This window comes from Bernardetia sp., from assembly GCF_020630935.1.
Lineage (GTDB): Bacteria > Bacteroidota > Bacteroidia > Cytophagales > Bernardetiaceae > Bernardetia.
The window spans coordinates 1-57,671 of record NZ_JAHDIG010000026.1; the positions used below are offsets into that span (position 1 = coordinate 1).

General features: G+C 34.2%; 39 protein-coding genes and 1 riboswitch (1 of these 40 running past the window's edge). Of the genes, 18 read left to right on the forward strand and 21 right to left on the reverse strand.

The genetic code is table 11. The annotated features are described in order from the left end of the window. Window positions 1-95: 95 nt before the first annotated feature. The 4 genes from QZ659_RS09000 to QZ659_RS09015 form a co-directional block, all read right to left on the reverse strand. Window positions 96-1,958 (reverse strand): M23 family metallopeptidase, encoded by a 1,863-nt coding sequence (locus tag QZ659_RS09000; RefSeq protein WP_291725167.1) that lies wholly within the window; start codon window positions 1,956-1,958, stop codon window positions 96-98. A 211-nt stretch (window positions 1,959-2,169) separates the two neighbouring features. Beyond that, the gene (locus tag QZ659_RS09005; protein WP_291725170.1) at window positions 2,170-4,449 is read right to left on the reverse strand and encodes a 7TM diverse intracellular signaling domain-containing protein; all 2,280 of its coding nucleotides are present in this window, start codon (window positions 4,447-4,449) and stop codon (window positions 2,170-2,172) included. A 24-nt stretch (window positions 4,450-4,473) separates the two neighbouring features. Next, the gene (locus QZ659_RS09010; protein ID WP_291725173.1) at window positions 4,474-6,012 is read right to left on the reverse strand and encodes an FAD-binding oxidoreductase; all 1,539 of its coding nucleotides are present in this window, start codon (window positions 6,010-6,012) and stop codon (window positions 4,474-4,476) included. A gap of 82 nt (window positions 6,013-6,094) precedes the next feature. Beyond that, window positions 6,095-6,829 (reverse strand): hypothetical protein, encoded by a 735-nt coding sequence (locus QZ659_RS09015; RefSeq protein ID WP_291725176.1) that lies wholly within the window; start codon window positions 6,827-6,829, stop codon window positions 6,095-6,097. 853 nt (window positions 6,830-7,682) lie between these two features. Between QZ659_RS09015 and QZ659_RS09020 the strand changes: the two genes are divergently transcribed. The 3 genes from QZ659_RS09020 (at window position 7,683) to QZ659_RS09030 (ending at window position 11,847) form a co-directional block, all read left to right on the forward strand. Further along, entirely contained in the window at window positions 7,683-9,128 is a 1,446-nt protein-coding gene (locus QZ659_RS09020) for an adenosine deaminase (protein ID WP_291725179.1), read from the forward strand. A 79-nt stretch (window positions 9,129-9,207) separates the two neighbouring features. Further along, complete coding sequence (locus tag QZ659_RS09025; protein WP_291725182.1) at window positions 9,208-9,939, forward strand: ATP-grasp domain-containing protein; 732 nt, start codon at window positions 9,208-9,210, stop codon at window positions 9,937-9,939. A 66-nt stretch (window positions 9,940-10,005) separates the two neighbouring features. After that, window positions 10,006-11,847 (forward strand): PLP-dependent transferase, encoded by a 1,842-nt coding sequence (locus QZ659_RS09030; RefSeq protein ID WP_291725185.1) that lies wholly within the window; start codon window positions 10,006-10,008, stop codon window positions 11,845-11,847. A gap of 352 nt (window positions 11,848-12,199) precedes the next feature. On the opposite strand, the gene QZ659_RS09035 is transcribed toward QZ659_RS09030, so the two are convergent. Beyond that, window positions 12,200-14,371 (reverse strand): TonB-dependent receptor plug domain-containing protein, encoded by a 2,172-nt coding sequence (locus tag QZ659_RS09035; RefSeq protein ID WP_291725188.1) that lies wholly within the window; start codon window positions 14,369-14,371, stop codon window positions 12,200-12,202. A 161-nt stretch (window positions 14,372-14,532) separates the two neighbouring features. Between QZ659_RS09035 and QZ659_RS09040 the strand changes: the two genes are divergently transcribed. The 5 genes from QZ659_RS09040 to QZ659_RS09060 all read left to right on the forward strand — a co-directional run bounded on the left by QZ659_RS09040 (window position 14,533) and on the right by QZ659_RS09060 (window position 21,774). Next, window positions 14,533-15,054, forward strand: a complete 522-nt coding sequence (locus QZ659_RS09040; RefSeq protein ID WP_291725191.1) for a GNAT family N-acetyltransferase — start codon at window positions 14,533-14,535, stop codon at window positions 15,052-15,054. A gap of 253 nt (window positions 15,055-15,307) precedes the next feature. Next, the gene (locus tag QZ659_RS09045) at window positions 15,308-16,972 is read left to right on the forward strand and encodes a PKD domain-containing protein (protein WP_291725194.1); all 1,665 of its coding nucleotides are present in this window, start codon (window positions 15,308-15,310) and stop codon (window positions 16,970-16,972) included. A gap of 154 nt (window positions 16,973-17,126) precedes the next feature. Further along, window positions 17,127-19,943, forward strand: a complete 2,817-nt coding sequence (locus QZ659_RS09050) for a TonB-dependent receptor (protein WP_291725197.1) — start codon at window positions 17,127-17,129, stop codon at window positions 19,941-19,943. A gap of 162 nt (window positions 19,944-20,105) precedes the next feature. Beyond that, window positions 20,106-20,420, forward strand: coding sequence for a hypothetical protein (locus tag QZ659_RS09055; RefSeq protein ID WP_291725200.1), 315 nt, complete (start codon window positions 20,106-20,108; stop codon window positions 20,418-20,420). 91 nt (window positions 20,421-20,511) lie between these two features. Continuing rightward, on the forward strand, window positions 20,512-21,774 hold the full coding sequence (locus tag QZ659_RS09060; protein ID WP_291725203.1) for an ABC transporter permease: 1,263 nt from the start codon (window positions 20,512-20,514) through the stop codon (window positions 21,772-21,774). 210 nt (window positions 21,775-21,984) lie between these two features. On the opposite strand, the gene QZ659_RS09065 is transcribed toward QZ659_RS09060, so the two are convergent. Then, entirely contained in the window at window positions 21,985-24,159 is a 2,175-nt protein-coding gene (locus QZ659_RS09065; protein WP_291725206.1) for a prolyl oligopeptidase family serine peptidase, read from the reverse strand. 201 nt (window positions 24,160-24,360) lie between these two features. Between QZ659_RS09065 and QZ659_RS09070 the strand changes: the two genes are divergently transcribed. The 4 genes from QZ659_RS09070 (at window position 24,361) to QZ659_RS09085 (ending at window position 30,403) form a co-directional block, all read left to right on the forward strand. Further along, complete coding sequence (locus QZ659_RS09070) at window positions 24,361-25,881, forward strand: lipopolysaccharide biosynthesis protein (protein WP_291725210.1); 1,521 nt, start codon at window positions 24,361-24,363, stop codon at window positions 25,879-25,881. 74 nt (window positions 25,882-25,955) lie between these two features. Continuing rightward, entirely contained in the window at window positions 25,956-26,735 is a 780-nt protein-coding gene (locus QZ659_RS09075) for a DUF6794 domain-containing protein (protein WP_291725213.1), read from the forward strand. 296 nt (window positions 26,736-27,031) lie between these two features. Beyond that, on the forward strand, window positions 27,032-28,726 hold the full coding sequence (locus tag QZ659_RS09080) for a vWA domain-containing protein (RefSeq protein WP_291725216.1): 1,695 nt from the start codon (window positions 27,032-27,034) through the stop codon (window positions 28,724-28,726). A 159-nt stretch (window positions 28,727-28,885) separates the two neighbouring features. After that, window positions 28,886-29,001: riboswitch (SAM-I-IV-variant riboswitch) on the forward strand. A gap of 85 nt (window positions 29,002-29,086) precedes the next feature. After that, a complete protein-coding gene (locus QZ659_RS09085) occupies window positions 29,087-30,403 on the forward strand; it encodes a Na+/H+ antiporter NhaC family protein (RefSeq protein ID WP_291725219.1) in 1,317 nt (438 codons plus the stop codon). An 88-nt stretch (window positions 30,404-30,491) separates the two neighbouring features. Here QZ659_RS09085 and menD read toward each other — a convergent pair whose 3' ends face one another. From menD to QZ659_RS09130, 9 genes are all read right to left on the reverse strand, one after another. Further along, window positions 30,492-32,255, reverse strand: a complete 1,764-nt coding sequence (gene menD, locus QZ659_RS09090) for a 2-succinyl-5-enolpyruvyl-6-hydroxy-3-cyclohexene-1-carboxylic-acid synthase (protein WP_291725223.1) — start codon at window positions 32,253-32,255, stop codon at window positions 30,492-30,494. A gap of 368 nt (window positions 32,256-32,623) precedes the next feature. Next, window positions 32,624-33,343, reverse strand: coding sequence for a tRNA pseudouridine(55) synthase TruB (truB, locus tag QZ659_RS09095; RefSeq protein ID WP_291725226.1), 720 nt, complete (start codon window positions 33,341-33,343; stop codon window positions 32,624-32,626). Between the two features lie 27 nt (window positions 33,344-33,370). Beyond that, window positions 33,371-33,862, reverse strand: coding sequence for a hypothetical protein (locus tag QZ659_RS09100; protein WP_291725229.1), 492 nt, complete (start codon window positions 33,860-33,862; stop codon window positions 33,371-33,373). 13 nt (window positions 33,863-33,875) lie between these two features. Continuing rightward, window positions 33,876-34,505, reverse strand: a complete 630-nt coding sequence (locus QZ659_RS09105) for a TMEM175 family protein (protein ID WP_291725232.1) — start codon at window positions 34,503-34,505, stop codon at window positions 33,876-33,878. Between the two features lie 88 nt (window positions 34,506-34,593). Continuing rightward, window positions 34,594-35,040, reverse strand: coding sequence for a rhodanese-like domain-containing protein (locus tag QZ659_RS09110; protein ID WP_291725234.1), 447 nt, complete (start codon window positions 35,038-35,040; stop codon window positions 34,594-34,596). 70 nt (window positions 35,041-35,110) lie between these two features. Next, window positions 35,111-36,010: a lipoyl synthase gene (gene lipA, locus QZ659_RS09115; protein ID WP_291725238.1), complete on the reverse strand. Its 900-nt coding sequence runs from the start codon at window positions 36,008-36,010 to the stop codon at window positions 35,111-35,113. A 67-nt stretch (window positions 36,011-36,077) separates the two neighbouring features. Continuing rightward, on the reverse strand, window positions 36,078-37,109 hold the full coding sequence (locus QZ659_RS09120; protein ID WP_291725240.1) for a hypothetical protein: 1,032 nt from the start codon (window positions 37,107-37,109) through the stop codon (window positions 36,078-36,080). A gap of 200 nt (window positions 37,110-37,309) precedes the next feature. After that, window positions 37,310-38,344, reverse strand: coding sequence for an acyl-CoA reductase (locus QZ659_RS09125; protein ID WP_291725243.1), 1,035 nt, complete (start codon window positions 38,342-38,344; stop codon window positions 37,310-37,312). Between the two features lie 164 nt (window positions 38,345-38,508). Then, on the reverse strand, window positions 38,509-39,240 hold the full coding sequence (locus tag QZ659_RS09130) for a porin family protein (protein WP_291725247.1): 732 nt from the start codon (window positions 39,238-39,240) through the stop codon (window positions 38,509-38,511). Window positions 39,241-40,022: 782 nt separating this feature from the next. Here QZ659_RS09130 and QZ659_RS09135 point away from each other — a divergent pair. The 4 genes from QZ659_RS09135 (at window position 40,023) to QZ659_RS09150 (ending at window position 46,598) form a co-directional block, all read left to right on the forward strand. Next, the gene (locus tag QZ659_RS09135) at window positions 40,023-40,910 is read left to right on the forward strand and encodes an ABC transporter permease (protein ID WP_291725250.1); all 888 of its coding nucleotides are present in this window, start codon (window positions 40,023-40,025) and stop codon (window positions 40,908-40,910) included. 61 nt (window positions 40,911-40,971) lie between these two features. Further along, window positions 40,972-42,240, forward strand: coding sequence for an ABC transporter ATP-binding protein (locus tag QZ659_RS09140; protein WP_291725253.1), 1,269 nt, complete (start codon window positions 40,972-40,974; stop codon window positions 42,238-42,240). A 20-nt stretch (window positions 42,241-42,260) separates the two neighbouring features. Next, window positions 42,261-43,163: a sulfate adenylyltransferase subunit CysD gene (gene cysD, locus QZ659_RS09145; protein WP_291725257.1), complete on the forward strand. Its 903-nt coding sequence runs from the start codon at window positions 42,261-42,263 to the stop codon at window positions 43,161-43,163. A 756-nt stretch (window positions 43,164-43,919) separates the two neighbouring features. Continuing rightward, window positions 43,920-46,598 carry a 7TM diverse intracellular signaling domain-containing protein gene (locus tag QZ659_RS09150; protein ID WP_291725260.1) on the forward strand — a complete coding sequence of 893 codons (2,679 nt, stop codon included), beginning with the start codon at window positions 43,920-43,922 and terminating at the stop codon, window positions 46,596-46,598. Between the two features lie 157 nt (window positions 46,599-46,755). Here the strand turns inward: QZ659_RS09150 and QZ659_RS09155 are convergent, their stop codons facing one another. The 6 genes from QZ659_RS09155 to QZ659_RS09180 all read right to left on the reverse strand — a co-directional run bounded on the left by QZ659_RS09155 (window position 46,756) and on the right by QZ659_RS09180 (window position 54,917). After that, window positions 46,756-48,033: an amidohydrolase gene (locus QZ659_RS09155; protein WP_291725263.1), complete on the reverse strand. Its 1,278-nt coding sequence runs from the start codon at window positions 48,031-48,033 to the stop codon at window positions 46,756-46,758. Between the two features lie 332 nt (window positions 48,034-48,365). After that, entirely contained in the window at window positions 48,366-49,970 is a 1,605-nt protein-coding gene (gene gldM / locus QZ659_RS09160) for a gliding motility protein GldM (protein WP_291725266.1), read from the reverse strand. An 80-nt stretch (window positions 49,971-50,050) separates the two neighbouring features. After that, window positions 50,051-50,860: a gliding motility protein GldL gene (gene gldL, locus QZ659_RS09165; RefSeq protein ID WP_291725269.1), complete on the reverse strand. Its 810-nt coding sequence runs from the start codon at window positions 50,858-50,860 to the stop codon at window positions 50,051-50,053. Between the two features lie 868 nt (window positions 50,861-51,728). Then, window positions 51,729-52,790 carry an SUMF1/EgtB/PvdO family nonheme iron enzyme gene (locus QZ659_RS09170; protein ID WP_291725272.1) on the reverse strand — a complete coding sequence of 354 codons (1,062 nt, stop codon included), beginning with the start codon at window positions 52,788-52,790 and terminating at the stop codon, window positions 51,729-51,731. A gap of 552 nt (window positions 52,791-53,342) precedes the next feature. Continuing rightward, window positions 53,343-54,332, reverse strand: coding sequence for a type IX secretion system membrane protein PorP/SprF (locus QZ659_RS09175; protein ID WP_291725275.1), 990 nt, complete (start codon window positions 54,330-54,332; stop codon window positions 53,343-53,345). A gap of 402 nt (window positions 54,333-54,734) precedes the next feature. Beyond that, window positions 54,735-54,917 carry a PspC domain-containing protein gene (locus QZ659_RS09180; protein ID WP_291725277.1) on the reverse strand — a complete coding sequence of 61 codons (183 nt, stop codon included), beginning with the start codon at window positions 54,915-54,917 and terminating at the stop codon, window positions 54,735-54,737. A gap of 290 nt (window positions 54,918-55,207) precedes the next feature. On the opposite strand from QZ659_RS09180, the gene accC reads away from it, so the two are divergent. Both accC and QZ659_RS09190 read left to right on the forward strand, forming a co-directional pair. After that, window positions 55,208-56,728, forward strand: a complete 1,521-nt coding sequence (accC, locus tag QZ659_RS09185; protein ID WP_291725284.1) for an acetyl-CoA carboxylase biotin carboxylase subunit — start codon at window positions 55,208-55,210, stop codon at window positions 56,726-56,728. 249 nt (window positions 56,729-56,977) lie between these two features. Then, window positions 56,978-57,671, forward strand: partial view of a vWA domain-containing protein gene (locus QZ659_RS09190; protein WP_291725281.1) — the 5' portion only. 80 nt of this gene lie beyond the right edge of the window; the window shows 694 of its 774 coding nt (coding positions 1-694); it begins with the start codon at window positions 56,978-56,980; its stop codon lies beyond the right edge, outside the window.

The window sequence follows — 57,671 nt, forward strand, 5'->3', positions numbered from 1 at the left end:
TCGATACGATTTTTTGTTTGGAGAACGGCTTTTGTGAAGCATTGGAAGTGAGAAAATAGGTCAAATGGCTTGCCTTTGACCTACTCATGCCATATTTAATAAACCGTAGTTTTATACGTTTCTTGATTCCCAACATTATCTGTTACGGTCAAGACAAATTCGCCTTTTAGGTTTTCCATTGTATCTGACATTTCAGAAGTTAGAGAAGCTCGTTTTTTATCATAGTTCATTAAGAGCCATTTTCCATTGATAGTGGCTCGGAAAGAATCTATACCAGAACGACTGTCAGAAATTTTACAAATAATTTGTTGATTGTTTTTCTTGGTTACTCTAATATTTGGTTTTTCTGTGTCTTCTACTAAACGAAATGTTCCCAAATTACGAGTCTTGAACTCAAAAATATCGCCTTTCCATGTTCCACCTACAAAGCTCAAACTATTTCCATAAACAGCATAAGCACGCACTTTAGATTTATTTTGAATAGAAGAAACATTTTCTGGCTTTAGCTTAATAGTAACATATTTTTGTAGAGCTAAATCGGAATGACCAATTAGAAAATCTTCTGTTTTGAGATAATTATCTTTTGTTTTGAAGGCTAGGTACGTAGTGTCGTACAATGCACCATTGGGAAAATAAATATCAAAATCAGAATGATAGAATGAAAAACCAGTTTTTGATGGAATTTGCGCCTCTATATTCGGATAAATAGTTGTTCCGTTAGGTAAGATGAGCGAATCAGGTAAGCCTGTTCTTAAATCCCAAAAAAATGTTCCTGTACTTCCCACCTCAAACTGTGGTTGTAGTTTATACGACAAATAATCTACACAAACTTCTGCTTCTTGGTTTTTCTCTGATGTAATAGCATTAAAAATCATGTAGTTATTTTGAATCTCATATTCATTGAGTTTTACAGGGTAATTTTTAGTTACTTTTTGATTTTTATCTCCTACAATTTCAAATTCTGTATTGGATTCATTTCCATACGCATCTGTCATTCGAATTCTGACTTTATATGTCTTTCCATCTTCTATAAATATTTTTCCTTTATTTTTTGATGCTGCATAAAAATGGAGGTTATTTGCACCATCTGGAACATAACATCTTCTATATCGTTTTCTTGTTTTGGCATAATATTCATAATTGATATAATTGTTCATGTGGCGTTGATTGGCAAATGAAATTCTGTCAAAATGTGCTTTAAAAGTCTGCTTTTCATTGACAAAGACTTCTATCTCATCCATTCCATAGCTAAAATATACACCATCAGCTTTGTCTTTTGCATCTATCTCTAATCCTATCAGACCATACGCCTTAATTTTAGGAATACGAAGAGCGTATTTGTCCTTTCCTCTTGAAGTTGCACCAACAATTTCTCTATTGTGTTCTCCTTGTATCAATGTGTTTTTTTCTAAAGGAATAAAAGCAACTCTATCCATAATGGGAGCAATATTATCTTTTATTTCATCAAAGCCATAATCTAAAGGGTTCAAAGCTCGCTCACTGGCATCACGAATTTCAAAATGTACATGAGGTCCACCAGAAGAACCACTATTTCCAGATAGAGCTACTATCTCGCCTTTCTTTACAGGAAACTGCTTTGGAGAGAGGTACAAATCTACAGCAAAACTTTCTCTTTGATATTGAATTTTTCGTACATAAGCAGCTATCTTATCATTAAACTTACTCAAATGTCCATAAAGGGTAGTTGTGCCATTTTTGTGTTTGATATAAATTGCATTTCCATAGCCAGTAGCTTTTACTTTCACACGAGCTACATACCCATCGGCAGCAGCATGAACAGGCAGACCAATTTGGTTATTGGTTCGTACATCAATTCCCATGTGGAAATGATTGGAACGAAGCTCTGCCATTCCTCCAGAAAGAGAATTGGTTTGATTGGGATTGATGGGATACATATATTCTCCTCGTTTTTGAGCAAAGCTAGACAGAGAGGTCAAAAAGTAGAAGCTAAAAACAAATAGTAAATAAATAGATTTCAAATTGAAATGATTATTTTAAGGTAAAAAAATGAGGAACTAAAGCGTAAAATAAGTAAATATAAATTTTTATATCAACTGACGAATAGGCTTTATGTTGCGTTTCGAAAAAAAATAGCCAATCTAATTAAAGATTGGCTATTTTTTTATTAAAGCCAAAAAGGTATAGCTTTTAAGAAATACGAACACCGATTACAGCAATATCATCTCTTTGAGCTTCTTCTCCTTTGTGTGCATCAAATTTTTGCTTGATAATACTTCCTTGTTCTTTCATAGGCAGAGGAGCAATATCGTGCATTAGTTTCTTTAAGTGATGAGAACCAAATTTTATATCCTTTGCATTATTTTGGTCTGCATATCCATCACTACATAAGTAGAAACAATCGCCTTTTTCCATAATAATTTCATTAACTTCAAAAGGCTTACGTTCCTTTTTAGAATATCCTCCAATACTTTGGCGTGTACCTCTAATTTCTTCTATTTCTTGAGTTGTCTTTTTATAATGGTAAAGTGGACGTTTTGCACCAGAGAAAAGTACTTTACAGTTTCCATCAGGCAAATATTCCAAAACACATAAGCCTACATCCATACCGTCATCGTTGGTACTATTAGCTTGTTTCAGAGCTTTTTGAATGGTAAGATGAAGCTCTGCCAAAATTTCATCTGGAGCTTCTAATTCATTTCTATCAACAAGTGCATCTAAGGCAGCCGAGCCAATCATAGACATAAATGCTCCTGGTACGCCGTGTCCTGTACAATCTGCTACAGCAAGATAAATCTTTCCTTTAAGGTCTGTGAGCCAGTAAAAATCACCACTTACAATATCTTTTGGACGATAAAAAGTGAAATATTCTTTCAAGTGAACATCCATTCTCTCCTCAAAAGGCAAAATAGCATCTTGAATAGTTTGGGCATAACGCAAACTGTCTGTAATACTTCTATTGGCATCCTCAATGATTTTGTTTTGTTTCTTAACGGTTTCTACCGTAGAATATAATTCTTCATTAGTAGAGTTGAGTTCCTCATTGGTAGCTTTTATCTCCTCATTGATAGACTCAATTTCTGCCGAACGCTGCTCAATCGTACTTTTTTGCTCTTGCACTGTCTCTAGCATCGCATTGAGTTCTTCATTAGTAGAGTTGAGTTCTTCGTTAGAAACTCGTAGCTCTTCTGTTGCTTCTTTTACTTTTGCTTCTAAGACAATGTTTTGTTCTTTTACAAGTTTTTCGTTTTCTTTTGTTTTTTCTAGTGCTTCTTTTTGAGCTACTTCTCTTTCTCGTTTATAAACGTTGATTCTATCTGCTAGAGCGAATGAGAGTAAGACCACCTCTAATGCAGAGCCAAATAGTGTTGCATTTTTTGTGAAAGGAGTAGTTGGAATTGCACCCATAACCTGTAACATAAATACTATTATGCCAATGAGAAATACAAACCAAGCCAGTGTAAAGAAACGAGCTATTTTAATGCCTTTGAAATAGCTATAAAAACCTATAAATAAAACATAAAAAGATAGTAATAAGGATAGAAGTTGAGCTAGAGGGGCTGCAATGGAGTATAAGCCTACCAAATTTATAACTATAATAATTCCAAATATGCTCATAAGTACAACAGAAGCAATATAATTCTTTTTGAAGTTCTTTTTTGTACTTAAAAAACTATTAGCGAACAGTAGTATAAAAATACTTGTAATACAGACTAATGTAGGTACGTAATAATTTATAATAGGAGTTTTTGCCCAAAGAAACTCAAACGAATAGCCAGTAAAGTTCCCATATACTATTACTATAAAGAAGATGTATGAAATATAGAATAAATAGGTTTTGTCTTTTGTTGATATAAATACAAAGAAATTGTAAAGGAACATTACAATAAGAAAACCAAAATATATTCCATAAGCAACATCTGAAACGTGGTTTTTTTCTGCAAGTTTTTTATATGTAACTACCTTCATAGGCAGTTCAACAGGATATTCACTATTGATTTTGAAATATACAGTTTTTACTTGATTACCATTCTCAAAGTCAAGGGGAATAACAAAGTTATTGAGACTAATGGGACGAACAGAAAATATGTATTTAGCACCAAGCTCCAATTTCCCATAGTTTCCATTCGAAGTAGGATAAAAGAAAGTTAAGCTATCTAATAACGGATTGGCAAGTTCGAATAATAACTTATCTTTATTACTTTTATTCTCAATAGTGAATTTCCCCCAAATAGTAGAAGTCGTATTGGCAAAGTTAGGAATATCTTGCTCTACTTTCTTGAATAGTGTATCTGGTTGTGCCAAAATACTTTCTAATGTGTAAGAATGGTTTACATCTTCAAAGAAAGTTACTTTATTTCCATCTAATTCTAACAATTCATCATCATTAGAAAAAGTAACTATATCTTGTGAATAAGAAAGATTAGAAATAAAATAAATGAATAATATTAAGCAGTATTTGAATTTCATGGGTTTTTTTATAAATGTCTATAATTACAATATATATCTATTTTTGGATAAAATATTATTTGGATCTATAGTATTTTTTAGTTGTCGAAGAAAAGTAAGATTTTCTAGTTTCATATAGTTTATTAATTCCATAGATTGTATACCTAGCCTATAAGGAACATAGCCATGTGCAATAAATGCTTCCATGATTTTGTCATGGCATTCTCTAGCCATAGCTTCTTCACTTTCTTGTTCTCTATCATAACAAATAGCTCCTGTTATGTCTATAGCTCTTTCAGAAACAAACAAAAAACCTACATTTGGTTCTAGTTTGTAGTCAGAACTAATGGTTTCTACAATATCTATAGCTTTCTGTACATCTTCTTTTCTATTAGGAATAATAGGACAGTACCACAAAACTCCACACTTATCTTTATGAACATTTGTTTTTTTATCTATTTGAGGTTTTCGCCAATAACACATACTAAGTGGTTGGTCAGAAACATATCCTCTAAGAACAGACTTGTCATAGAAAAAACTAATCTTTTCTTTTTCCTCTTCTGTTTGAGCTAATTCAATACTTTGTTCGTCGTAAAATACTAAATTTTTGGTCAGACTTCCAATATATTTTTTAATTATTTTTTTATCGGCTTTAGCATGTAACTTACTTGGTGAATAAATTCCCCCAAATCCTATCCATTTATTTTCAACACCTAGCGATTCTCTAAGTTCTTTTCTTTTTTCCTCTGACCATTCTGTATTTTTTTCTTTTTGTTGGTTAAAGGCTATCAGCCTAGTATCACTAAAGATTCTCAAAGAGGCTTGTAGTCCTTTTAATTGTAAATCTTTCCAAAGTTCTGAAACTCTACCACACTCTTCATCAGTTTCTACCTCAAAATAAAATGTTTGAAAAAAGTCAGTTTTGGGTCTGAGCCAAAAAGTTAATTTAGTAATAATACCCAAGTTTGATTGCGTAAACAAACCGTCAAGACTAGCTCCTACTCCTCCTTTTGCTAGTGGAGATATTTTATTATCTTCTCCATAAGCATTGTACCCTGTTTTTATAATTTCTCCAGTAGGTAGCATGACTTCAAAACCACAGACATTACTAAATCTGTCTGCGTACATTCCCATTCCATGTCCCCTTTCTGCTGTATTTCCTACTATACTTGCCTTAGATGAAGAGCCTATACTATCCATCATAAGGCTGCTTTTTTCCTTTTCCAAAAAATCAAACACTTGTTCAAAACTTACTCCTGCTTCTACAGATATATATGCCATTCGTTCACTAAAATCAATAATTTTATTCATTTTAGATAAATCTATCAAAGCACTATTCTCTTTTGGAGGTAGCGAAGAACCCAAACCAATATTATACCCTCTACTTACAACGTGAATTGGGACTTTATAGAAATTAGCATATTTTAAGCACTTAGCTAATTCTGATGTAGAAGTAGGAAATAACATCACCTCTACTTTTGTATCAAAATCAAAAGTGGCTGTACGAAGTGGCTTTTGACCTGTTTCTCTAACATTCTCATTTCCCAGTATTTTTTTACACTGGTCTATAAATTCCTGCATCATAAATAGATTTACTGATTTAAAAAAAAACCTTATGTAATTTTGTATTACATAAGGCTAATATAAAAAACATAAAAGTAAAATACTACATAAGTCTCAAGTCATAGCTAAGTTTTGTTACTCTTCCTTTTATTTCTTCATTAATACTTTGTGTGGGATGGTTTCTAAGCCAAAAAGTTAAATCTCTTTCCTTCTCAGACATAGATGGTAAATTTACAGTATCTAATAATTCTACAAGAGTTGACTTATAACATTCATTATCAGTATTAGGTTTAGGAGGGTAGTTGTATGTACCATGGTCTCCTAACCCATCTTGATCTACAATTGTATATCCTAGTGCTTGAGTCATTGGAAGAGTACATTCATGAGGTAAACTCACAAGATGATATATTCTAAGCTTGCTAGATATAGCAATAGCTGCTCTCATTAAATTTTTAGGTAGTTTTCTTTCACTAAATTTTTTATCTACCCACAAACCACAACTTTCTGCCAAAACATTATCATATTTATGAATAATTGTTCTGAAATTGGGGCTAAATCTTTCAATAGCTTCTTCCATAGGAATATCATGAGTTGGGTCAATTACATCTAATCTCATCCCAGCACCCATTTCACCTGTTTCGATATCTTCTGCAATAAACATGTATGAGCCAGCATACTCCCACCACTTATTGCTGACTGAACCTACTCCTTTTACACCAAACTCTTCTAATACTGCCGTATGTTTTCTTTGAAATTCTTTTGCAATTTCAGGGTAGTCTATGGCGTGAAGTACACGAATGCGTATGTTCATCTTCTGAGGAATGATAGAAGTGTGCATAGGTGTTTTTATTATGTCAGTAGTTTTCTTAGGTTTTGTAGTGATTACCATTTTCGTATAAAAGTCTAAAGGGGGAAAAAATGAGTTGTGTTAGTCCTTTTGTCTTATTGAACATTGATACTGCAAAGGTAAAAAAACTTAACCTATTGTAAAACAAGGGGTTATGTAAAAAGGCGTTTTCTTAGAAGGTTAATATTTTAGTGTGCTAACTTTTAGTAAGGTTTTTGTGTTTTACTTTGTTAAAAAGCCTATTTTTTTTAGGAAAAATACAATTTTGAAGTTTGCTTCATTGAGTTTATGCCTCAAATACCTTATTTTCATAAGGTTACATTATATTTGGTTAATATTAGAAATAGCAGAAGATAGTTTTTATTTGAGGTTTTTAGCTTCTTAAAATACTATTATTTCTATTGTTTTGAGTAGCTTGGAGAATGTAGAATTTTGTATTTTGTTTTTTGTAAAATACAATAGATAATACTAAAAAAATATTCTAAATTCTTAGATGTAAAAAAAACTTCTTTGGAAGGATAGCTTTACTATTATCCTATTAATCTCTCTAATTTTGTAAATAGAGCTCTGTAAGTATTCTTTACGTAAAGTAACGATTTTAGGTTTCATTAATAAATCAAGGTCAGAGTGACAGTTTATTACAATGATGTATAAAAATACATTGGTTTTGCTCAATTGTAGGTCTTAAAGAACTTTGAAGGTTTAAATCTCTTCTTAGAAAGTGCTGTTTGCTACAATCTATCTTATCTATTTGTTTTTGAGCTGCCAAGGCAGTTTTACTAAAAGGAATATTGCGAATGTTGTATATTGCTGTCTATTATTCAATGAGCAATTAAGATACACAATGAAATACCTACTCACAGCAATTTTATTTTTAATAATTCTTCCAACTACTTTTTCTCAAAATCCTGATAAAGCAACTACCAACAGAATCAATTCTTATTTAGACAGCATTAGAAAGGACGAAGCAAGATTGAGACAATTTCTTTCTAAAATGCCCAAGGGAGCAGATCTACACCATCATTATAGTGGTTCTGTATATGCCGAAACGTATTTAGAATATGTAGAGAAGAATAATTTATGGATAAATAAAAATTCCTTTGCTATTTCTGATAAGCAAGTGCCTAGAGGAGAAAGAAGTGAATGGTCTAGGGTAAGTTCTCTTAAAACAGACGGATATTGGTCAGATATAAAAGTCAAGATAATAGGGTCTTGGTCGAAGCTCTATTTTGATTATGTTTCATGTCCTAACGATGAACATTTTTTTTCGACCTTCGATAAATTCAGCATTCCAGAAACTGCTACCTTCAATGAAGGACTACAAGAAATAAAACAAAGAGCTATTTCTGAAAATGTGAGCTACATTGAAACAATGCTTACCAGTACAGGATTTTTTGAGGCTTTTCAGAAAGATGAAATATTTAACAACCAGCTTTTAAAACTACAAGAAACAAAAGATAAATCTATTCAAACAAAATTTGCCGAACTGTATAAATACTACACTAAAGAAAACAACGGTATTTTCAAATCAAAAGTAGAAGAACACAACAATCTCATTCAAAGGCTTCACATCAACAATAAAATAGACGATGAAAATTTTACCATGCGTTATCAAAACTATTTTATTCGTGTGCTTGACCCAGCAACTACATTCAAATCATTCTTAATTTCGTTTCACTCTGCCAGTACGTCGGACTTAATAGTGGGTGTAAATATTGTCGCACCAGAAAACAATACCATTTCGATGAGAGATTATTGGTTACACATGCAGATGTTTAGGTTTTTCAAATCGGTTTATCCAAACGTCAGAACAGCAATGCACGCAGGAGAACTTACTCTTGGCTTGGTAAAACCAGAAGATTTGACTTTCCACATCAACGAAGCTGTATTTATTGCAGATGCAGAGCGTATCGGACACGGTGTAGATATTGCTTATGAAAAAGATTCGGATAAACTTTTGAAGCACATGGCAGAAAATAAGATTCCGATAGAAATTAGTTTTTCTAGCAATGATTTTATTTTGGGAATACGTGGAAACAGACATCCTATTTTGCTTTACAAATCTTATGGTGTTCCGATAGTAATTTCGACAGACGATGCAGGAGTTTTGAGAACTGATTTGACAGAGCAGTTTTTGATTCTGATAAGAGACTATCCTTCTATAAGCTACCAAGACATAAAAACAATGATTTTTAATAGCATTGAATATTCGTTTTTGGAAAAATCAGAAAAAGAAAAATTAACTAAAGATTTAGAAAAGCGATTTTTGGAGTTTGAGGACGAGTTTTGAGTGGATTCTTTACGTTTCAAGAACTAATACAGCTTGAAATAGGTTGAAAAAAATTGTACATCAATCACTAAAAAAAATTATGAAATTATACACAGAAAAATTAGTAAGAGGAGAGTTTAGTAATGTTAGCTTTTATGCAGGTATTGAGGCTTTTTACAGTATGGGCTTTGAGATAATAGAAGTAGAAAACATCGAAAGCCTAGTTATAGATGAAGATAATGTATTCTTTGGAAGTATAGATTTTGTTCAGAGTGGACTAAAGAAAATGAATATCCAAGTACCTGAACATATCGATTATCCAGAGAGTTTGAATAAATATTATGGAAGAAAAATTAGTGAATCAACGATAAACACCATTGCTAACAATCCAGATTCTTGGAATGTTTTTGTAAAACCTAAAGGGCATCTCAAAAAGTTTACAGGCAGACATATAAAAACTACCTTTGACCTTATTGGTTGTGGAGACAGAGAAAATGATGTTCCTGTTTGGGTCTCAGAACCTGTTGAGTTTGTCAGTGAATGGAGGGTTTTTGTAAGATACAATCAAGTTCTTGGGGTAAGACCCTATAAAGGCGATTGGAGAGGACAATACAATTACAAAATCATAGAAGAAGCTATTAGTTCGTATCAAAATGCACCAGCAGGATATGCCATAGATTTTGGGCTTACAAAAGAAGGTAAATTCCTAGTAGTGGAAGTTAATGAAGGATATTCCATTGGTAACTATGGCTTGTTTTATACTGATTATGCAAAGCTACTATCTGCTCGTTGGGCAGAAATGACAAATCAAGTGGATTTATGTAATTTCTAATAAAAAATCAAAGTCGTACCTTTGAACTACTCACAAAACAAATATTTTAATACCATGACAGAAGTTATGAACAACACTAGAACCATCGATTATATCAAAAATGTGTTAGAGAATATGCCAAGCGATTGGATAAGACTAACTACACACCGATTAGATATTTATAATGAATCACTCGCCAAAACTCAATTTTTAGAGCAGTTTGAAACACTTTTTGAAAATAACAACTTTGAAAAATCGGCTTTGAATATTTTACCAACAGCTTACGACTATATTCGCTTAGGGCATCCACTTTCATCAGTTTTGGAATGGACACTTGCCAAGCTGAACAATTTAGAATCTAAAAGTGTCATCAGTTTTTCTTCTAAGGTTACGCCTATTTTGGCTGTGTTGAGGAAAAATTTATTTGAAAATAAAAAGACACGAATTATCTATACAGATAAGTTACCAGCTTCTTTTGACGAGAAAGCAATAAGAGAAGTTTATGGTTATAATTTTGAAGTACAGAAAGCTACAAGCATAACAGAAATACAAAATGTTGATGGAAGTACAGTATTAGTTTCAGACCAAAGTAATATCAAAGCCATCACTCTAACCTCAAATATTGACTTCTATATTTCACTTCATGGAGATTTGGGAAGTATTATTTTCATAAATGAAGGCAACGAAAATTATATTTCAGAAATACAACACGTCAGAAGAAGAGAAACTATTGCCATGACACCAGCAGATTGTTACACAGTTTTACAATCTTTAGTAGGTAATGATTCTTTTGAGCCAAAGAAAATAGACAGACAAAAAAGCAAAATAGCCGTTTTAGAAAACATTAAAGAAATTACGAAAGCAGATGCAAAGGCAATTATCGGCTCTAGTGGACTTTCTGTGCAGTATGCCATTATGATGGGGCTTGTAGATGAAGCTCTACAAAATCATAAAGGAAAAGATATTAAATTTATTGTCCCTCCAAACTGTTACGGAGGTACAAACGACCAAGCAAGGCGTGTGGCTACATGCTTGGAAAATGTAGAAGTGATGGATTTGCCTGTCGATAGGGAGAATGACATGGTCAGCAGTACGAATTTCGTTTTGGATAAAGTAGCAGAATTAGATGCTGTTCCCTACATCATTGTAGAAATTCCGACCAATCCAAGAGTCGAAGTTCCAAACCTTGAAAAACTCAAAGAAGCCTTAACCAAAGAGCGTAAAACACCTCATGGAGAGTTAGCTATTGAGCCTGTTTTTATTTTAGACCAAACGTTTTGTCCTAATTTCAACTTTTTAGGAGAAAATCAAATTCTTTCAGATGTAAAAGTTATCTCTTATGTAAGTGGTTCGAAGTTTCCAAGTGGAGGAAAAGTTACGGCAGGTTATGCAACGGCAAACAAAAAAGCTGCTTACTTGATGGAAAACCTTGAAAAACATATTATTCTTTGTGATAATGAAGCCACAGATTTACAATTAGATATTTTGTCAGAACAGCTTCCTTCTATGAATCAGCGCATTACAGAAGCCTACAAAAATACTCGTGAGTTTGTAAATTTCATTGAAGAAAAATTACCTACTGCAAAAATTAATTTTGTTTCAGAAGAGTTGGCAGAACAAGGTTTTACGCCTTCGGTTTTTTCATTAGACTTGCCAACAAAAGGCGACACAGCCGAAGAAAGAGAAGCCTATAAAAGAAAGCTCAATGACAAACTCATCACAATGATGATTAAAGATATTCCACAAGAGAGTAAATACTGTGTGAGTTATGGACAGCTCAAAGGCGTTTATTGGACAATCCCTGCTACTTCTACACAAGGCACAACCAAAGAATCAGATAAAGACTACATTGCTCGTGTATCACTTTCAGCCAATATGGATTTAGAAAAGCATAAGGAAGTGTTTTCAGATTTTGTAGAGCAGATTTAGATAAAGAAGTTGTTTAAGAATAGAAAAAAAGAGTCTTAATTTAAGTGCAGAGTGGGTTCTACTCATTGTTTCTCGTTCAAGCATTCTGCTTGGACACATTTTTTCGTCAGCATATGCTGACAAAACGATAAACAAAAGATGGAATCTTGCACTAGAAAAACATTCTTAAATAACTTTAAATACAAACCACATAGGCACATAGAAAAAATTATGTGCCTATGTGGTTTTTTGTTGTAAGATTAATATCCAAACAAAGTTTGTAGTCTTATATCTTTTCCCTGTTCTGTGACTCACAGAACAACAAATATTTATTGATGTACAGTATTCTATAACAAAATAAACTTTTACAGTCTTATATCTTCACAACAATTTTTAGCGTTCCATTTCTACCTAATTGTCGGTGCATTGTTCCATAATATCCTCCTGTTGCTCCTCTGATGCCAGCATCAAAATAAGTTGTGTTGAAAATATTATTTACTGACAAAACAAAACTTACTCTGTCATCAATAAAACTTTTGGTAGAGAGAGCAGTATTAAAAATTGTATAACTAGGCACAGATTCTAAAGGGTTGGAATCGTTAGTTGTGCGCTCGCCTACCCAGTTAGCCACACCATACAAACTAATCAGATTGCCAAAAGTAGCTTGAAAACCCAAATTCCCTTTTGCTTTGGCAATATTCGGAACAGTTGGGGTTTCATCTCCATTTTTTTGCTGTGGATTTTGTAGGGTTAAGTTGCCGAATAATAATGTATTAGAGGAAATAGTATATTGTATCTTAGTCTCTAAGCCTACCACTTGTGCAGTTCCTTGATTTCGATTCTGAAAATTAGGATTTCCATCTCCATCAATGTCTCCAATATTTACATTGGAAACAATAATATCTGAATAAGCATTATAAAAACCATTTGTTTCTATGGAAAGTCCTTCAAGAGGAGTAAGAATAAAATTAGCTTCAAAAGAACGGACTTTTTCAGGTAGTAAGTCTGGATTTTGGATTCTTGAAGCTGCTTGAGAGAAAAGTTCAAAGTTGTTTGGAGGACGGTAAGCACTTCCTGCCATTAGCTTGATAGTGAGAAAATCATTTGGATTGGAAACAACTGCTAATCTTGGGTTTACAGTAGTTCCATATACGTTATTTTGGTCATAACGAACACCCAGAACAAAATCAGTAGCATTGAGAAGGCTAGTATTGATAACATACTGTCCATAAGCTGCAAAATTTTGATAGATAACGCTTTCTCTCAAACTTTTATCTTTTAAAATAGTACGATAAAAGCTATTGTATGAATTATAAAAACGAGGAACACTTTCATAACCACGATAACCTTTTTCTACATCACTATATTCATAAACAAGTCCGAAAATAAGACTTTGATTTGCATTGATATTGTAATCTAGTTGAGCTTCTGTACCAATAAGATAAGAATTGTGTGAGTAAGGCGTACGCTCATAAGCCGAATCAGCAGCAGAATAATAATAGTCATAACTTGTCTCTGCAATGCCTGTTTGGCGATAGTATGCTTTTCCTAAAACAAATATTTTTTCAGAAAAATCTTTTCTATACGTAGTGGATAATGTATTGGTAACCGAACGCCAAACACCTGCTCTTTCACCAGCTACATTGATAGGTGCAGAACCACTTCCTGCTACTGTTCCTTCACTGTCTTGATAGCCATACAAAGGCAGTTGATAGTATTCTACTGGCGAATTGGAAAATTGTCCTTGCCCCATAGGTCTATCAAATCTACTAAAACCTATGTTTAAGTTTTTCCAATTTATTCTACCAACTATTGAATATGCGTTATCTACAAAACTAGCATTGTAGGCTGGGTGGCGTTCTTCAAAAACGGGACCTTCTGAGTTGAATAATGAACCCGAAATTATCACATCCAAACTATCTTTTTGAAACCCTGCTAATACTTTATTAAATTGAGTTTGAAATGCTCCATACCCTCCTTGATATTCTAGCCCTTCTACATCTCTTCCTTTTTTAGTAATAAGGTTAATGATTCCATTGAAAGCATTTGCTCCATAGAGAGCCGAACCACTGCCCCAAATAATTTCTATACGTTCGATAGCGTGCAAACTATACTGAGAACCTCCCAACACATTTCCTTCCAAAATATTATTTTCTACAATTCCGTCTATCATCAAAAGAGTACGCTTATTTTCGTCTCCATAAAGTCCTCGTTGCGCCCAAATATTAGGAAAAACACCGTGTACACGAGTGAGGTCAAATCCAGGAATATCTCTAAAAATATCATCTAAAGACTCATATCCTCTTTCTCTTATTTGTTCGGCTGTAATAACCATAATGGTGGCAGGAGCTTTACGAATGCTTTGGCTACGCTTTGTGGCTGTAATTACTTTTATTTCAGTGGTTTTCTCGCTTTCTAGTTCATCAAGAGCAAATTTATAACGTCCTTCATCATCTATTTGAGCAAATAAAGCATTACACTCAAATAATGAAATACCTAAAAATAGAGAAGAAGATAAAAGTGTCAGTAGTATATTTCTTTTCATATTCAATGAGGGAAGAGTAAGTAGTATTTTGTTGTTAGTTGTCTGACTATTAACAAAATACTAAATTATACTTTAATTAAAAAGTAAATAGCTGAATTTTGATAGAGAAATTATTGATTATTTTATGTTCTTTTTAGTAAATTTTCCTTCAATTTTTTAGAATGAAAAAACATAAATCAGTAACTATGAAAATTTTGGAAACTCAAAGATTACTTATTGAAGAAGTAACTCTACACGATGCTTCTTTCTTTTTTAATTTAATGAATAGCCCAAATTGGTTAGAGCATATTGGAGATAGAAATATTAACTCTTTGGCAGATGCTGAAAAACACATACAAGACAACATTTTGACAAGCTATGTAAAAAATGGATTTGGATTCTATAAAATGTCGATAAAATCCAATGAAGAACCTATTGGAGCTATTGGTTTTTTTAAAAGAGAGCATTTAGCTTTTCCAGATATTGGCTATGCCATTTTGCCACAGTATGAAAGTAAAGGTTATATAAGTGAAGCTGCTAAAGCTATGATGGATTATGGAAAACAAAAACTGGAGCTAAAAACTATCTTTGCTTTTACCACAAAAAAAAATTTGGTTTCTCAAAAGGTATTATCAAAAATAGGTTTACATCTTACAGAAACTAAAATGGAAGATGGAGAAGAAATTTTGTATTACTCTACCTAAAAAATGTAGCTCAAAAGTGGGCAAAAATAGCTTTTTTAGTCTCTAATAAAGCCTCATTGTAAATTCAGTGTGAATTGTGTGTTACGTAACTCAATGTTAATATTGAAGCAATTTCATAGTAAAGATAAGGTTGTTGCTTTGCAGCAAGTTTAATCAAGAGCAAATAAAAAACCTTCCGAACAAAATCAAAACTCTATTTATATTTTGTTCTAAAATGCTCAAAATCAATTCACTAAGATTAATTATAATCAAAATGAAATTACAAAATTTCTTTCAATTAGCATTTTTTGCTTTAGCCATCTTATTTTTTACTGGCTGTAACGATGATGAAGAAACACCAGACACACCAGCTCCAGTAGCAGGTTTTACTTTTAGTCCTGCAAGTCCAGAGGCTGGTCAGACTATCACTTTTACAAATACAAGTACAAATGCATCAACATTTGCTTGGTCTTCTAATCAAGGAGGTTTTAGTTCATCTGAGCAGAACCCTACATTTGCATTTGCAGAAGCTGGTAGCTACACTGTTACACTTACAGCAACTGGCGAAGGTGGCTCAGACACAGATACACAAACTATCACAGTAGTAGATGGTGGTGGAACAGTTACTCCTACTTACCCTGCTAACTATACAGAAAGTACAGATGCAGCAACAGGAAGAGCTTCTCTTAGAATTGCTTCAGATGCAAGTGGTATTGGACAAGACAATATTACTTGGACAAAAGATAAAGTTTGGGTACTTGAAGGATTTGTTTTTGTAAATGAAGGTCAAACACTTACTATTGAAGCAGGTACAGTAATCAAAGGACAAGAAGGACAAGGCGAAAATGCTTCTGCTCTTATTGTTGCTCGTGGTGGTAAAGTTATAGCAGAAGGAACTCCAAATGAGCCTATTATTTTTACAGCAGAAGAAGATAACCTAAACGGAAACTTGGGTGCTGACGAGAGTGGAAAATGGGGTGGTCTTATCATTTTAGGTAAGGCAGGACTTAACTCTACTCCAGGAGAATCTGCTATTGAAGGTATTCCAACTACTGAATCTCGTGGCTTATACGGAGGTTCTGACGATGCTGACAACTCAGGTGTGTTCCGTTATATTTCAGTTCGTCATGGTGGTTCTGATATTGGTGCAGGAAATGAAATCAACGGTGTTACTTTTGGTGGTGTAGGTACTGGTACTACAGTAGAATACATTGAGGTTTATGCAAACAAAGACGATGCTTTTGAATGGTTTGGTGGAACAGTAAATTCAAAATATTTGATAGCTACTGCTGCTGGTGATGATAATTTTGATTATGACGAAGGTTTCCGTGGAAACGTACAATTTGGTCTTATCTATCAGCGTCCAGATCTCGGCGACCGTGGTGGTGAGCATGACGGTGGTACAGACCCAGAAACAGGAACTCCTTATGCTACTCCAAAATTCTTCAATATCACTTCTGTTGGTGCATCTGATGATGGTAACCGTGCGCTTACTTTCCGTGATAATGCAGGTGGAGAGTACCACAATAGTGTTTTTGTAAGCTATGAAAGTGCTGTAGATATTGAATTTTTAGCAAGTGGTGAGAGCAGCTACCGTCGTTTCCAAGCTGGGGATTTGAAGTTAATGAATAATACATTCTCAGAAATTGCAGCAAATGCAGATTCTTTATTTACTATTGCAGTAGTATCTGGAAAAGAACCTGCTCAAGCAGATTTAGATGCAGCTATAGCAGATGTAGTAGCTTATTTCCCTGCAAATGGAAATACAGTAGGTTCTATTGGAGTTACTCGTAGTAATCTTGTTCCAAATGCGAATGGTGGTAGTGTATCTGCACCAGCTAATTCATTCTTTACAGCAACTGATTATAGAGGTGCTTTTGCAGTAGGCTCTACACCTTGGTATGTAGGCTGGACTGCAACAGAATCATTCATTCAATAAGAAAATAATAGCGTTTTTCTAATCGCTTAAAAATATAAAAGCAGCTACAACATTGAGTAGCTGCTTTTCTCTTACCTCATTTTGTATTTTATCTAATCAATCATAATAATATCTTCTTTTGAGCAAAATAGCTTGAGTGAACAACAAATAAGTAATGAAAACAAATTTATTAACCCTACTTGCAAGTTTATTTCTTGTATTTTCTACATTTTCCTACTCTTCTGCACAATCTACTAAAGGAACAGTTAGGGGAACAATAAAAGACCTTACCAATGGAGAAGAACTCATTGGAGCAACAGCAGTAATTGTCGGCACAACTACAGGTGCAGCAGCCGATTTAGACGGAAAATATTCTCTTTCCCTAGAAGCTGGAACTTACGATATTCAATTTTCTTTCGTTTCCTATCAATCAAAAACAATTACTGGTGTAGAAGTAAAAGCTGGAGAAGTAACAGTTCTTGATGTAGCCTTAGGAGAAGATAACGAAATTTTAGATGCTGTAGTAGTTGAAGCAAAAGCAGAAACAGCATCAACAACAGCTGTTTTGGCAGCACAGAAAAATTCTGGTGTAGTACAAGACGGATTAGCTTCAGAGCAAATTTCACGTTCTGGAGACAGAGATGCAGCAGCAGCCATTACAAGAGTAACAGGCGTTTCAGTAGAAGGTGGAAAATATGTATATGTACGTGGATTAGGAGACCGTTATAGCAAAACAACCCTCAACGGAGCAAACCTTCCAAGCCTTGACCCAAATAGAAATTCTGTTCAGATGGACTTATTTCCTAGCAATCTGATTGATAATATTATTGTTTCAAAAACATTTGCGCCTAACCTTTCAGGTGAATTTGCAGGAGGTAATGTAAACCTTGTTACTAAAGATTTTCCAGACCGTTTTACTTTCCAATGGAACTCTTCTTTTGGTTTTAATGACCAAGCTAGTTTTAATGGAGATTTTTTGAGTTATGAAGGAGGAAAAACAGACTTTTTAGGCTTTGATGACGGAACTCGTGAAATTCCTGCTATTGTTGCTGATGGTCTTTCAACAGATAGAGAAGAATTAGCAGAAGAAGCTCGTTCGTTCGGAGAAGGTTTTGGCTTTGAAAATAAGTCGCCTATGATGAATCAGTTTCACTCAGTGGCATTAGGCAATCAGATTGATGTTTTGGGTCGCCCTTTTGGTTTTGTTACTTCACTTTCGTATCAAAGAAATTTCAATTACTTTAATGACGGAGTTACAGGACGTTATAATCTTCCAAGTGCTGAAAGTGCTGAATTGAACCCAGCCTTTGATTTGCGTACAGAAAAAGGAACAGAAACAGTTTTGGCAGGAGCAAACCTCAATATGGCTTATAAAATTGCTCCAACAAGCAAAATTGCTTTAAACTTAATGTATAACAGAAGTTCTGATAAAGTTGCAGACTTTAGAGAAGGACGTTGGAGTGAAGAAGTTTTTGGAGAAAATAATATCTACCAAACAAATGTACTTCAATATTTAGAGCGTTCTATTGGTTCGGCACAGCTCAAAGGAAAGCATACTTTAGGAAAAAGAAATATCGAAATTGAGTGGCTTTCTTCTATCGCTCAATCTACTCAAGATGAACCAGATTTGCGTTACTTCTCAAGAGATTATATCCAAAATGGAGATGAGCGTGTTTATAATATCAACATCGCTGCTTATCCTGCTCCTGCTCGTTACTACCGTGATATGTTAGAAACTAACTGGGACAACAAAATAGATGTTACGATTCCATTTACTACAAAAGCTGGAGATAGCAAAATTCAGCTTGGTGCTGGATATTTGAATAAAGAAAGAGATTTCAATGAAGCTCGTTATGATTATGGACGTTTGACAGGATTTAATGTGCTAGATGATTTTGAAAGAACAGGAGACCCAGATGATTTCTTAAAAGATGTTGGTTTCTTAGAAAATGGACAGCGTGGAATGACAATTTTAGATGCTACACAACTTACAAATAGCTATACAGGTTCACAGCAAGTAATTTCTGCTTATGCCATGACAGATTGGAAAATTGCAGGAAAACTTCGTTCGGTTATGGGACTTCGCTATGAAGGAACAAACATTGAAACAGTGAGTGATAATCCAGATATTGAAGTTGGAAAGGTTAATACAAATGATATTTTGCCAGCCTTAAATCTTATTTATGAAGCAACAGAAAAAATTAATGTTCGTGCTTCGTATGGCAGAACGCTTGCTCGCCCTACCTTTAGAGAGCTTGCTCCTTTTCCTAGCTTTGACTTTATCGGAGACTTCATCTTGATTGGTAATCCAAACTTAGAGCGTACACTTATTGATAATATTGACCTTCGTTTTGAGTCTTACCCTGGTTTGGGAGAGATTATCTCAGTAAGTGCTTTCTATAAGCGTTTCCAAAATCCGATTGAAAGAGCATTCAATCCACAAGCTGCTAACGGAGAAGTTCAGTTCCGTAATGTAGGTGCTGCAACTGTAATGGGAGTAGAACTTGAAGTTCGTAAGCGTCTGAATTTTACAAAAGCCTTAGAACGTTTCAGTGTAGGTTCAAATCTTAGTATTATGTCTTCAAAGGTAGATATTGACCCAAGAGAATTAGAACTTATTCGTGCAACTGACCCAGACCGTAAATCTACTCGTTCAATGTTTATGCAATCGCCGTATGTAGCCAATGCGTTTGTGTATTATGATATTGAAGAAAAAGGAATTAATGTAAGTACAACATTCAATGTGTTTGGAAAGCGTTTGGCGTATGTTACACAAGGAGGACAACCAGATGTATTTGAAGTAGCTCGTCCATCTTTAGACTTTGCTTTCAAGAAAACAACAGAAAAAGGCTGGGGCTTTACCTTCCGTGCAAGAAACCTTCTGAATCCAGAATACAAAATGGTTCAAGAATTTAAAGGACAAGAGTACACGTATGGCTCATATAAAATTGGTCGTACCTTCTCTTTAGGAATTACTTATTTGATTGACTAATTGAAAAACAGCTTCTGATTTTCATTTTTTAAAACCTAAAAACAGTTCTAGCGTTTTGTTAGAACTGTTTTTTTATTGTCTAATTCTAAGTACTTATATTTATTTGGTCTGATTTTATTGGATTTATACGAATAAAAATAATACACTAAAACTTATATAATTATGAACTTTACAAGTCATTCATCTACTGAAAAATTTAATGACTACCTTTCCGATTCACTTTCAGAAAAAGAAAAAGTTAGTTTTGAAACAAAACTAGAGCAGGATAAAGAGTTGGCACAAGCCTTTGAAAAACACAAACAGATTTTGGAAGGTATGAAAGGTGCAAGACGTGCCTACTTTCAGCTTTACAGAGATATTGAAGGCGAGCAGCCTTATTCAACTACAAATCAAAAAATTGCTCTGTGGTATGTTTGGGTAGTTGTTTTTATTGTACTAGGGTTAGCTGCTTGGGGAATTTTTGAATTATTCTCATAAACTAAATTCCGTTAAAAATAATAGAATATTCCTATTTGAAACAATACTTTTTTATCTTGTAAAAGAAACTTACTAAGATGGATTACCAACTATGAGAATAATAGATATAGACAAATGGAGTGAGATTGTAGATACTCTTTTTAGACACAAACTCCGAACCTCTCTTACAGCTTTGGGTGTAGGTTGGGGTATTTTTATGTTGGTGTTGCTCTTAGGTGCAGGCAAAGGACTTCAAAATGGAGTAGAATATAATTTCAGAGATGATGCTGTTAATAGCCTTTGGGTGTACGGTGGACAAACCTCAATAGCCTACAAGGGAATGCCTGTAGGTAGGCAAATTCAATTTCAAAATCAAGATTATGATGCTTTAGAAAATATTGATGGTGTAGAGTATAAATCAGGTAGATATTATTTGAGAGGGGAATCGATTACTAGATACAAAAACAAAAGTTCGTCCTACAATACCCGTTGTGTACACCCAGACCATAAATATCTTGAAGGTACGATAATGGACAACGGACGTTTTATCAATCAAACAGATTTAGATAAAAAAAGAAAGGTTGTTGTAATAGGAAAACTGGTAGCAAAAGAGCTTTTTGAAGAGTTTGAAACTGAACCAGCTTTTCCTGTTGGAAAGTGGATTACCATTGGAGACATTCCTTTTCAAGTAGTAGGAGTATTTTCAGATGCTGGAAACGAGCGTGAAATGCAGTATATGTACCTTCCCATCACAACAGCCCAACTAGCATTTAATGCAAATAATAAAATAAACCAGTTGATGATGACAGTAGGGAATGCTTCTGTTGAAGAGTCTAATCAGATTGCAAAAAATATTCAACAAGACTTTGCTAAACGTCATAAATTCTCTCCAGAAGATGATAGAGCTGTAAGAGTACGTAACAATGTTGAAGAGTTTGAGAAGTTTCAGATGCTTTTTCTCTTTATTCGTGGCTTTGTTTGGGTGGTAAGCCTAATGACTATTTTGGCAGGAATAATTGGTGTGAGCAATATTATGTTAATTATTGTAAAAGAAAGAACTAAAGAAATTGGAATTCGAAAGGCTTTGGGAGCAACGCCTTATTCTATTGTCAGTCTGATTGTGAGTGAAGCGATTGTGATTACTTCGGTAGCTGGTTTTTTTGGACTTACTTTAGGAGTAGGGGCGATTATGGGAATGAAAATACTTGTAGGAGACGGAGGTGGTGGCGACTCATTTTTTAGAAATCCAGAAGTAGATTTATATGTCGTTTTGGTAGCGATTGGTTTGTTAGTTATTTCAGGTGCATTAGCAGGTTTTTTTCCAGCTTATCGTGCTGCCAAGATTGCTCCCATTGTAGCTTTGAGAGCAGATTAAATTTGAATATACAAAACACTTTTAGGTAGTAGTTAAACTTTAGAAAATCAAAAAACCTTCTTTTCCCTGTTCTATGACTCACAGAACAGTAAATATCTATGAATATCCATTACTCTAAGTAGTTAAAATTTAGAGCATTAAAAAGCCCTTCTATATTCAGTATTTTATGCTAAAATATAGAAGGGTTAAAATTTTTTGAGACTTAGAGAATTACTTCGCTTTCTGATTTACCTCATTTTTAGGAAGTTTCTCAAAACCCATATTATAGAGTGTAAAGGCAAAAACATCAGCATTTTCTTCTATGATTTTGCTTGTTGGTTTGCCTGCTCCGTGTCCTGCATCGGTTTCAATACGAATCATGACAGGATTATTTCCTTTGTGTTTGTCTTGCAACTCTGCTGCAAACTTAAAGGAGTGTGCAGGAACAACACGGTCGTCGTGGTCGCCAGTAACAACAAGTGTAGCAGGATAAGAAACACCTTCTTTTACATTATGGACAGGAGAGTAACCTTTCAAATACTCAAACATTTCTTTGCTTTGCTCTGATGTTCCGTAGTCATACGCCCAACCAGCACCAGCTGTAAAAGTATGATAACGAAGCATATCCAAAACTCCCACAGCAGGAATAGCTACTTTCATAAGGTCTGGACGTTGCGTCATGGTTGCGCCTACCAAAAGACCTCCATTAGAACCTCCTTTGATTGCTAAATAATCGCTAGAAGTATATTTTTCACTAATTAAATATTCAGCAGCAGCAATAAAATCATCAAAAACATTTTGTTTCTTCATCTGTGTACCTGCATCGTGCCACTCTTTTCCATATTCTCCTCCACCTCTAAGGTTTGCCACAGCATAAACGCCTCCTTGCTCCAGCCAAACCGAATTAATCACACTAAAACTTGGTGTAAGGCTGATATTAAATCCACCATAACCATATAAAATAGTTGGGTTTTTACCATTCAACTCTGTCCCTTTTTTATAAGTTATAATCATCGGAACTTTAGTGCCGTCTTTAGAAGTATAAAAAACTTGCTTCGACTCATAGTTGTCAGAGTTAAAATCAATAGCAGGTTTCCAATACGATTCGTACTCTCCTGTGTCAGCATTAAATTTATAAATACTACTTGGTGTGTTGTAGTTAGTGAATGAGAAATACATTTCTTTATCATCTTTCTTTCCTCCAAAACCTCCAGCACTACCCACACCTGGAAGTTCTATATCTCTAATTTTGTTTCCATCCATATCGTACTGAATAACCTTTGAAATAGCATCTACCATATATTCAGCAAACAAATATCCACCTCCAGAAGAAGCACTCAACACATTTTCCGTATGAGGAATGACATCTTTCCAGTTTTCAGAAGTAGGTTTTGAGAAATCTGTCGTTACAACTTTCTGATTTGGTGCATCTAAGTTGGTTACCAAATAGAGTTTTGAACCTTCATTTTCCATTACATACGTATCACTGTCTTCATTATCAATAATGGTAATTAATGGATTGCTTTCCTTAGATAAATCTTTGATAAAAAGTTTATTTCCAGAAGTGGCATTACTACCAGAAATAACTAAATACTTTTCGTCTTCTGTCAAATATCCACTTACATATCTATGTTTTTGTTCGGCTGTTGCTCCAAAAATAACTTTATCTTGGCTTTGAGGTGTGCCTATTTTGTGATAGTATAGTTTATGTTGGTCAGTTTTGGCAGAAAGCTCACTTCCTTCTGGTTTGTCGTAGCTAGAATAATAAAAACCATCGTTTCCTTTCCAACTTACACCACTAAATTTTACATTTTTGAGTGTGTCTTCAATGGCTTCTTTACTTTCTGTGTCGATTGTGATTATTTTTCTCCAGTCACTGCCTCCTTCTGAAATAAGGTAAGCTGCACGACTTCCATCTTTAGAGAAATTTAGTCCTGCCATCGAAACAGTTCCATCTTTGGAAAATGTATTGGGGTCTATAAAAACTTGGTCGGTATCTTCTCCTTCTTTTTTGCGATAAACAACATACTGATTTTGAAGTCCATCATTTTTATAAAAATACGTGTAATCTCCTTCTTTGAATGGTCTTGAGAGTTTTTCGTAGTTCCAAACCTTTTCTAACTGATTTTTAAGCTCCTCACGGTAAGGAATAGATTTTAAATAGTCAAAAGTAACATTGTTCTGCGCTTTTACCCAGCTTTCTGTTTCTGTGCTTCGGTCGTCTTCTAACCAACGGTATGGGTCAGTTACAGCCGTACCAAAATACGTATCTTGAACTGTATCTTTTTTAGTTTCTGGATATTCGAATACAACAGGTTTTTGTTCTTCTTCCATGGTCTTTTTTTCTGTTCCACACGCCGAAAGTAAGGCAGCAGCAACAGATAATTGTAAAATAATTTTTTTCATTGTCTGTATTTGATGAGATATTAACGATTTTTTACGATTTGTATGGCAAGGTAGAGAATAATTACATTCTAAGTTTTCTAAAATTAGTTAATTTGTATATCAGTCTTCTAGACTGGTTGGATAATAAAAAAATGTGTTACTTTGCATTCAGGCTAGAAGTCTGAAATACATATTCTAATAGTATTCTTCAAAAAATAAAAATTGTATAAAAAATTCCTCTCCCAAACAGCTATTTACGGACTTACAGGCATAGTTGGTAGGCTTCTCAACTACCTACTCACACCTTTCTATACAGGTATTTTTCTACCCGATGAGTATGGTGGAATGTCTGTTTTTTATGCCTATGCTGCACTTCTAAATGTAATTTATACGCACGGAATGGAGACAACATACTTTCGTTTTATTGCTAAGGAAAAAGAGGCAGAAAGTGAAAATAAAAATGGAGACTCATACAACCTTTCGCTTAGTTCTGTGCTTTTGGCTTCTCTAATTTTTAGCTCTCTAATGTGGATTTTTGCACAGCCGATAGCCACATTTTTAGAATATCCAGAAAATGCACAGTTTGTAAAATGGTTTGCCTGTATTATTGCCATTGATTCGGTGGTAGCGATTCCTTATGCAAGGCTTAGAGCAGAGGGAAAAGCAATAAAATTTGCCTCTCTTCGAATGACTGTTATTATTCTGACGTTATTTCTCAATATTTTCTTTCTCTATTTTTGCAAAAGTAGCGCAGAAGGAACACAATTTTTATTTTTTCAAGAGTATGCAAAACTGATTTATGACCCTCAAATAGGTGTAGGATATGTTTTTTTAGCCAATCTAATTGCCAACTCTTCTGTACTTCCACTGCTTTGGAGAGAATTTAAAGACTTCCGTTTTGTGATAAATTGGGAAATATATAAGCCTATGATAAAGTATGCTTATCCGTTGCTTTTTGCAGGAATTGCATATTCTATCAATGAAGTAATAGACAGAACGCTGCTACAAAAATGGCTGCCTAATAATTTTTATCCGAATAAAACTCCAATGGATGCTGTTGGTATTTATTCGGCGTGTTATAAGCTCTCTATTTTTATTACACTTGCCGTTCAAGCCTTCAAATATGGGGCAGAACCATTTTTTTTCTCACAAGCAAGCCAAAAAGATTCTCCCAAAACCTTTGCTACCATTACTCATTTTTTTACGATTGTCTGTGTCTTGATGATGCTAGGCGTAAGTATGAATATGGAATGGATAGCCAATATTTTTATCACAAATAAAGCATACCACGAAGGACTTTTTATTGTTCCAATTCTTTTACTAGCAAATATTTGTTTGGGGCTGTACTACAATTTTTCAGTTTGGTTTAAGGTTTCTGACCGAACTCATTTTGGACTTTGGATAAGTCTTGTGGGAGCAATTATTACAATTAGTTTCAACTTTCTCTTGATTCCCTATTTAGGCTATTTTGGAAGTGCTATTGCAACGCTTTCTTGTTATCTCACAATGGCAAGTTTGTGTTACATTTTGGGTAGGAAATATCAGCCTATTCCTTATCCAATTCTGAAAATGATATTGTATTTGGGAGTTTCTACACTTCTTATTTTTGTTTGCTTAAATATTGAATGGACAGGGTTTTGGCAAAAACATTTGATTCAGAACGGACTTTTAGTTTTGTTTTTAGTAGTTACAGTTTTGGTGGAGTATAGAACTTTTAAAAAACTAAAAGAACAGAGCAACTAAAACATTTGCAGCACAAAAATAATAGTTTGCGTACTTATTAAGCTACAATAAATTCCGTTTTAGATTAAAATATCATGATGCAAAGATTATTATACATTCTGACTTTTTTATTTGTGATGATTCAAACTGTTGCTTACAGTCAGAAGGTCAGAACGCCTAAGAATATTGATGAAGCTATCCGTATTTTGAATACAGATTGTCCAGATAGTCTTAAACAAGTCATTAAAGAAACACCTAACGATAGTTTGCTTTATTTAATTTACCCTTTGGGGGGAGAGTATAGAACAATAACGAAATGGGCTGGACTAGGCTCAAAGAGAAAAACGAAGTTTGAAAAGTATTATTCCAAATTAGGAATTACTCACGCTAAACATATTGAGAAAATCGTGTTACTGTCTTTTAAAGCTGCCTTAAATGATAATAACTTCATTCACGAAGATATTATCAGACCATTTCAAAAAATTGAACAAAAGTGGCGAAAAGAAGATAAAGAGAGGTTTACGACAGATACTCTTAGGAACGTTTATATTCCCAAGAACCTTGAAGAATGTTTTAAACAAATAGATAGCTTTTGGAATGACTCTACTAAGCTGCAAGTTAAAGAGTGGACGGAAGACGAATTTATTGCGAAGACACATTTTGGTTTTGGAAGGTGGATACGAAACAACTGGCAATTATGGGGAGGTTCAAGGCTATCAAAGTATTTCAATCAAATGGGTATTTACCATCCAGATGACATGTCTGGAATTATCCTTGACAGCTATCATCGTTATTTATTAGGAAAAGAAATTAAATTAGAGGAGCAGGTCAAATCTTATCAAGATTATTGGAATAAAGTAAATGGAAAAAAATGACTTAAATAATTCAAAAATAATTGAGTAGAACAGAACTTTTCCTAGCTTGAATCCGTTATAATAGCGTACTTTAAATTCATTCTTTCTCATTACTTGCAAAAAAATACCTTTTCTAATCGCTGACAGTTTTCTTCAAAGTACAGAAAACTTGAGATATAGAAAGGGTATTTTTTTTGTCTAATTTTTAAGGAAAAAGATATTCGTAGAAAAAAAAATAAAAATTTTTGTGTGGAATTTTGTGAAGTGGTGCATCTACTTACCAAACAAACAGATTACTACACCAAATTTTTATAATTATGAAATCTTCAAAAATCTCTCTCAGAAAAATCTCTAAAGTTGCTTTGATGGCAAGCTCTACTTTATTTTTTGTGGCTTGTAATTCCTCTAAAAATACCAACTACGAAATGGCAGATAGTTCAGTAGCTGTTACTGAAGAAGATTATGCAGCCGAATCACCTACGAAAATCTCTAGTAATAGAGAAATGTCAAGAGCTAAAAAAGACATTGCTAGTGGAGCTGTGATGAATGAGGCAGAAATGTATTATGATGAAGTTCCTCAAAATACAGAAAACTACCAAAAACAGATAGAAAATAAGTTTATCCAATCACTCAAAGAACCTCTCTCTACGTTTTCTATTGATGTAGATAATGCGTCTTATTCCAATGCTCGTCGTTTTATTCAGTCTGGGCAGCTTCCCAATCCAGATGCTGTTCGTATAGAAGAGTTTATCAATTACTTTGATTACGACTACAAAAATCCGACAGGAAAACATCCTTTTTCAGTTAGCACAGAAATTTCTACTGCGCCTTGGAATGAAAAGCACAAACTCGTCCATGTAGGCATACAAGGAAAAGATTTAGACTATGGCAACCTTGCCCCTTCTAACCTTGTGTTTTTAATTGATGCTTCGGGTTCTATGGAAGCTCAAAACAAACTTCCTCTGCTTCGCTCTTCACTCAAACTTCTTCTTTCTCAACTTAGCGACAACGACCGTATTGCGATTGTAGCCTATGCAGGTGCAGCAGGTTTGGTTTTGGAATCTACGCCAGCTTCAGAAGAAGATAAGATTTTGAATGCGCTAGATGCTGTTTCGGCAGGAGGAAGTACAGCAGGTGGAGCAGGAATACAACTCGCTTATTCTTTGGCTAAAGATAATTTGATAAAAGATGGAAACAACCGAGTTATTTTGTGTACAGATGGCGATTTTAATGTGGGTGTAAATTCTCCAGATGAGCTTGTAAAAATGATTGAAACAAAACGTAATGATGGAATTTTCTTGACTGTTTGTGGTTTTGGAATGGGTAATTACAAAGATTATCAAATGGAAGAACTTAGTAATGCAGGCAATGGAAACTATTTTTACATAGACAATATTCAAGAAGCAAAAAAGGTGTTTGTAACACAAATGAGAGCTACAATGTTTACGATTGCTAAAGATGTCAAGATTCAGATTGAATTTAACCCTGCAAAAGTAGCTGCCTATCGTCTGATTGGTTACGAAAACAGAATGCTCAACAAAGAAGATTTCAATGATGATAAAAAAGATGCTGGAGAGCTTGGCGCAGGACACACCGTAACAGCACTTTATGAAGTAATTCCAGTAGGTGTAAAGAGCGAGTTTTTGCCTTCGGTGGATGATTTGCGTTACCAAAAAGAAGACAAAATCAAAGAAAGTTATACGGCTGCTGCCTCTTCTGATGAACTTTTAAATTTAAAATTACGCTACAAAAAGCCAAATGAAGACACAAGTAATCTTATCGTAAATCCTTTGAAGGATGAGAATATTAAGCTAGAAAAAACTTCTGATAATTTCCGTTTTTCGGCTGCTGTGGCAGAGTTTGGAATGCTTCTAAGAAATTCAGAATACAAATCTAATGCTTCTTATAATCAAGTTATTGCCCTTGTCAAAGATTCCAAAGGAAAAGATTCGGAGGGCTACCGAGCAGAATTTTTGAAACTGGTAGAAAGCTGTCAACTAATGTCAAAATAAAATATGTAGAGAGAATATGCTAGTTATGAAAAGCTAAATCAATCACCAATTTACCTATCAATTTTAAAAAGTCATTTCTAATTTATCTTAGAGATGGCTTTTTTTGATTTTTAAGACTTTGCATAATTCATTTGTTAGAGATAAAGCCTACCTTTGCAGCTCAATTATCAAGAATCTCTATATATAATATAAGAGATAGCAACCTGCATGCGTAAGCAAGGTGCTACAATAGATAAGCCAATACCTATTATCGTATTGGAAAAAAAACGCCTTCGTTTTAGGTGGTTTTATCTGACTGCTTATTTCTTTTACATAGAAGAGATTATTGATAATTTTTTAACATCAAACCAATAACTCTCTATGAAAAAAGTAAATATCAAAACACTTCCTACTCCCAAAGCAAATGGCGTAGCTCTCTTTCCTCTTATTATTTTTGTAGGCATATTCTTAGGTGCAGGCATCTACTTTCAAGATTTTTATGCTTTACCTTCTCCTATTGCTGTTTGTATAGGAATTTTGGCAGCTTTTATTTTGATAAAAATTCCATTCAAAGAAAATATAGATATTTTTTTGAAAGGCTGTGGGGAGGAAAAAATCCTAACGATGTGTATTATTTATCTGTTGGCAGGAGCATTTTCTGCTGTTACTAAAGCCACAGGTAGTGTGGATGCTGTTGTTAGCTTAGGTATTAATTACATTTCTCCTAGCTATTATCCTGCTGGAATATTTCTAGTCGCTGCTTTTTTATCATTATCAGCTGGTACGTCTGTCGGAGCTATCGTAGCATTGGGCTCTGTAGTTGTAGCCTTATCTGAGCAAAGTGGTATTTCGCTTTCCCTTTTGAGTGCTGCTCTCTTGACAGGAGCAATGTTTGGTGATAATCTTTCTATTATTTCTGATACTACCATTGTAGCTACTCAATCTTTAGGTTGTGAAATGAAAGATAAAATGAGAACTAACGCTAAAATAGCATTACCTGCTGCCTTGATTACAGTTGCTATTCTAATAGTGCATGGGTTTTCTTTTGAAGTTTCCTCTCCTAACTCCATCGCATCTTCCGAAATTTCTTGGTTACTTATCGTGCCTTATGTATTTGTTATTGTTGCCTCTTTGGCAGGACTAAATGTATTTGTTGTTTTGTTTTTAGGAGTAGTTTTGTCTGGTATGATAGGACTTTATGGCAATCATTTTGATATTATCGGTTTTAGCAAAACAGCTTATGCAGGGTTTGAAGGAATGAGCGAAATATTTTACCTTTCTCTTCTTACAGGAGGTTTAGCTGCTATGGTAGAAAAAGGTGGAGGCATACAGTTTGTTTTAGAAAAAATTAGTCATTCTATCAAAAGCCAACATACAGCACTAATTGGAATAGCGACGTTAGTAAGCACTATCAATTTATGTATTGCTAATAATACTGTTTCTATTCTTATTTCTGGAAAAATAGCCAAAACAATTAGTGATAATTATTCTATCCGTCCTCAAGTAACAGCCTCTTTATTAGATATTTTCGCCTGTATTGTTCAAGGACTTTTACCCTATGGAGCGCAGGTATTATTACTGATGAGCTTGAGCAAAGGAAAAATAAATTATTTTGAGCTTCTATCTCAGTCGTGGTATTTACATATTCTAGCTATTTTTTCACTTGGCTTGTTATTCCAAAATAGAAAAGCTAACTGACTAAATAGAAGAGGCTGTCCGAAAAGGTCAGTCTCTTTTTTTTATAATTATTTCTTTGTTATAACTTTAAAATTATTGTAAGTCCTACCTAATCCACTTCCAAAACTTTTGCAGCCTTTTTATAATCTTGTAATACTTTTGTATTGATTTCTATATTTGTTTTTACTTCAATGATGGTAATTCTATTTCTTTTATTAATTTCTAGTTCTGTATTTTCTAAAGCCTTTTCAAAGCTATTTTTATCTTCACAAAAAGCATATTCTAGTTCAAACTCTTCGCTTAACTTTTTAGCTTTTAGAGGCTGTTTTACTACAAAAAAATCATCTATTTCTGGCTGCTTGGCACACTCTGGTAACATTTTAAAAATGCCTCCACCGTGGTTGTTGAGCAAAATGACAATCAAGTTTGAGGGCAAATAATCATTCCAAAATGCATTTCTATCATAGAAAAAAGCGACATCACCTGTCAAGAGAATATTTAGTTTTTCTTCATGAGCTATGGCGTGTCCGATGGCTGTACTGGTAGAACCGTCAATACCACTTGTGCCACGGTTGGCAAAAACTTCTACCTCGCCGTGGGCTTCTTTATCTAAGTTGAGATAGTTGGCATAGCGTACACTCATACTATTAGCTAAATGTAAATTTGTAGATTTTGGTAAATTTTTCATTACCATCTTTACAGCTTCAAATTCTGAAAAAGGTTGCTCTGCAAAAAATGTAGCATTTAATTTTCTGATTTCTGCATCCATTGCTCTCCAATTATCTACAAAAAAAGATTGTCTATACGATTCAGCAAAACGAGTTTGTTTTTCTAACACTTTTCTAAAGAAATAAGACGGGTTCAGAGGAATCACTTTTGTGAGTGATTGGAATGTATCAGCCACTTGTCCTGCTGGTTGGATGTGCCAATGCTCAATAGCACGATATTCACGCAAAAACTTTTTCAAATTTTTAGAAATAACTGACTTTCCAAAAGTAATCAATAAGTCTGGACGAAGTTCTTCTAAGTTTTCTCTGTTCATCAGAAAAACATCTTGATGCTGAAGGCTATTTTTTACAGTATGAAGGTTTGAAATTACATCTGCCACAACAGTAACCTCTAAATCATTTAGAGATGAAACTAAGCGTTCGTTATAACGCATTTGTCCTCCTACAATTAGCTTCTCTTCTGTATTGTTCCACACTTCTAAGAGTTCTAACCAATGTTGTGTTCTGATTTTCGGACGACTATGAATCTGTTCTATTATCTTAACTTCATTATCGTATTTTATCTTATTTTGATACAAATTATTTATATCCTCTTCGTCGTTATTTTCTACTGGTGGATAAAAAGGTTCACGAAAAGGCGCATTGATATGAACAGGCGCAGAAGGATAGGTTTTAGATAAATTTATAGCTTCTGAAACAATACGTCCGACGTGCCAAACAGCATCTTTATGAGATAAATCTATGGGCAATGTGTAGCTTTCCTTTACGTGTTTTCCATAAATATTATTCTGCCGTATAGTCTGTCCATCTAATTGGTCTATCCACTCTGGAGGACGGTCAGCCGTCAAGACAATCAAAGGAATTTGCTGAAAATAAGCCTCTGCAATAGCTGGCGCATAATTGTAGGCGGCCGAACCCGATGTACAAATCAAAACTACTGGTTTGTTTGTCTGTTGTGCAATGCCTAAAGCAACAAAAGCTGCTGAACGCTCATCGGCTACCACTTTGCAATTTAGATTTTCATGTCTTGCAAAAGCTAAAGTCAGAGGTGCAGAACGAGAACCGGGAGAAATAATCACGTTTTCTATTCCGTGTTTGTAGCAAATATGAGCAATGTTCCAAATAGGTTGAAGAGCGTATGACATAACTGAGTGGACAATTTTAAAATGGACAATGAATAATTGAACTGCACAATCGGATATGAATAGTTTTATTCATCAATTAGGTATAAGTCTGTTCTGAATAACTCTTTGCAAGCAAAATGTTATAACAAGTTTACAAAATTTATAGAAGTATCTCTAAAAAGCATGTTATTATGAATTTTAATCTTGCTTTCTTTAGTGTTTCTTTCTTAATTTAAGAGTTTGGCATATTAATAGCTATTTAACTTAACGTGATTGCCACGAGATTGGTAATTTTTTCATGGCTATAAAAAAGAGGTTTCAGCATGTTCTGAAGCCTTTTTTTGTGGGTTTATTTTCGTTATATCAAAAGCAAGCCTTTGAGTTACAAGTTATTGTTTTTCTTTTGGTTTCCACTTTTCTAAAAACTCTTCTATGGTTTGGGCATCTTCTATTTTGAAATCGCCTATTCTTGTTCTTCGAAGACCAGAAAGGTGTGCGCCTGTTTCTAGTTGCTTTCCTAAATCGTGAGCAAGACTTCGGATATATGTTCCCTTACTGCAAACGACTCTCAAAGAAATAATGGCTTTTTGTTCTGATAAGTCTGATTCTAAAATTTCTAATTCTGAAATAGTTACTTTTCTTGACTTTAGCTCTATTTCTTCGCCTTTTCTTGCCGATTTGTAGGCTCTTTTTCCATCTACTTGCACAGCCGAAAAAATGGGTGGAACTTGGTCTATTTCTCCTTCAAAATGCTTTAAAGCATCTTTTATCTTTTCTAAAGTAATTTCTGAAGTATCTTTTTCGTTTTCTAGTTCGGTCTCCAAATCATAGGAGGGAGTAGTAAAGCCAAAGGTAATTTGGGCAATATATTCTTTTTCCTGTCCTTGAAACTGCTCTATTTGTTTTGTCATTTTTCCAGAGCAGAGAATCAGAAGTCCTGTGGCAAGTGGGTCTAACGTCCCTGCATGTCCGACCTTAACTTTTTTCTTCTGTTCATATTTTTTGATAGCATAACGAATTTTATTGACCACATCAAAAGACGACCAAGTAAGTGGCTTGTCTATCAAAATTACTTTTCCTTGTGAGAATATTCCTTGTTCTTGTTGCATTTTTTTCTGATTAATAATTTGATATATCTATTTTTGAGCTAGTCTCAACCTTGTTCCTCTCAAGTTTTCTCTGATGAAACATATTGCCCAATCATTCTTGCCATCGTGCATTTGTATAGTAAGTGTAGCATCTGTAAACTCTACGATATTCCAATATCTATCTTTTTTATTGGGGTCGTAGAGATGGATTTGATGGTCTTTTTCCAAATATCTCCACAACACTGCTTCATTATTTTCATACATATTAGTATGTAAGATACCTTTTGTTCCTTTATGATTGTTCATTTCAAATTCTACATACATAGTATTTACTTTTGACTGCATAACCGAATCTTTATGTTTTCTCATCTGCTCTCTCATGTTTTTGGGAAAATCATCAATATCTTCTTCTAATAGTGTTGAACTTAGGCTTTTAGTTACCCACTTTCCTTCCAATGTTTTTAGTCTGCTTTCACAACTCATCAAAGAAATGATTAGAAAAACAATTATTATAAATGGAGTGTTTTTTATTGTTGCCAAATTGATATTGTTTTTAGTTTAGGTGTTCGATGTCTTTATCATTGTCTTGTTTTTGTTGCTTTTTTATTTCTTTATAAAGCGTTTTTTCAATGCGTTTGTCTGGAACTATCCAAAGCAAAGCTACACCAAAGTAAATAGAAATAGAAACCCATGGGCTAATAAAAGAGAGAGGAATTGCAGCAGCGTATAAAACCAATGAAACTTTGCCTTTGTAGTCTTTTCCAATGGCTTTATGCAGGACAGAGTCTTCGCCATGAATTTTGAGAATCATATTCTGCAAAATAAAATAGGCTATTGCACTCATTAGTAAAACTACTCCATAAAGTGCATCTGGAATAGGAGCAAACTTTGTCTCACCCAACCAACCCGACGTAAATGGAATCAATGAAAGCCAAAAAAGTAGGTGGAGATTTGCCCAAAGCACTTTTCCTTTGACATATTTTGTAGCTTGAAAAAGATGATGATGATTGTTCCAATAAATGCCCAAGTAGAGAAAACTCAAAATATAGCTGATAAATACAGGATATACTTCTTGTAAATCGTGCAAATCATTTCCTTTTGGAACTTTCATTTCCAATACCATAATGGTAATGAGGATTGCCAATACACCATCACTAAAGGCTTCTAATCTATTTGATTTCATTCTATTTGTATAAAAAGAAAAAGATAAATCTGAAAAAATCAAATTTACCTTTTTGTAATGGAATAACCTAAAATGAGAATTTGTCTGTTTACATTCCGTGTTGTGTTTCTATTTTGGCAGCCTTCCAGCTCTCAAAACCACCATCTAGCTCAATAATGCGTTCGAAGCCCATCTCCTTTGCCTTTTCTACGGCTCTTGCACTACGTCCACCCGATTTACAGTATAAAAAGAGAGGTTTGTCTTTTTCTAGCTTCGAAAGCTCTTCCTCAAAAGAATCTCCATTGATGTCAATGTTTTTGGCTTTTAGAATACTTGCTTGTTCAAACTCTTGAGGAGTTCTGACATCGACAATATTGTATAATTTGAGTTCAGCCATTTTGATACGAAACTCTGGAGCTTCTAGTTTTTCAACTTTCTGATTAGTAACTTCTGTTTGCTCTGTATTTGTTGTTGTATCTGCTTTTTTAGTGTTGTTACAAGATGTAATTGAAACGAACAGACTAAAAAAAGCAATAATAAAGATTGATTTTTTCATAGAATAATTATTTGGTATTATTTGCGCTAAACCGTAAAACGAGAGTAAAACCGTTGTTTAGGGGCATTATTTATACATTTACATGTCTTTCGGCGTGATAAGAAGAGCGAACCAATGCACCAGATTCTACATATTTTAGACCTCGTTTCAACCCTTCTTCCTTGTAGAAATCAAATACTTCTGGATGTACATATTCAGTAACAGCAAGGTGCATTCTTGTAGGTTGCATATATTGCCCAATAGTAAGAATATCACAACCGTTTTCCACCAAATCGTCCATAGTTTTCAAAACCTCTTCATTGGTTTCGCCTAAGCCGACCATAATTCCAGTTTTGGTACGTTTGCCATACGCTTTGGTACGCTTGATTTGTTCCAAACTGCGTGCATAACGAGCCTGTGGACGCACACGCTTGTAGAGTCTTTCCACCGTTTCTATATTATGTGAAACTACTTCTTGCCCTGCCGAAATCATTGTTTCTAAGGCTTCCCAGTTAGCTTTTGTATCTGGAATGAGTGTTTCGATAGTTGTTTTTGGAGAAAGTTCTTTTGTAAACTTGACAGTGTTGTGCCAAATTTCTGCACCACGGTCTTTGAGTTCATCACGATTAACAGAAGTTATAACAGCGTGTTTTACTTTCATTAGGCTGATTGCTTCTGCTACTCTTCTTGGTTCGTCAGTGTCATATTCTGGTGGACGACCCGTCTGTACAGCACAAAATGAACAACCACGAGTACATACATTTCCCAATATCATAAAGGTAGCCGTTCCAGCTCCCCAACACTCTCCCATATTTGGACAGTTTCCACTTTGGCAAATAGTATGCAACTTATGTTTGCTGACTAGCTCGTTTACTTGCTTATAATTTTCTCCGACGGGCAGGCGAACACGCAACCAATCTGGCTTTTTGCCACTAAGCTCTTCTGGAGTTTTATTTTTTGCATTTATATTTATAACTGGTAATTCTATCATATTATATAGCAGTTTCTCGCTGTTTTTTGGTTAAATTCTCTTTATACAAATATACAAAATTGTAGCCTTAATTTTGAGTTTTGGTGTATTGATAATCTATGGTTTTAGCTAAGGTCTCACCCTCATAATGACGTTCTCTAATAAGTCTTGCATCCTTATAAACAGATACTTTCTTACTAAAAAAGCTCTTTGAAGGTTGTATTTTGTCTGTCATCCTTCCTAGTGGGCTTACAAAACTCTGATGAATAATTTGCCATAATCTGTCTTTTTGATAGATAAATTCTTGGGTATCATAAGAAATTAGATTTTCTTTTTGGCGTTTTTCAGTTCTTATAAAAGTAGGAAGGTTGTTTTTTTCATCGTAAGCATACCATATAAGTTCTTGCTCTCCTGTCTGATAATTAAAGTAATGCGTTTTTTCAATAAAATCTTTATTGTATCCTGTTTTTATGTAGCTATAAAATGTCTCTTCTAATGGTGTTTTATCATCTACAAAAACAACATGTTTGGTTCTCTTACGTGTCTCTTCATCAAAATAAGTAATATACTTTTTGTGTATAGGATTAGCTATTTTCTTGTTACCACTAAAAATAAAATTTAAAGTAGGAGTGATTTTTCCATCCTTAGTAGGCTCATAAAAATTGACTACTTCTCTTCCAAAAAGGCTATCAAAGGCAGTGTAGGAATACAAGATTCGTCTTACAAGCTCATTGTTATGATATATTTTTTCTTCTGTAACTTTTCCTCGTTCATCTTTATAAGAAACTCGTTTCTGCTCGCCCCAAACAGGGTGAGTTATTGTTATGGTAGGCTCTGCTCCATACGTGTAATTGACCTTAACAATACCTTCTGTTGTATAGACATCTAGTCTCTTCAGACTTGCTTGAGTATCATAGATATAATCAGTTTTAAGGTCTTGTAAAGGCTCTTCAACGCTCATTAGTCTTCCTTGTGTGTCGTAGCTATGCACACTATGCTTTTGAGAACGCTCATCAGAACTTGTAGTTTGCCAAGCAATGATTTGATTTTGAGCAGACACTTCTACTTTAAAAATAAACAAGAATAAAAATACGGATGTGAAAAAATAATGAATACGCATACGTTGGTAAAGTTAAATTTGGAATTATTTTTACTTAAACGTATGAAACCCTTATTTTGATATATTTTTTTTAGATTAAGTAATTGTGCAGATGTAGATTACATTAAATATTTACATAAATTACTTATAAACAATTAGTTATATGATTGACTTCGCTGCTTTGACAGGTTTCAATTATCAATTTTAAGTTGTCCATTTACTTATAACTCTAATAAAAATTTCATAGTATCTACTCCATCAGCATAATCATAGACTTTAGGATGCTGTGCTTGTCCAAAATCAATGCTGTTTTCAAACCAAGCATTTGCCGAAACGATAACTTGTATTTGCTCTTCTTTCTCCGTAACAATTTGTTTTACTTCTTCAATATCTTGATAGATTTCATAATATAATACTCCAGTAGGCGAAGAAATAGAAGTATCCTTTGTAAGCAAAATATTGAAGGCATCAAAGTGATGAATTTGCTCCATTAGGTAAATAGCTTTATAATAATCATAGTTATTAGCATATTTATTATGATTTTTCATTTCATTCCACTGTAAATACACTGTATCAAGTAGTTTTCCAAAGTCATATCCTTCTGGAACATATAGTTTTGATACATTTCGACAACCCAAACCAAAGTATTGAAAAATATCTATAGATAATCTTTCTAACTCTTCTTGTGTCTCGTCTCCTTTAATAATGGCTACTGAAGAGCGATTTTTACGAATAATACTTGGAAATTTTCCAAAATAATATTCAAAATAACGTGCAGAATTATTACTGCCTGTGGCAATATAAGCATCTGCGCCTTTTAGGTTAGGACGCAATGAGATATGTTCTTTGAAAGTAGGTTCTACTTCAAACATCCATTCTAGTAGTTTTTCTATCAGAATAGTATCTTTTTGGCTTGGCTTTATCCAAACATTGTGTCCACTCAAAAGCACTGTGAGCATATCATGAAAACCTACAAAAGGAATATTTCCTGCCATTATAATTCCTATATTTTTTGAAGGTATTTTTGTCCCCACCTCTTCTAATGCTTGTTGGTTGTAGTTAGAAAGCCAATTTTCTAAGCTATCTTTTGTTAGCATACTGCGAATAGAAGCAAGGGCAAATTCTATATTTTCAATCGTGAACCAGTTATTATGCACATAGGCTCTATGAAAAATAGGATGTTTGTCTTTTTTTGAAAGAGTATCTATAAAATTGCCTAATGCAACTAAAGCAGCTTTACGATGAGAGAGTGTCATTGCTAAAAACAGGGAAATGGTTTTGTATGAATTTGAAATAGGCTGCAAAGATAGAAAATTATGTAGTATCCATCTAAAAAATGTGATAAAACAAAAAAGCCTGTCTGAACAAAGTCAGACAGGATTTTCAAAGTTCTTTAGGTCTAAATTATTTCTAACTCAGATTATAGAGCGAAACCTAATCCTACCATAAAGGCTACATCACTGATACTAGCTTGACGTACTAATGGTTGTAAAGAAGTGATATCACCTGCTCTACGTACAGTTTTTGTGAAACCATGACGGTAACGAGCATCTACTAACAAGTTAGCAAATTTAAGGTCAAACTGTAAGCCTGTTCCGATGATTGCACCAAAGTCGTGAGGAGCAAAGCTATTTGTTACGTCAAAAGTTTGGTCATAAACAAATGCACCAGAGCTTGCAGTTGTACGGCTATATGTGTAAGCATTGTAGTTGTAAGAGAAACCAGCGTACAAACGTGGGTGATACACAGAAAGCACAGGAATACGTACGTTTCCAATAACGTTTGCTTGGAAGTTGTTTGCACGGTATGTAGTTGTTGCATTAGAGAATACAGTGAACGCATTTTGAGTCCATCCTAATTCTAATTCAGCACCTACCCATTTAGTGAAGTCATAACGACCAAAAGCATGGATTTGAGGAGCGATGTTTTTGCCAGCTCCTTCTTGTTGGAAAAAGTATTCTGTATCTGCACCAATACGGATATCAGAAATATTAAAGCCAGACTTGAAGCCTACCATAAGTTTAGATTCAGACTCGCCTGCTCCGTCTTGAGCAAAAGCAGCACCTGAAGTCAATACAACTGCACATACAGCAGTAGCGATAGCACGGATTGAACGTTTCAAAGAGAAATCAATGTTAAAGGGTACTTTCATAATTTAAAAGGTTGTTGTTGTAAGATAACGGATTTTGTTCGAAAAAAGTAAATTTTCTCCAAAATAGAAAACTTTGCTGCAAAGGAAAGCATTTTTTTTTAATTTCTTGCAAATTTTATTCACTTTATTTTCATAAATGCAGTCAAGTAACAGCTAACCTATTCTATTTGGTTAGAATATATTTCAATAAATAAACATGTTATTTCTCAATTAGAAATTGATTTATTGAAAAGTTAGTAGCCTGATTATAAAAATAAAACAACAAAGATTTGAGAAGTCAAAGAAAAATCTTAACCATTTTGTTCAAGAAAAGATTTTCAAGAAAACCTCTTCCGAAACAGAATTGTCAAAACATAAATTGAGTTAATTGTTAGCTATGACATTGTTTAGAATGATTTTCCCAAAACATGTTACTTCTTTACCTCAGTATTACTAAAAAATATTGATTCAAGAAATAAACTTCAAAATCAAAATTACTAAAAATTATAAACAAATCTAACTCTACATCACTAATAACTTATAACTTTTTGGTAAAAAATCAAAATAAGCAAGAACCATAAAAATTATATACCCAGTAGTAGTATTATGTGTAGATGGTCATTTATACGCTAAAACCATCTTTTCGGTTACTTTGTTTCATTAATTCTTTATTTACATTTCAACTAACCCAATAGAACTTTACTGTTTTCCAATCAACCTTTGTATATTTGCGACCTACTTCTCAAACAAAGTGAAGTTTAATCTAAAAAATAAACTCTTTTAACTTATTCATTCCCAAACTTGTGAAACAACATCATGCTTCAAATTACGATTTATTTATCAAAGCTGGACATACTGAAGGTAATTACTGGAAAGACCTTTGGCGATACCGAGAGCTTTTTTACATTCTTACTTGGAGAGATTTGAAGGTGCGTTATAAACAAACCGTTTTGGGCATTGCTTGGAGTGTTATTCGTCCACTTTTAACCATGATAATCTTTACAGTTGTTTTTAGTGGAGTGGCAGGACTTCCTTCTGAAGGAAATGCTCCTTATGCTGTTATGGTTTATGTTGGACTTTTGCCTTGGCAATTTTTTGCTAATGCACTATCCGAAAGTAGTAATAGCTTAGTCTCTAGTGCTAATCTTATATCAAAGGTTTATTTTCCTCGTCTCATTATTCCAACAGCTTCTATCATTACAGCTTGTGTAGATTTTCTAATTTCATTCGTACTACTACTTCTATTAATGCTTGTTTATCAGTACGTACCAAGTTGGAAGATTATCTTTTTACCTTTTTTCCTAATTGTTGCCTTCTTGTCAGCCTTTGGTGTTGGTCTTTTACTAACAGCTTTAAATGTAAAATATAGAGATTTTCGTTATATACTTCCTTTTATTGTTCAGTTTGGATTATATATATCGCCTGTTGGGTTTAGTAGTAATACTGTATATACAAACCTTGCTAAAAAGCTATCAGAAATGAATATGGATTGGCTTACAGATTATTTAATAACATTCTATGCTCTCAATCCAATGGTAGGAGTGATAGATGGTTTTAGATGGTCTATTATTGGAAATGCTGAAATGAACTGGACTATGTTTGGCGTATCTATCTTTATGTGTTTATTAATTTTGTTCTATGCGATTTATTATTTCCGTAAGACAGAAAAAACATTTGCCGACGTGATATAAAATAACAATTTAGATTTCAGAATTACAGAATTATCAATTTAGACTTTAGACAAAAAATAAAATGAGCCAAAGTGTTATTCGTGTAGAGGATTTAGGTAAAAAATATATTATAGGTAAGCATCAGCAAGAACGTTATCGTTCTTTGCGTGACGTTATTACAAATAGAGTAAAGTCTGTTTTTTCAAAAAAACAAGAAGAAGAAGACTTTCAAGAGTTTTGGGCATTGAAAAATGTAAATTTTGATATACAACAAGGCGACAGAGTTGGTATTATTGGACGCAATGGTGCAGGAAAATCTACACTTCTTAAAGTATTGAGTAGGATTACAGAACCTACTACTGGAAGCATTGCCATAAAAGGGCGTGTAGCAAGTCTTTTAGAAGTAGGGACAGGGTTTCACCCAGAGCTTTCAGGAAGAGAGAATATATTCTTAAATGGGGCTATTTTAGGAATGGGACGACAAGAAATTAAATCTAAATTTGATGAAATTGTTGATTTTGCTGAAATAGAAAGATTTTTAGATACGCCAGTAAAACGCTACTCATCGGGTATGTATGTTCGTTTGGCTTTTGCTGTGGCTGCTCACCTAGAACCTGAAATACTGATTGTAGATGAAGTTTTGGCTGTGGGGGATAGCAAGTTTCAGAAAAAATGTTTGGGAAAAATGGGAGAAGTTTCTACACAAGGCAGAACTATCTTGTTTGTAAGCCATAATACTACCTTTGTTAGAAGTCTTTGCAATAAAGGAATTTGGTTAGATAAAGGACAAGTAAGACAAACAGGCTCAACCAATGAAGTGATAAGCAGTTACCTTGCGTCTATGCACGACCAAGTATTTGATGAAAATAGTGAAATTCATAATAATTTGAATAGAAGAGGAAGAGGAGATGCTAGATTTAGTAAAATTGTCATTACTGATATGAAAGATGCTGAACTACCTGCCTTTAATAGTGGGCAAAATGTAAAGTTTAACTTTGAGGTAAAAATAAATGAATCTTTATCAGACCTCAAACTATCTATGGTTTTCAAATCTACAACAGGAGAAATCATTACCAATACAGGAATGAAAGATATATCTCATCTCTTGGAAAAAAATAAAAAAGACTATACTATCCATCTTTCTTTGGTAATGGAAAATTTACCCTTCCGTGCTGGTGAATATGAGATGTATTTTTGGCTAGGACAATCTGCTGAAGTATTTTTTGATGTAGTAGATGGCGTACTTCCTCCTTTGCAAGTAACAACAGATAAAGATGAAGAAGAACTGGCATATAACCCTGCTTCTCCTTATGGTTTTTTTGACATCAATACACATATTGCTTCAAACTAAAATAGACATCATTATTATTTATGAATTATAATCTCTCTCACCTTGACCAATTAGAAGCTGAGGCTATTTATCTTATGCGTGAAACAGTAGCACAGTTTGAGAATATTGCCCTACTTTTTTCTGGAGGTAAAGATTCAATAACACTTCTACATTTGGCTCGTAAGGCATTTTATCCAGCTCAAATTCCGTTTCCTTTGTTGCACATTGATACAGGACACAATTTTGAAGAAGCCATAGAGTTCAGAGATTATTTAGTAGAAAAAACAAATACAGAGTTACTTGTGCGCTATGTTCAAGATTCAATCAATCAAGGAAAAGCAAAAGAAGAAACAGGGTATAATGCTAGTAGAAACAAACTCCAAAGCATCACACTTTTAGATGCCATTGAAGAACTCAAACTAGATGCTTGCTTTGGTGGAGGGCGCAGAGATGAAGAAAAAGCACGAGCAAAGGAGCGTTTTTTCTCACACCGAGATGGTTTTGGAGAGTGGAATCCTAAAAATCAGCGTCCTGAACTATGGAATTTATTCAATGGAAAAAAACAGTATGATGAAAACTTTAGAGTTTTTCCTCTTTCCAACTGGACAGAACTAGATGTTTGGCAATACATTGAAAGAGAGCAGTTAGAATTGCCCTCACTGTATTTTACTCATGAAAGAGAATGTTTCATAAGAGACGGAGTAATTATGGGAGTCACTGATTTTGTAAAGCTAAAACCAGAAGAAACTACAAAAATAATGAAAGTACGCTTTCGAACACTAGGCGATGCCACCTGTACGGGAGCAATAGAATCCCCAGCTTCTACTGTCTCTGAAATTGTTAGTGAAGTGGCAGCTATGCGCCTTACAGAAAGAGCAGGAAGAGCTGATGATTTGCGCTCAGAAGCAGCTATGGAAGACCGAAAAAAAGAAGGTTATTTCTAAACGCCAAACTGCGATAAGTGGTGGTCTAAGTGTTTGTAAAACATATTGTTCCACTCATTGGAGGCTGAGTTTCTGGTGTTAGTTTTTCTATGCGAGAAATAGTTTGGCTGGCAACCAATTTTTCAAAAATGTTTTCATTGTCTCTAGTGAGATTAAATTTTAGGACTTTAGCTCATTAAGGTAAGAACCAAATATTATTCTGCAATAAGCATTTTTTTTGGTTAGGGAAAAGGTATGCTTTTTCCTTACAAATGGTAAAACACTAAATTTGATAAAATTTTAATTTCTGCTAAAATAAAAAGCAATATAAGTAAAAAAGATAAAATTTAAGTTGTAAAATCAAATAATAATAGCATTTTTTTAGACTGTGTTAGATGTCTGTATAGTTGGCAGAAATAAAAAGGCTGTTGGTAGAAATGAACAGTTAACATAGATGAAAATGTGGGAATTGGTCTATTTTTTTGTTAATTTTAAAACTAATTATTTTGTCCATACTATTATTCTTAAGTATCTAGCGCAAAGAAACTTTGAAATAAGTTTGGTAATAATTTAGAAAAGTTAGTATCTTTTGGATAGGTTTGTAGTTTTGCAAAGAAAATAACCTTTCATGAAGTTTATTTTGAAGCAATAAGCTATTTTTTATTTAGGCTAAAAATATTCATTTTGCCCACTTACTTTTTCATAAATAGTTACGCATACTCTCATTTGACCCTTAAAAATGTTAGATTTTTAAAGGGGCTGGGTGTGATGTTATTTTTGATTTGTATTTTTTATATACCTTCTTCTCTACAAGCACAAAATTTTGATTTAAGTGATTCTACGAAAGTGTACAGATTGGGCGAAGATGTTTTTATTTTACCAGACAATGAGGGAGCTTATACAATAGATGATGTCAGTAGGACAAGCAAAGTAAAAGAATTTCAGCTCTACAAGGATTCAAAGCCTGTTTATGAAGATGATACAGATATTTATTGGGTACGATTTACCTTAAAAAATACGTTCCCTAATCGCAAACTCTATCTGCTCAAAGCAAAAGATGCAGAGGTTGCTTATCTTTACACGCCTACAACTAATGGCATTTCGTATATAAGAAGTGAAGATGGTGTTGTTTTTCCACATTATAGTAGAAATATTAAAATAGACCGTTCTGCTTGTTTTGTTATTACTTTAGATAGATTCGAATCTAAAACATTTTTTCTTCGTATAGAACACCGTACTGCGTTTGCAAGGCAAAACAAACAACTTCTCAATACACTAGAACACTTAACCATAGAAGACCTTTCTCGTGCTATTGAACTCTCTAAAGAACGTCGTTACTATCAAGGGTTTTATTTAGGCGCAATGGTGCTTTTGGCTCTTAACAGTTTATTTGTTTCATTTCTGTTTAGAGACAGACGCTATCTATATTATGTAGGGCTACTTTTTATGGCTGCTCTCTTAAATATGGTTTTTGAAGAATACTTGATAGAATTTTTCATTCCCAATGACCCTAAACTAAACTGGTTGATGGTTGTGCCTGTTACGTCTCTACTTTGGTTTTTCTATACGTTATTTTTTAGAAGTTTTCTCAACCTAAAGAAATTTGCTCCGTTTTGGGATAAGTTTTTTATCGGTATAGCAGGTCTTTGTTTGCTGATATTTGCTTTAACCTTTATTGAACTACACAAAATGCAATGGATGGTAGCTTTACTTGTCTTTACTATTTCTATTGCACTGGTTATCAATATAGTTATTGTTGTGAAGGTAAAACATCGCCCTGCCTCGTTCCTATTGGCTGCTAATCTTGTGTATTTTGGAGGGATTTTGATATTTTCTCTAGCACAACTAGAAATTATCCCTAGAAGCTACTTTACAATGCATGCTTCACAAGTGGCTGATATTCTTTTAGGTTTGTTTGTCTCTCTAGGGCTTGCTGACAGAGTAAATTATCTGCGTACTGAAATAGAAAGACGTAACGAAGAAAACAGAACTCTTATAGAAGAACAGAAAACAAAACTAGAGAAAGAAGTTGCTGAGAGAACACGAGAAATTACCAAAATTAATATGGAACTCGTAACACAGCAAGAAGAGGTTACAAGGCAAAAAGAACAAATTGAAAAGGCAAACGAAAATCTAAAATCACAACAAGGAGAATTGCGTAAAGCCTATCAAGACATCAATCTTTTGAGTGATATTGGTAGAGATATTACAGGCTCATTAGACATTGGTGTGATTATAAATACGGTGTACAAACATGTTGCTGAAATGATGGATGCGACCGTATTTGGTATCGGTACGTATGATGCAGAACGAGAAATTATTGGTTTTAGTCATTTCTATAAGGATGGGGAAATGGTTCCATATAGAGAAGCTCCTATAGAAGATGACAGACTTTCCACATGGTGTGCAAGAAATAAAAAACCAGTTTTTATCACCGATTTTGATGAAGAGTATGCAAGATATTTGAAGGAGAAGGCTCGTGGTGTTTTGGTAGAAGAACGAAATTCTATCATTTATTATCCTCTTATTCAAGAAGAAAAACTTTTGGGAGTGATTACAGTACAAAGTCCTATGAAAAGTGCCTATTCTCGTAATCATTATCGTATCTTAGAAAGTTTGGCTGCCTATATTACAATTGCGCTCTCAAACTATGATGCATACCAGACTATTCAGTTAGCAAAAAATGAGATTGATAGAAAAAACCTACAAATTACAGATTCATTACGCTATGCAAGAGATATTCAAGGCGTGATTCTCCCAGGAGAACGTCGTTTCAAACGCTTGTTTAAAGAGCATTTCTTGCTCTACAAACCAAAAGACTTTGTTTCTGGTGATTTTTATTGGGTAGAACAATATGAAAACAAGACCTTTGTGGGTGTGATTGACTGTACAGGGCATGGTGTTCCAGGGGCATTTATGTCACTTATTGGAACAATGCAACTCAATCAAATCTTAGCAAAAACGCAAGAACCTTCTCAAATTTTAGATAACCTTCATATTGGTATCAAACAGGCATTGAAGCAAGATATTTATAATAACGACGATGGAATGGACGTTTGTTTGTGTTCTATTGAGCATTTAGAAGAAATCAATCGTTACAAGATTATATTTGCTGGTGCGAAGCGTCCTTTGTATTATGTTAGTGAAGATGCTCTTCATCAACTGAAAGGAACTCGTAAAACTATTGGAGGAAGAGGAAGAAATGACAAGCCTTTCGAACAAGAAGAAATTTGGCTCAATGAAGGCGATGTTCTTTATCTTACCACAGACGGTTATGTTGACCAAGCCTCGCCACGCCACAAGAAAATTGGTACTATGCAGCTTCTCACTTGGCTAGAACAGATTGCCCCACAAAAGATGGAAAAACAAGGAGAGTTTTTGGAAGAAGAACTCAAAAGGCATCAACAGTACGAAGAACAGCGAGACGATATTACGCTTTTAGGAATCAGATTGTAGGATAAAATAAAGTTTTATCTCATCAAAAAAGAGATGCTATTAAAATAGTCAGTTTTACAATTCTATTTAATTAACTTCTTAAAAATAAAAAAACACTACTCATTTAGAAAATAAACTAAAGAATAGCGTTTTTATTATAAGCCAATACACAAAAAAACTATTTTTCCCCAAACAAATCTAAGGCAGACTGTACCATTACTTTCACCCCCGTTTGTATAGAAGGTTTTGGAACAGGTGCATAAAAAGGAGAATGCAAAGAAGGTAAAGGTTTTCCTGTCTTTTCACTTTCTGCAATTTTTTCTGGTTCAACAACACCCAACCAAAAAAGGCTAATCGGAACATTTTCCTCTGTACGTCCAAAACGGCTAAAATCTTCCCCTCCCATAACAGGCTCTACTTCCACAACTTTATCTTCGCCTAATATTTTCTTAGCAGAATTGGCTACTTTTTCAGTAAGTTTTGGGTCATTTATCGTGGCTGGTGTTGGATTTCCATCAATTTCTATGACTGGCATTTTTTCCACGCCTGCAGCCATAGCATAGCCTTCTGCAATTCTTTTAAGTGAAGCCAAAGTATTGTTTCTCACTTCATCCGTATAAGAACGAAGAGTAAGCTGTAACTCTGCACGGTCTGAAATAATATTGTGTTTTGTTCCTGCATGAAATGAACCTACGGTAACAACGGCTGCATCAGTGGGTGAAGTCTCTCGGCTTACAATCGTCTGAAAACCTAAAATCATTTGAGAAGCCAAAACGATAGGATCTTTTGTGGTGTGTGGATATGCTCCGTGTCCTCCTTCTCCAAAAACAGTGATATTTACCATATCAACATTTGCCAAAGCAGCATTTTTACAATAACCAATCGTTCCGTGAGGAAGGTTTGCATTTGTATGCAAAGCTAAAGCATAATCTGGTGTTCCGAATTTCTTATAAAGCTCTGCTTCTACCATGGCTTTTGCACCACTTCCTACTTCTTCGGCTGGCTGTGCTACCAAGATAAATGTTCCCTTCCAAGTATTTTTTAGGTTTGCCATAGTTTGTGCCACTCCTATCAGAACCGTCATGTGCATATCGTGTCCACAGGCGTGCATTACCGAGACTTCATTTCCATCTTTGTCTGTTCGCTTCATTGTGCTGGCATAAGGCAATCCTGTTTTTTCTTCTACTGGCAAAGCATCCATATCAGCACGAATAAGTATGGTTTTTCCTTTTCCATTTTTTAGAACTCCTACCACACCATAATCTCCAAACTTTTCAGTTACTTCATAGCCTAACTTTCTAAGTTCTGCTCCCATTTTTTTTGAAGTTTCTTCTTCTTGTTCGGAAAGCTCTGGATTTTGATGAAGATATTTATAAAGTTCAAGCCACGAAGATGTATTTTTTTCTAACTCATCTTTTATCTGAGTAGATGCTTTTTCTAAGGTTTGAGTTTGCATAGTATTTTTATTTTTTTGAGCGAATAAGCCTGTTGAGATAAGCAAAGAAATTAACAGACTACTAAAAAAGAAAGTAGAACGAATCATTATAAACTATATTTGGGTAATTATCAAAATCAAAGCTATATTTTCGGTCTGCTCTATGAGACTGACCTTATTTCCTATTTAGGTCAGCCCAAAAGGGCAGCACCGACACACTTAGTGGAGTTTAACTTTTATTTTGGTAAGAGTAATGAATTAATTTACTTCAATTTACTCAAAAAGTAGCAAGCACAAAAAAACAGAACACTTTTGATGTTCTGTTTTTTCTGTATATGCTATTATTAATCAGACTATTGAGAAATAGAATAGTTAATAATTTCTTTAGGCATATTTACATTTTCTACTTGATTTTTGAAGTTCATACGTTGTACACCTTGTACTTCAATCACTAAACGGTCTCCTTCTTTAGCTTTTGCTCCAAGACTTGAAGTATTAGCAGTTGGTCCATTAGATTTTACAGAGCCTATTACACGACGACCTCTTGCCAATGTAACTGTAAAACCAGATACACGGTAACGAGCATCTTTTGGTAATTGGTCTTTAAAACTTGCATCTGGAATAGCATCAAGAGTAACAGAACGTGGACACGCTCCACCTTGCTTCATATTCAAACCTCTTGCTTTTACACTAGGAGTAGGAATAAGTTTTACACTAAATTTTTTAGTGCCTATTGTATTTCCACCACTAGCAACTGTCAAAGACATACTTGCAGAAGTTGGAACTAGAGTTACTTTAGAGCCTCCTCCAGCAATAGCTTGACCACCCGTTGCAGAGAAAGAAGGCTTGTATTCTACACCTAAAGCTGGAACTTTAACTTTAAGTTCGTTACCACATTTCAAATATAATGAGTTTACAGTACCCGACTCAATCTCAATTACTGGAGAAACTACTGTATATTCAATAGGTTCTGTTGTAAGAGTAGTGTCTTGTCCAGCAGCATTTTTGATAGTAATAGAGCCTTTCCAAGTTTTCTTAGCTCCTTCAGTAGTACCACCAGAAGCTGTGAATTCTACAATACCAACACCATTTCCTTCTTTGCGAACACCTCCAGCTGTAGATGTCATTTTTGGCTCTATGGTAGTAGATGTTGCAGAGATAAATAATTTAGCTCTATATTTAGTTCCTGCAGCCACTACATTTGATTCAGCAGAAGCCATTGCTACTACTTGATCAAATTTGATTTTAAATTCTCCAATACGAGCACGCAAAGCATCGATAGCTGTTGTTTCTACTTTCACAACATCATTCTCCATTTGAGAAAGTACTGCTAAAGCAGCTACCATTGGAGTATTTTGGAAGTTAATATGCTCCCACTCCATGTTATCATACTTTGGCTTATTATACATTTCTACTTCGGATTTTTCAGGAGCTAAAGGAACTAAATTTTTATCCTTTAGTTCAGCTTGTAAACTATCATCGATAGCAATGACATCATTTACATACTTATTAAGTTCTGTCTGAAGCTTTGCTGCTTCTCCAGACTCTAAGTCTTCATTAAGTCCAAGCATAATACGGTTGATATCATCATATTTATCACCCATCGGATATGCTCCTGTTTCTGGGTCAATAGCACCCATTTCAGTAATAATACGCTCACGTATTTTCGTGATATAATCAATCATATCAGAAGATTCTGTTTTAACCTTACGAGCCTTTTCTAATATAGCTAAGTCTCTAGGGTTACTACCAGATTCCTCTATTTGGTCTTGCATAGACTTAATGATTTTGTCATTGGTATCTCTACCAACTTTTTTAGCACTTTGAAGACTATCATCTATAAAATAGAATTTTTCAAGTACTTCGTTTTGAACCTGTAAGGCAAGAAGGGCTGTCAGTACAAGGTACATCATACCAATCATCCGTTGCCTTGGAGTTTCTTTTCCTCCTCCTCCCATAGTTTTTTATAGGTTATTGGTTAGTAATATATTTTAAAATTAAAGAATGAAATATAATTTCAGTATTCATATACTAGAAATTAGCCTTTCATTGCAGTAAGCATATTGCCATATACCTTGTTAAGGGTAGTAATGTTAGTCGTAAGTTTAGACATTTGCTCTTTGAATACTTGAGATTCTTTGCTTGCATCTGCCATGCTTTCCATAGCTTGAGTAAGGTTGCTATAGAATTTGTTCATTGCCTTCAAGTGGCTATTAGCATCTTTCAACTCCATTTCATACACAGCATTCAAACCAGCAAGGTTTTTAGTGATTGCTTGTACTTGAACGTGATATTCTTTTGCATCTTTCGCTGCGTTAGACATTTCGCCCATTGCAGATACAGTAGAAGAATAAGCTGAGTTAAGGCTAGTAAGTGATTTAGAAGCCTGCTTCAAGTTGTTAGAATAATCGTTAGTAGAGTTTACAGCCTCTGTAATGCTCTTCATACGAGTAGCTGTGTCATTCAAAGACTGAATGCCTTGACCGAAACGCTTGAAAGAATCAGCAGAAAGATTTGCTTCTCCTAACATTTTGTCAAGACCTACTAAAGCAGCGCTATCTTTTCCGTCGTCCTTCTTAGCAACTACTGCCTTTACATTAGCATCTACCAAACCTGGGTAAACACGTTCCCACTCATAGTGAGGGTCTGCAGGAGGAGATGGTTCAAAAAGACCAAACAAGAAGATAACTGCTTCTGTTGAAAGACCGACGATAAGCATAAAACTTGCGCCTGGCCAGTGCATGATTTTAAATAAAGCACCCAATACAACAACAGCAGCACCAACACTGGTTGCCTTAGGGATTATTGTACGATAAAAACGTTGGAGTCCTGTTTCTTGACGAGCCATAATTTAACGATTGATTAGAGTTGAAATTGAATTTATTAAAAAGATGTTTGAAATTTCAATAAATAAATATACACAAATAGATTTAGATAAAAAAAGTTTATTTGAGTGTTTCTTTACAAATAAAGCTACTATTGAGCTATTTTTGTTTTGGATAACAAACAAGCAATTTTATATCATTGCCATTGTTGTATGTTTTGTTTGTATCCAAACTATTGATAGATAAGAGTTTAATTATAGTTTAAGTAAAAAAAACGATAAACAAACAATTATTTTATAGTTTGAATAGCCTAAATAAGTCATTTATTTGGAATGTTCCAAAGATTTTAAAAAAAAAATGACTTTATATTGGCTTATTTAGAATAATTCATAAGTACATTGAATAGAATCTTTAAACACATATTCTTTTACTAATCGTAATAATAACGAGGAAATAAAATTTTAGTATAAAAAAATATTTATTTGTACTTTAATTAGAATTACACTTAAGTAATAACAGTTCAGTAGAGAAAGAATTCGGCTACTGACTGAAAATTTAGATTATAAATTAATTATAAATTTATAAAAAAAAAAAGATTGTGAAGGTTTTTTATGAAAAAAATGAAATTATATTTGGTGTTTTTGTTATAAGTCAAATTTTATCCTTTGTACTCTTCCATATCTTTTTCTTTTAAAGATACTATACTTCTCGCAAATATCATAGCTAATTCGTATTGATAGCGTCAAAAATGATAGGCTTTCGTTCAATAAAGAGTTCAGACAAATCAACCATTACTTATTATCGGTAAAAAAAATAGCCTGTGAGACACAAAAAAACTCATCTTTCATAAATATAAAAGATGAGTCTATATTTTTCTTGTATTTGTACTGTTTAGAACTCCATTCCAGAAGAACGACCTAAATATGTCATTACACAACGGAAGCCAGTATAAGCAGTTACAGAATCTTGATATTGATAATTACGAGTTCCTGTTTCTATGAAGAAGGCAATATCTTTCCAAGAGCCTCCACGAACTAATTTACGAGGTTCGCTATCATCTATATAAGTAGGGTTCAAATCCCAAATAAGTGGCATTGCATTCGGAGCATACGCATCGTTACACCATTCTGAAACGTTTCCTGCCATATCATAAAGACCAAAGTCATTAGGGAAGTAAGCACCTACTGGGTTTGTATATTGGAAACCGTCATCGTAGTAGTTGCCACGTCCTGGTTTGAAGTTGGCAAGCGCACAACCTTTAGCATTTCTTGTATAAGGACCTCCCCAAGGATACTTTGCTATATCACGACCACCACGAGAAGCATATTCCCATTCAGCCTCTGAAGGCAGACGGAACATTGGAACTGGGAATTTTCCAGCAGATTCTCTTGCTTCATTCATAAATTTAGTTCTCCAACCACAGAATGCTTTTGCTGCAAACCAACTTACACCCACAACAGGATAATCGTCATAAGCAGGGTGAGCATAGTAGTTTTCTGTCATTGGGTCGCCATAGTGGTGTGTAAAGTTTGTCATCCATACTGTTGTATCTGGATAGAAACGCTCTTTAATTTCTTCCTCTGATAAGATTTCTCCATCTACTGAATCTGGGTTTTCAGTCATCTCATCAATAAACTGACGATATTCGTTATTTGTAATCTCTGTCTGATCCATATAAAAACCACCAATCGTAATCTGACGGTTCATATTTATTTTTGAAGATAAGATGTCTTGGTCAGCTTGTCCCATGTGGAATGTACCTGCTGGTACTACAATCATTCCATAAGGAACTTCTTGTCTCCAGCCTTCACGACCCAAGACTCCAGTGAGTTCTCCACTTTCTTGTAATTTAGCTAGGTTTCCACCACCACCACAGCTTTGCATAAGAAGAGCTGTGGTTACACCCAATAGGACAGCCCAAATTGTACGGTTCGTACGGATTTTTTGTATCATGTTCGTAGTCATGTTCAGTTTTCTTGTTATAAATTTCAAGAACGCATCTATTTTGAAATTTTATTCTTACTTATCTCTCAATTTAAAAAATATGAGCAATGACGAATAAATATATAGATTTGTTTTGTGATGATTTTCTTAAATACAGTAAATTTTAAATCAGATTGATAAAATTCAGATTGATTTCTTAACGATTCAGTATAAACGTTAAAATAATAATGCCAAAGATACTCTAATTATTGTTTTGTAAGTCAAATTATAGGGAATTAACTTGCTAAAAAGACATCTTTTTTCTTACTATTTGTAAGTTGTAACTACTATACTAATAACTACATTTTGAGCAGATTAGTATAGTTTTACCGAAATATTTCTCAAATTTATCGAAATTTTTTCTGTATTCGTCGAAACAAATCAACTTTTTTTTAGCAATATAGCAAAAAAGTGAATTATAATGAAAAAGTTAAATAATTCAATAGATTATTTGGTGGAAATTTATCTTTTGCCTAGAACAAATAAAAAGCCAATCTACTATACAGTTATTTAATTCTATACTTAGAAACGGAAACGAGGTGTACGAATAGTAGGTAAAACTTTAGGTTTAGGAGCAGGAAGGCGATAGCCTATCGAAATTTCGTGTGAAGTAGGTTGCTTAACATCTTTTCCACTCGTTACTAAGTCTAAAGAGTACGTAATACGAAGGTCTCGGTTTTCTAACATATTAACTCCCAAAATCAATATCCCTGCATCAAGAGCATTAGACGCCCTAGCTGATATACCACCAAAATACGTCTCGTCATAACTTAATAATACACTACCTTCATAAGATATTGCTCCAGAGGTAAGTTTCAAAATGGCTGAAGGCTGTAGCATAAGTGTAGGAGAAATATCAAAATTGCCTCCACCCATCAAATAAAAATGAGGCTTCAAAGAGGTAATATCTATACCTGTACTATAATCAAATTTAGATTGTAATAAGTGGTTTGTACTGATTCCTACATAATATCCTTTCAAAGACTGATAATATAGACCTACTGCTAAATCGGGTTGAAACTGGTTTTCTACACCTGTACTTGGTATTCTTGGGTCATTTTCTTCATTCGGACGATACTGCCCAAAGTCTATTCTCTGATTGTACATCCCTCCACGCAAACCAAATGAAATACGGTCTTTGTTTTTCAGATTGAAATGATACGCATAAGAAATCTGAACTTCTGTACTGGATAAAGGACCTACTCTGTCGTTGGCAAAATGAATTCCTATACCACTATTTATTCTATTGAGAGGCATACTTAAAAAGCCCACTTGCGAGCTAGGCGCACCACCATCATCAAAAGTAGGAGAGTAGTTTATCCATTGGCTTCTGTGAAAAACTCCCATGGTTGTGTAGTTTGCATCGCTGCCTGCCGTAGCAGGATTGAAATACAAGCTATTGAACATATACTGACTAAACTGTGCGTCTTGTTGAGCTACTGTATAAGTACTGATAAAAAGAAGAGAGCAGAAGCAACTTAGTTTAAAAAATGAGAGAAAATATTTTTTCATGATAAGATTGAAATTAAGAACAATTATATGTTTGAACTTATGAGCATACATGAGTTGATTAAAAACATGGAAAATCATCTGTTCTATATGTAATGCTGCTGTATGTTAAGCTAAATAAAATAATCAGTATTCAGAAGGTTCTTTAGTAGAAATTTGTTTGGATATTTCTATATTTTGATTTCTTTTTTACTTAAAGAGCAAAGTATAAAAATATGTGCTAAGTTAGTAAACTTTTGAAAAAATAAGTCTAAAGTCCAAACAAATCCATAAAAAATTCCACCCTTTAACAATTAGAATTGTGTAAAAAGTGGAATTTTGTTTTCAAACCTTAGTATAAAAGGTTTTTGTAAAATGCACATAAAAATAGTCAACTATCTTGATTCCAGATATTTCTTATCTCTATTAGTATTCTCTAGGCATCACGATAGCCAAAATAATATATACTAAAACAGGTGAGCCTACTCCAAAAAATGTAAAGAGTACAAACGCTACACGAATTAGATTGCTATCCCAACCAAAAGCCTCTGCTATTCCTCCACAAACACCTGTAATAACTGAATCGTAAGTAGATTTTGTAAGTTTCATAAAGAAGATAGATTATTTAATAGTGAATAGTTGATTAAAAAGATTTGAATAAACAAACCTGTATGTCGTTATAACGAGCAAGACTATCAAGTAGTTACAAAAAATATAAATTTCTTTAAAACTTAAAAGCCTAGAGAACTTCAAAACTACAAAACAAAAACAATATTGCAAATTAGATACTCTACATCACTAATAAAAGAGCTGACTTTTATCTCTTTATCAGAAAAATGTTATTTTTGCTGTATTCAAAATTTGACTATTCAGACCAAAACATAAAATTCCTTCAAATTATAATGAAGATTACCAAAATCCTTATTGCCAATCGTGGTGAAATTACGCTCCGTATTATTCGTTCTTGTAAAGAAATGGGTATCAAAACAGTGGCTGTTTTTAGTGAAGCTGACCGTTTAGCTCCTCATGTACGTGCTGCTGATGAAGCTATCTGTGTAGGTACGCCTCCTTCTGCCGAATCATATCTTCGTGGAGATAGAATTATAGAAGCTGCAAAAACTACTGGCGCACAGGCAATTCACCCTGGATATGGGTTTTTGTCAGAAAATGCAGATTTTGCTCGTAAAGTAAAGGAAGCAGGACTTATTTTTATCGCTCCTTCTCCAGAAGCTATTGAAGTAATGGGAAGTAAATTGGCTGCTAAAAATGCTGTTTCTGAGTACGATATTCCAATGGTACCAGGTATTAACCACGCTGTTACAGATATTGCAGAAGCAAAGAAAGAGGCTGCTCAAATTGGTTACCCAATTTTGGTAAAAGCAAGTGCAGGAGGTGGAGGTAAAGGAATGCGAGTAGTAGAAAAAGAAGAAGAGTTTGAAGAGCAAATGAAACGTGCTGTAAGTGAGGCACAGTCTGCTTTTGGTGATGGTTCTGTTTTTATTGAGAAATATATTGGTTCGCCTCGTCATATCGAAATTCAGATTTTGGGAGATACTCACGGCAATATTTTGTATCTTTTTGAAAGAGAGTGTTCGGTTCAGCGTCGCCATCAAAAAGTGGTAGAAGAAGCTCCTTCAGCTGTGGTAGATGAGAAAATGCGTAAAGCAATGGGAGAAGCTGCTGTAAATGTAGCCAAAGCATGTAATTATCACGGTGCAGGAACAGTAGAGTTTATTGTAGATGAAGAACTGAATTTTTATTTCTTAGAAATGAATACTCGTCTGCAAGTAGAACATCCGATTACAGAACAAATTACAGGTGTGGATTTAGTAAAAGAACAAATCAAAATTGCAGAAGGACAGGCTATCTCTTTCAAACAAGAAGATTTAAAAATTAATGGACATTCTATTGAGGTGCGTGTTTATGCAGAAGACCCAGCGAATAATTTTCTACCGAATGTTGGGAAAGTAGTAGAGTACGAAACGCCAAAAGGCTTGGGAGTACGTGTAGATGATGGCTTTGAGCAAGATATGGAAGTGCCTATTTTTTATGATTCTATGATTGCAAAGCTCATCACTTTTGGAAAAGATAGAGAGGAAGCAATGGATAGAATGATTAGAGCCATTGATGAATATAAAATTTCTGGTATTCAGACTACACTACCTTTCTGTAAGTTTGTGATGCAGCACGAGGCTTTCAGAAGTGGTAATTTTGATACAAAGTTTGTAGAGCGTCATTTCAAACCAGAATATTTAGCAGCAGAAACTTCAAAAGAAGAAGAAGAAATTGCTGTGGCTATTGTAAGTCAGCTTTTAGAAAGTAGTAAAAGTAAAGGCAATCTAGCTAGTGGAGACACCAACAATGGTAAAAATAATTCTAGTGGAATGAATGATTGGAGAAAGAAAAGACCAGTTTTTTAATTACTAGATTCCTCGTTGAGAGCTACAAGTCTCAACGACAGTTACATAGTACTACTACAACCGATTTGAGATTGAAAAGTACTCAAATCGGTTTTTTTTATTGAATTTATTTAAAAAAATATTTCCAAAAAACTATCCTTTCATTTTTTCCTACGATACTACTACCAAACAAGGGCAGAAAACTGGTTTTTTGCCTCCTAATTTTTCAACAACCTAATTTTATTCATTCTAATCTAATTTCTACAAATTATGAAAAAGAACATTTTATCTATTGTTGGTAGTTTTGTCTTATCACTTTTTTGCTTTATTTCTACTTCCAATGCACAATTACAGTTTGTAAATCCTTCGGAAGTGAAGTCTTCCGATGCTAGAGGAGTGTTAGACATTGAAAATGCACCTGAACTGCTTGTTATTTTGGTCTGTGATAATTCAGCATCTATGGAAGACAATGGAAAAATTGCCGAACTCAACGATGCTTTGGATATGTTTTATACAGGAGTTGGACAAGATGATTTACTCTCTCAAAAACTGAAAGTAGCTGTCGTAGGATTCGAATCTTCAGCGATGGTAGTTCGCCAACCTTCTTTTATTTCGGCAGGACAGTCTGCACCACAATTCAATGCTGGTGGAGGAACAAATATGACAGAAGGCTTGCAGGTAGCGAATCAAATGTTACAACAATACGGAAATGGAGTATTGAAGCCTATTGTTATTATGATTACAGACGGTGAGCCAAATGATGCTTCTTCAGCTATGAACAAGGCGTTCACAACACAACAGTATTCATTTTTCAATGCACTTGGTGTAAGTGGGTCGGATTTTAATTTCTTAAACCAACTTACAGGAAATCAAAACGCTTCGGCACAGCTTAGAGGAACAAACTTTGGTGCTTTCTTTGGCGATGTGCAAGACGATTTGAAGATGTGCATAATGAGTAATCACC

What these genes read in the sequence shown, in the direction of transcription:
- QZ659_RS09085 (WP_291725219.1), top strand. Translation starts at nt 29,087, where the DNA reads ATGAAAAAAGTAAATATCAAAACACTTCCTACTCCCAAAGCAAATGGC.
- truB (WP_291725226.1), bottom strand. Translation starts at nt 33,343, where the DNA reads ATGCAACAAGAACAAGGAATATTCTCACAAGGAAAAGTAATTTTGATA.
- menD (WP_291725223.1), bottom strand. Translation starts at nt 32,255, where the DNA reads ATGTCATACGCTCTTCAACCTATTTGGAACATTGCTCATATTTGCTAC.
- QZ659_RS09055 (WP_291725200.1), top strand. Translation starts at nt 20,106, where the DNA reads ATGAACTTTACAAGTCATTCATCTACTGAAAAATTTAATGACTACCTT.
- gldL (WP_291725269.1), bottom strand. Translation starts at nt 50,860, where the DNA reads ATGGCTCGTCAAGAAACAGGACTCCAACGTTTTTATCGTACAATAATC.
- QZ659_RS09125 (WP_291725243.1), bottom strand. Translation starts at nt 38,344, where the DNA reads ATGACACTCTCTCATCGTAAAGCTGCTTTAGTTGCATTAGGCAATTTT.
- QZ659_RS09080 (WP_291725216.1), top strand. Translation starts at nt 27,032, where the DNA reads ATGAAATCTTCAAAAATCTCTCTCAGAAAAATCTCTAAAGTTGCTTTG.
- gldM (WP_291725266.1), bottom strand. Translation starts at nt 49,970, where the DNA reads ATGGGAGGAGGAGGAAAAGAAACTCCAAGGCAACGGATGATTGGTATG.
- QZ659_RS09175 (WP_291725275.1), bottom strand. Translation starts at nt 54,332, where the DNA reads ATGAAAAAATATTTTCTCTCATTTTTTAAACTAAGTTGCTTCTGCTCT.
- QZ659_RS09005 (WP_291725170.1), bottom strand. Translation starts at nt 4,449, where the DNA reads ATGAAATTCAAATACTGCTTAATATTATTCATTTATTTTATTTCTAAT.
- QZ659_RS09120 (WP_291725240.1), bottom strand. Translation starts at nt 37,109, where the DNA reads ATGCGTATTCATTATTTTTTCACATCCGTATTTTTATTCTTGTTTATT.
- QZ659_RS09060 (WP_291725203.1), top strand. Translation starts at nt 20,512, where the DNA reads ATGAGAATAATAGATATAGACAAATGGAGTGAGATTGTAGATACTCTT.
- QZ659_RS09010 (WP_291725173.1), bottom strand. Translation starts at nt 6,012, where the DNA reads ATGATGCAGGAATTTATAGACCAGTGTAAAAAAATACTGGGAAATGAG.
- QZ659_RS09035 (WP_291725188.1), bottom strand. Translation starts at nt 14,371, where the DNA reads ATGAAAAGAAATATACTACTGACACTTTTATCTTCTTCTCTATTTTTA.
- QZ659_RS09155 (WP_291725263.1), bottom strand. Translation starts at nt 48,033, where the DNA reads ATGCAAACTCAAACCTTAGAAAAAGCATCTACTCAGATAAAAGATGAG.
- QZ659_RS09110 (WP_291725234.1), bottom strand. Translation starts at nt 35,040, where the DNA reads ATGAAAAAATCAATCTTTATTATTGCTTTTTTTAGTCTGTTCGTTTCA.
- QZ659_RS09180 (WP_291725277.1), bottom strand. Translation starts at nt 54,917, where the DNA reads ATGAAACTTACAAAATCTACTTACGATTCAGTTATTACAGGTGTTTGT.
- QZ659_RS09075 (WP_291725213.1), top strand. Translation starts at nt 25,956, where the DNA reads ATGATGCAAAGATTATTATACATTCTGACTTTTTTATTTGTGATGATT.
- QZ659_RS09025 (WP_291725182.1), top strand. Translation starts at nt 9,208, where the DNA reads ATGAAATTATACACAGAAAAATTAGTAAGAGGAGAGTTTAGTAATGTT.
- QZ659_RS09105 (WP_291725232.1), bottom strand. Translation starts at nt 34,505, where the DNA reads ATGAAATCAAATAGATTAGAAGCCTTTAGTGATGGTGTATTGGCAATC.
- cysD (WP_291725257.1), top strand. Translation starts at nt 42,261, where the DNA reads ATGAATTATAATCTCTCTCACCTTGACCAATTAGAAGCTGAGGCTATT.
- QZ659_RS09170 (WP_291725272.1), bottom strand. Translation starts at nt 52,790, where the DNA reads ATGATACAAAAAATCCGTACGAACCGTACAATTTGGGCTGTCCTATTG.
- QZ659_RS09030 (WP_291725185.1), top strand. Translation starts at nt 10,006, where the DNA reads ATGAACAACACTAGAACCATCGATTATATCAAAAATGTGTTAGAGAAT.
- QZ659_RS09130 (WP_291725247.1), bottom strand. Translation starts at nt 39,240, where the DNA reads ATGAAAGTACCCTTTAACATTGATTTCTCTTTGAAACGTTCAATCCGT.
- QZ659_RS09050 (WP_291725197.1), top strand. Translation starts at nt 17,127, where the DNA reads ATGAAAACAAATTTATTAACCCTACTTGCAAGTTTATTTCTTGTATTT.
- QZ659_RS09020 (WP_291725179.1), top strand. Translation starts at nt 7,683, where the DNA reads ATGAAATACCTACTCACAGCAATTTTATTTTTAATAATTCTTCCAACT.
- QZ659_RS09140 (WP_291725253.1), top strand. Translation starts at nt 40,972, where the DNA reads ATGAGCCAAAGTGTTATTCGTGTAGAGGATTTAGGTAAAAAATATATT.
- QZ659_RS09040 (WP_291725191.1), top strand. Translation starts at nt 14,533, where the DNA reads ATGAAAAAACATAAATCAGTAACTATGAAAATTTTGGAAACTCAAAGA.
- QZ659_RS09045 (WP_291725194.1), top strand. Translation starts at nt 15,308, where the DNA reads ATGAAATTACAAAATTTCTTTCAATTAGCATTTTTTGCTTTAGCCATC.
- QZ659_RS09015 (WP_291725176.1), bottom strand. Translation starts at nt 6,829, where the DNA reads ATGCACACTTCTATCATTCCTCAGAAGATGAACATACGCATTCGTGTA.
- lipA (WP_291725238.1), bottom strand. Translation starts at nt 36,010, where the DNA reads ATGATAGAATTACCAGTTATAAATATAAATGCAAAAAATAAAACTCCA.
- QZ659_RS09065 (WP_291725206.1), bottom strand. Translation starts at nt 24,159, where the DNA reads ATGAAAAAAATTATTTTACAATTATCTGTTGCTGCTGCCTTACTTTCG.